The sequence below is a fragment of the Roseateles saccharophilus genome (assembly GCF_031458095.1).
GTDB classification, from domain to species: Bacteria; Pseudomonadota; Gammaproteobacteria; order Burkholderiales; family Burkholderiaceae_C; genus Pelomonas; species Pelomonas saccharophila_A.
Map to the genome: position 1 here is coordinate 2,418,388 of NZ_JAVDXU010000001.1, position 53,546 is coordinate 2,471,933.

Here is a 53,546-nt window from a genome sequence, read left to right on the forward strand (position 1 = left end):
ACAACCCGGCCTTCGATCCCGAGGCGGAGGCCCTGCCGCTGGCCTTCTTCGAACCGATGCTGCGCCGGCTGATGGCCCAGCCGCGCCAGTCCATCTACAAGGCGGCGATGAAGCCCTAGGCTTTCTGATTGGCCTTGATGGCCGCCTTGATCAAGGCCTTCAGCCCGGCCTTGTCGATCTTGTCGCCTTCCTTGAAATCGATGGCGCGCCGCACACCGCCTTCCAGGCTGGAATTGAACAGGCCCTTGGGATCGGCCAGCGAAGCGCCCTTGGGGAAGGTCATCTTCACGGCGCTCTTGTAGGCCTCGCCGGTGCAGACGATGCCGTCATGCGACCAGACCGGGTTGCTCCACTTCCATTCCTCGACGATGTCGGGATCGGCCTCGTGGATGAGGGCGCGCAGCGCGGCCAGCGTTTCGCTGCGCCAGCCGCCCAGGCTGGCGATGCGTTCATCGATCAGCGCCGCGGCCGGCGGGGTGGGCGTCTTGCTCATGAGGTCTCCAAAGCGATGCCAGCCACAAGCCTAATTGCATTTCAGCGCAGCATCATCAGCAGACCCAGCAGCGCGAAGACGACAAACAGCGCGCGCTGAAAGACCAGGGTGGGCAGGCGCTCGCGCAGCCGGGCGCCCAGGCCCATGCCAGCCAGGGCTGCCAGCAGAGCCACACCGCTGGCGATCGCGTCGGGCGGCGCGGCGGCTTCCAGCCCGCCCAGACGGGTGGCCAACGACAGCGAGGCCAGCATGAAGCTGATGCCCAGGGCCTGGATCAGGGCGCCCCGCCGCAACTGCAGGGACTGCAAAAAGGGCACCATGGGCAGCACGAAGACACCGGTCGCCGCGCTGACCGCACCGCCCAGCAGGCCCGCCAGCCCGCCCAGCCAGGCGGCATGGCGACCGGGGTCCGGCAACCGTGGCCGGCACAAGCCGAACAGGCCATAGGCCACCAGCACCCCGCCCAGCGCCAGCCGCGCGCCGCCGTGGCCCGAGCCAAGGCTGGGCAGCGGGGCGAACAGCGTGCCCAGCACCAGGCCCGTCCACAGCGGCCAGAGCCGCCGCCACAGCCCGGCCGCGTGGGGGCCCAGGCACTGGGCCACATTGGTCAGCAGGGCCGGCAGCAGCATCAGCGCGGCAGCCGGCGCCGCCGGCAGGCGCAGGCTCAGCAGGGCCATGGCCAGCGTGGGCAGGCCCATGCCGGACACGCCCTTGACGAGGCCGGCCAGCAGGAAGCTCAGCGCCACCCAGCCCAGCAGGCCAGCCGACAGCCATTCGATGTCATCCATGCCGGCATGGTCGGCGCGGCGTCGACCCGCGTCCATCGCGCAATGCCACGCATATCCTCCGGCAATGCCGAAGGATGGGCCATGAACGCACGCAACCCGCATTACCGCATCGACCCGTTCGACCTGCGCCTGTTCACCGCCGTGGCCGACACCGGCACCATCACGGCCGGGGCGCGGGCCGTGCACCTTTCTCTGGCCGCGGCGAGCGCGCGCCTGCAGGCCCTGGAGCAGGCCGTGGGCGCCGCGCTGATGCAACGCGCCAAGACCGGCATCACGCTGACCGACGCCGGCCGCACCCTGCTGCGCCACGCCGGCCGGCTGCAGCGCGAGATGGAGGCCCTGCATGCCGGCATGGCGGCCCATGCCCATGGGGTGCGCAGCACCGTGCGGCTGCTGTGCAACACCGCCGCCATCAGCGAGCACCTGCCGCCCCTGCTCGGCCCCTTTCTCGCCGCCCATCCCGACATCGACGTCGAATTGCGCGAGCTGGACAGCCAGGACGTGCTGTTCGCGATGCGCCAGGAGCGCGCCGATCTGGGCATCGTCGCCGACCACGTCGCCACCGAAGGGCTGAACACGACCCCCTTCCGCGAGGACGGTCTGGTGGCCGTGCTGCCCGCCGCCTGGTCACGACGCCTGGGCGTGCGCAAAGCCGGCCTGGCCTTTGCGCAGCTGCTGGCCCAGCCCTTTGTCGGCCTGCCCTCCGAGGCCGGCCTGAGCCGCTTCCTGCAGGCCCGTGCACTGCAGCATGGCCGCGGCCTGCATCACCGCGTGCAGGTACAAGGCTTCGATGCGCTGCTGCAGCTGGTGGCCGATGGCGTGGGGGTGGCCATCGTGCCGGCACTGACGGCGCGGCGCCTGGGCCGCCCGGGGGTTTTCGTGGCGCCGCTGGCCGAGCCCTGGGCCAGGCGGCAACTGCTGCTTTGCTTCGGCAACTCCGAAGACATCACACCCGGCGCCGCCGCCCTGCTGACTGCGCTGCGGCCTACGACCTGGCCTCGGTGAAGCCTATGCCCGCGTGCTTCTCGTCGTAGAAGGCCATGCGGCCCTTCAGTGCCACATGCTCGTCGTAGGGGTCCTCGTAGGACCAGATCGCGTCCTTCAGCTTGCGGCCGCCCTGGGTGACGTGGTAGTAGGTGGCATCGCCCTTGAAGGGGCAGTGCGTCTGGGTGTCGCTGCGCTCGAGTTTGTCGACGTGGACGGCCTCGCGCGGGAAGTACAGCCGCGGCGGCGCGCCGGTCTCGTCGACGCGGATGACATCGGCAGACTCGGCCACGCGATGGCCGTCGATGCTGGCCGTGACCTGGTGGGCCAGGCGGGTTTCGGCCACGGTGTGCTCGGGATGGTCGCGATGACCGGGGGATTTGCTCATGACTTGCCTTTCGGAGGTCAGACGCCAAAGGGATAGGTCTCGGGCATGCCGGCATGCGGCTGCTCGGCATCCAGGGGCGACAGGGCGCGGGTCTCGTCGAACCACAGCCAGGCGTCGTACTGGCGTGACAGCACCGACTCGACGTAGTGGCTCCAGCGCTCGGTGTCGGGCCGGTAGATGACGCCGATATAGCGCTCCAGCCGCGGCACCCTGAGCTGCTGGCGCAGCTCGACATGGCGGTCCGGATGCAGGTCCAGCAGAAAGCGCGGCTCACCGGTGTCGTGGCACAGGCGCTCGTAGCTGTCGCTGCGCGACGGCCGCACCGGCATGACCTCCAGGTCGCCGTCCCAGTCGTGGGCGGCGGCGACGGTGCCGGCATGCGTGCCCTGGCCGACCAGCGCCACCTGCTCGCCCCAGGCCTGGCGGGCCAGTTGGCCGAGGTTGTGCTCGCCGCGCGTCATGCCCATGTCGGTGAAGCGGGCGTCGCCGATATGGGAATTGTGGGCCCAGACGATGGCCTTGGCCCGCGGGCCGTTGAAGGCCAGCAGCTGAGCCAGGGTCTCGAACATGTGCGAGTCGCGCAGATTCCAACTCGCCGCACCGCCCAGATACATGACGCGGTAATAGCGCTCCGCGGAGGCGACGAGGCGGGCATTCTGGGCCGCGTCGAGAAAGCTGTCGGGGCCTTCCTCGGCGGCGTAGTCGAGCTGGCGCACCAGCAGTTCGCGGCATTGCTGCACGACGGCCTGCTCGCAGCGCTCGAAACCCGGCTCCAGGGCCGCGCGGCCGTAGTGGGCCGGGTCCTGCTGCCAGGGCGTCAGGCAGGCATAGCGCTCGCGCGCGGCGCGCGCCGCAGCCGGGTCGACGCGGCCCAGATAGGCCAGCACGGCGGCAATGGACGCACGCAGGTTGTAGATGTCCAGGCCGTGGAAGGCGACGCGGTCCTCGGGCGCGCGATCGGCGTTGTGGCGGTGCAGCCAGCCGACGAACTCGGCGAACTCGCGGTTGCGCCACATCCAGGTCGGGAAGCGCTCGAAGGGCGGCTGGGCCGGCGGCGGTGCGTTGCTGCGCGGGCGGATGCGCCGGTCGACGGCGGCGGCGTCGGGCCAGTCGGCCTCGACGGCGATGAGGTTGAAGCCGTGATGCTCGACCAGATGGCGCGAGATGGCGGCGCGCGAGCGATAGAACTCCGACGTGCCATGACTGGCCTCGCCGAGCATGACGACACGCCGGTTGGCGAAGCGGTCCAGCATGGCGCCGAAGCCGGGCGCGTCGATCTCGGGCAAGGGCTCCAGCGCCGCCTTCAGCAGCCGGCTCATGGCGCCACCTCGTGCTCGGCCCAGCCCTGGGCGCCTATCAACGGCACGAAGTGCACGTCGGCCAGCTCCTGCTGCTCGAAATGATCCCCGCCGCGGCGCGTCAGGCGCACCAGGCGCTGGCTGCGCACCGCCCCGATGGGCATGACGAGGCGCCCGCCCTCGGCCAGCTGGGCCTTCAGCGCCCGCGGTACAGCGGGCCCACCGGCGGCGACGAGGATGGCGTCGAAGCGCGGTCCGAACGGCCAGCCCAGGCTGCCGTCGCCGACGACGATGTCGACATTGGCCAGGCCCACGGCCGCCATGCGCTGACGCGCCGTGTCGGCCAGCAGGGCGTCACGCTCGACGGCAATCACATGATGGGCGATGCGTCCCAGCACCGCCGCCGCATAGCCCGAGCCGGCGCCGATCTCCAGCACCTCGTCGGCTGGCCCCACCCCGGCCGCCTCGATCATCAGCGCGACGACATAGGGCTGGGAGATGGTCTGGCCCCGGGCGATGGGCAAGGCCCTGTCGTCATAGGCCGAGTCTTCATAGCCCGGCTCGACAAAGGCCTCGCGCGGCACATAGGCCATGGCGTCCAGCACCGCGGCGCAGCGGATGCCACGGTCGCGCAGCTGCGTGGCGACCATGTGCTCGCGCTGCGCCTCCCGCTTCATCCCGGCGCTCCGGCGTGGGGATGGCCAGCCAGGATATGCAGCAAGCCGTACCGCTTCTGCCGATGGCGGTCGACCGCGAAAGCCTTCATTTCGGCACTCCTTGAGGATGGAGTGTCGAGCGGGCAATCGGGGTGCCTAGTCGTGCAGCGAAGACAGGAACTGCTTCAGCTCGGGCGTCTTGGGCGCTCCGAACAACTCGACCGGATGCCCCATCTCGTGCACGCGGCCCTGGTGCATGAAGACGACGCGGTCGGCCACCTTGCGGGCGAAGGCCATCTCGTGCGTGACCATCAACAGCGTCATGCCGTCGTCGGCCAGGGCCTCGACGACGCGCAGCACCTCGCCCACCAGCTCGGGGTCCAGGGCCGAGGTGATCTCGTCGCACAACAGTACGGCCGGCTCCATGGCCAGGGCCCGCGCAATGGCCACGCGCTGCTGCTGGCCGCCGGAGAGCTGGTCGGGCATGGCGTCGAACTTCTCGGCCAGGCCGACGCGGGCCAGCAGCTCGCGCGCCTGCTCCGCCGCGTCTGCTTGACTGCGCTGCTTCACCAGCGTCGGTGCCAGCATCACGTTGCGGCCGACGCTCAGATGGGGAAACAGGTTGAAGCCCTGGAAGATCATGCCGACCTGCTGGCGCAGCTCGCGCATGGCCATGGCGCTCTCGTAGAGCAGGGGCTTGCCGTTGACGGTCAGCGAGCCGTCCTGGAACTGCTCCAGCCCGTTGATGCAGCGCAGCAGCGTGCTCTTGCCCGAGCCGCTCTTGCCGATGATGGCGATGACCTCGCCGCGCGCGACGTCCAGGTCGATGCCCTTGAGCACCTCGTGGGTGCCGTAGGACTTGCGCAGCGCGGTGATGCGCACCATGGGGGCGCGCGGTGCCGGCTGCAGATCATCAAGTTGGGCGGCCATGAGCTTTGCCTTCCAGATGTTGAGCGAAGAGGCTGACCGGGAAGCACAGCGCGAAATACAGCAGCGCCACGCAGCCGAACACGAGGAAGGGCTTGAAGCTGGCATTGGAGATCATGCTGCCGGCCTTGGTCAGCTCGACAAACCCGATGACTGAAGCAAGCGCCGTGCCCTTGATGACCTGAACCAGGAAGCCCACCGTCGGCGCGATGGCCAGGCGCGCAGCCTGCGGCAGGATGACGTGGCGCAGCTGCTCGCCGAAGGAGAGCGCCAGGCTGCGCGCCGCCTCCCACTGGCCGCGCGGCACGGCGTCGACACAGCCCCGCCAGATCTCGACGAGATAGGCGCTGGTGTAGAGCGTCAGCGCCAGCGCCGCGGCAGTCCAGGCCGAGACCTCGATGCCCAGCAGAGCCAGGCCGAAATAGGCCAGGAAGAGCTGCATCAGCAGCGGCGTGCCCTGGAAGAGCTGCACATACAGCGAGATGGCGCGCCGTGTGCGCGCACCGAGGCCGATACGCAGCGTCAGCAGCAGGCCGCCCACGAGGCCGCCGCCGATGAAGGCAATGGCCGACAGGGCCACCGTCCAGCGCAGGGCCAGCAGCAGGTTGCGCACGATGTCCCAGAGCGTGAACTCAACCATGGCGGCGCCCCCTGCCGAAGATGAAGCGCGGGCCGGCCCACATCAGCAGCTGGCGCGCCGCGATGGCCAGGGCCAGATAGGTCAGCGTCGCGATGATGAAGGCCTCGAAGGCGCGGAAGTTGCGGCTCTGGATCAGGTTGGCCGCATAGCTCAGCTCCTCGGTGGAGATCTGGCCGCAGACGGCCGAGCCCAGCATGACGATGATGATCTGGCTCGTCATGGCCGGCCAGACGCGCTGCAGGGCCGGCGGCAGCACGACGCGGGTGAAGACCTGCACGGGGCTGAGCGCCAGGCTCTGCGCCGCCTCCCATTGCCCGCGCGGCGTAGCCTGGATGCCGGCGCGCAGGATCTCGGTGCCGTAGGCGCCGAGGTTCAAGGTCATCGCGATCAGCGAGGCGGCTTGCGGCGACAGCTTCACGCCCGCGGCCGGCAGGCCGAAGAAGATGAAGAAGAGCTGCACGATGAAGGGCGTGTTGCGCAGCAGCTCGACATAGGCGCCGAGCAGCCGGCGCAGCCAGACGGGACCGCTGGCGCGCGACCAGGCGCCCAGCGTCGCGATCAGCAGACCCAGCGGCGTCGCGACCAGCGTGAGACCCAGCGTCCAGGCCAGCCCCTTCAGCAGCAGCGGCCATTCGGCCAGCACCGCGAGGAAGTCAAAGCTGATCATGGTGATCTCAGAGCGGGAGATCGCCGGTGCCGCGGCCCAGCCACTTCTTGGACAGGGCCTCCAGCTCGCCCGCCGCCTTGGCCGCCGCGATGATGTCGTTGACCTTGGCCAGCAGCGCGTCCTCGCCCTTCATCACGCCGACGAAGCAGGGGCTGTCCTTGAGCAGCAGCTTGTATTCGGTGTTCAGCCCCGGATTGCGCTGCATCAGGTTGCCGGCGACGGCCGCGCTGGTGGCCAGCAGCTGGGTCTGGCCGGCGGCAAAGGCGGCGATGGTGGCGTTGTTGTCCTCGAAGCGCTTGTATTCCAGCGTGGCCGGTGCGACCTTGGCCAGCTCCTGGTCCTCCATGGCGCCGCGCGTCACGGCCACGCTCTTGCCGGCCAGGTCGGCCCAGCTCTTGATGGGCAGGCTCTTGGCCGCAAACACCGCCTGGTAGAAGGGCGCGTAGGCGGCGCTGAAGTTGATGACCTTCTCGCGCTCGGGGTTCTTGCCCAGCGTCGAGATGACCAGGTCGGCCTTCCTGGTTTGCAGATAGGGGATGCGGTTGGCGCTGGTCACCGGCACCAGCTCGGCCTTCACACCCAGCTTGGCCGCGATGAGCTGGGCCACCGCGACGTCCAGGCCCTGGGGCGCCATGTCGGGGCCGACAAAGCCATAGGGCGGGTAGTCGGTCGGGATGGCAATTCTGATGGTCTTGCTCTTGGTGATGGTGTCCAGCGCGGTCTGGGCCTGGGCGGCCACGGCCAGCAGGCTCAGGCCGGCGATCAGGGTCAGGCGGCGGGAAAGCGTCAGGGTCATAGCAGGGCTCCTAGGTAAGCAGGATCAGCGGATTCGACGGAGGGGGACGTGGGAAGGGGCGCGAGGGCTTCGCGCAACTGCTGCAGCGGGTCGTCATCAGCGGGCAGGCGCAGGGCGGCCTGCACGCTGCTGAGGTGCTCAGCCATCAGCGCCTCGGCGCGGGTGCTGTCACCGGCCGCCAGCGCGGCGACGATGGCGACATGGTCCTGGCAGGACAGGGCCGCGTCGTGGGAGGACTGGTAGCGCATCGCGATCAGCGTCGTGCGCGCCGTGAAGTCGCGCAGCGTGTCGGCCAGCAGGCTGTTGCCCAGGCATTCGGCCAGGCAGACATGGAAGTCGCCGAGCAGGAAGCTGCGCGTGCCGACGTCGTCGCCGCGCAGGGCCGCCTGCTCCTGCTGCAGATGCTGCTTCAGGCGCGTGACCGCTTCGGGCGGCAATTGCGGCTGGCCGCGGATCAGCCCCAGCTCGATGACGCGGCGTGCTTCGAAGGCCTCGCGCACCTCGTCGGGGCTCGGCGCGATCAGATACCAGCCGCGCCTTGCACTGACCGTGACGATGCCGCGCGCCGCCAGCCGGGTCAGTGCCTCGCGCACGATGGTGCGGCTGCAGTCGAACAGCATCGCGAGCTGCTGCTCCCCCAGGCGGGCGCCGGGCGCGAGCTTCTGCGCGAGCACCGCTTCAACGATGCGCTGGCTGATGTCGGTGGCGGAGATGCCCATGGCGGGTCATTCGCAGCTTCCATGCCAGCGCTCATCTGGCTTGTATGCAAACCCTGTGCACAAATCTGGGCCGCATTGCCGCCCCGCCTGCACTGGCTCGGTGCGGAACAGCCCCAAGGCGAATCGGGCTGTTCCGCATCGGCTACACCAGCGACGGACTCACCCCGCCGAAAGGATCGTCATGGACCTGCAACTGAAGAACCGCCTCGCCCTGGTTTCCGGCAGTACAGCCGGCATTGGCCACGCCATTGCCCAGGCACTGGCCGCCGAGGGTGCGCGCGTCATCGTCAATGGGCGCAAGCAGGCCGCGGTCGACGAGGCCGTGGCCGGCATTGAGGCCGCCACCGGAAACAAGGTGCTGGGTTTTGCCGGCGACCTGAGCCAGGCCGAGGTCGCCGAGGCCCTGGTACGCCAGCACCCGGGCATCGAAATCCTGGTCAACAACCTCGGCATCTTCGAGGCCAAGCCCTTCGAGGACATCCCCGACGCCGACTGGCAGCGCTTCTTCGACGTCAATGTGCTCAGCGGCGTGCGCCTGGCGCGGTTGGTGCTGCCGGCCATGAAGGCGGCCGACTGGGGCCGCATCGTCTTCATCTCCAGCGAGAGTGCCGTGCAGATTCCGGCCGAGATGGTTCACTACGGCATGACCAAGACCGCCCAGCTCGCCGTCTCGCGCGGCCTGGCCGAGTCACTCGCCGGCACCGGCATCACCGTCAACAGCGTGCTGCCCGGCCCGACGCGCTCGCGCGGCGTCAACGACTTCGTCGAGCAGGTCTCCCAGGGCAAGAGCTTTGCCGAGTTCGAGACCGAGTTCTTCGAGAAGGTCAGGCCCACCTCGCTGATCAAGCGCTTCGCCACGCCCGAGGAGGTGGCTTCCCTGGTGGCCTATGTCGCCAGCCCGCTGGCCTCGGCCACGACGGGCGCGGCGCTGCGGGTGGATGGGGGGACGACGAAGAGCGCGTTCTAGGCGAGCGCCTTGGCCAGGATAGGCAGGCTGACGTCCATCCGGTAGTCGACTGCCGTATGGTCGTCGCTGAATTCCTCGTAGACATGCGCGACGTCCAGGGCGGCAAGCCGCTTGTGCATCCGCCTGGCGCCATAGACCAGGTTGTATTGGTCGACGTCGCCGCAGTCGATGTACAAGGCCTTGAGCGCCGTCAATCCACGCCCGTGTTCTTCGACGAGCGTCAACGGGTCCCAGGCCATCCAGTTCGCCCAGCGCTCGGGAATCAGCTCGCAGGTATCTAGAGTCACCGGCAGGCGCACACCGTAGGGCGCTGAAGGATCCGGGTCAAAGCTCGCCGCCTGAGCCAGCATCATGAGGATGTGAACGTCGCTGTCCTTGACCTTCCTGGCCTGCCAGAAGGCGTCGATCCAGCCGCCGATGTCGGGCGCCTTGGCGAGTGCGCGCAGCACGGGCACGAATTCGTGCCGAAAGAGCAACTCGAAGCCCATGTCGCCGGAATGCACGGCCGCCGCACTCCAGAAGTCCGGATGCAGCAGCGCATGGACCATGGCCCCGTAGCCGCCGCTTGACTTGCCGAAGATGCCTCGCCGGCCCGGGCCGCCGCAGCCCAACTTGGCCTCGACGAAGGGCACCGCCTCGGCGCGCAGGAAATCGTCCCAGCGTCCTACCGCGGCCGAGTTCACATATTGATTGCCGCCAAGGCGGGTGAAGCAGTCGGGGAAGGCCACGACGACGGGCGGCATGGCGCCGGTCGCAATCAAGCGGTCAAGCCGCTCGGGCACGTTCTCGCCGAAATTCTTCCAGTTGGTGTGCGCCGGCCCGCCGGCGGTGAATCCCACCACGTCGACCAGCAGCGGCAGGCCGCGCCCGTCATGCCCCGCCGGAACGTAGACGTCGATCGCGCGCCGGGTGGGGTCACCCAGCAGATTGCCAGCGAGCACCTGGCTGTCAATGGCCAGGCGATGGACCGTGCCGGCGGCCAGGTTTGAGGTTGTGCGCATCTGGGTTCTTGCCTATCGATCGAAGGGCCCTATTGTTCGCGCGCTGCCGGCTGGCGGCTCGCCGACCGAGAATTGAGCCGAGCCGCGAAGTGGCTTGGGCTTGAATTGTTGGGCGCCACCCCGCTCAGCGCCGAACGCGATAGCGGATGTGCGTGGCATCCGGTGTGTCGATCACCCGAACGATCTCCAGCTCGATCTGCGCAGGCAACAACTCGAACAGCCGTCGACCGCCACCGAACAGGACAGGGATCTGATGGATCTGCAACTCGTCCAGCACACCGGCCTCAAGTGCCCGTTGCGCTGTGTACGCGCCGAGCATCAGCACGTTGAGTTCGCCGGCGGCGGCCTTCGCCTGAGCCATCGCGCTCTCGATTCCGTCGCGCACATACGTCACCAACGGATAGTTCGCGACGGATGGGCCGGGCGGCCGGTGGCTGGGCACGAAGATCGGGACACCGTGGTTGTCCCCGCCCCAGTGATCGATTTGCTCCACGGTACGCCGGCCCGCCACTATCGAACCCGGCTTGTTCCACTCGTCCCACAATTCTCCGACGGCCCCGGACGGCCGGGAGAAGTCCCCGTACCACTCGTGCAGCCGGTCGAAGGCATCGCCTCCGGGATTGCCGACTTCGTCGTTCGGACCAGCGATATATCCGTCGAGCGACATTGACATGAACAGTACCGATGCAGACATTTGCGTCTCCTGCGCTCTCGAAAGAATGGGGTTGTATCTGTACGACGAGCCAGGAGCAGCAGAATCGACAGGGTCGCTTCGGATTTTTGCGGGCTTGGACGCACGGTCACAACCGTCCCTGCGAGGGGTGCAGGCTTAGCCACCTGCTGCCACGCCCTCGTTCAAACTCCTGCCCATGCCCGTTCTCCTCATCATCGACATGCAAGTCGGCATGACCTGGCCCCCATCGGGTGTTCGCAACAACCCGCAGGCTGAAGACAACATTGCTCGCCTGCTCGACCGCTGGCGCCATGCCGGCGCGCCCGTCGTGCATGTCCGACACATCTCACGCACGCCCGGCTCGCCTTTCTGGCCCGGCCAGCCGGGCGCCGAGTTCCAACCGGCCCTGACGCCGCGCGACGAAGAGCATGTGGTCGAGAAGAACGTGCCCGATGCCTTCACCCACAGCGGCCTGGAGCGCTGGCTGCATGCGCGCGGCCATCGCGCCCTGGTCATTGCCGGCGTCAGCACCAACAACTCGGTCGAGGCCACCGCCCGCAGTGCCGGCAACCTGGGTTTCCAGACCCATGTGGTGGCCGATGCCTGCTTCGCCTTCGGCAAGACCGATCTGCGCGGCGTGGACCACCCCGCCGAGGAGGTGCACCAGATGGCACTGGCCAATCTGCAGGGCGAGTACGCCACGATCATCGACACCGAGGCGGCCGCCGCGCTGCTAGCCCGCTAGCCATGCGACTGCTGCTTGTTGAAGACGACCCCATGATCGGTGACAGCCTGCGCGAGGCCCTGCGCCGCCAGGGCTTTGCGGCCGACTGGGTGCGCGACGGCCAGGCCGCCGACGCCGTGCTGGCCAGCGGCGAACGCTTCGACGCCGTGCTGCTGGACCTGGGCCTGCCCAAGCGCGGCGGCATCGACGTGCTGAAGAGCCTGCGCGCCCGCGGTGACGCAACACCCGTCATCGTGCTGACCGCGCGCGACGCGCTGACGGACAAGGTCGCGGGTCTGGACGCCGGCGCCGATGACTACCTCGTCAAGCCCTTCGAGCTGGACGAGCTGCTGGCGCGGCTGCGTGCCGTCACGCGCCGCCAGAGCGGGCGCACCGACACGGCCCTGGCCGTGGCCGACCTGCGCCTGGACCCGGCCACCCGCGAGGTCACGCGCGCCGGCCGCCCCATCCTGCTGTCGGCGCGCGAGTTCGCGCTGCTGGAGGCCCTGCTGGAGCGCCCCGGCGCCATCGTGTCGCGCGCCCAGCTCGAGGACCGCCTCTATGGCTGGGGCGAGGAGTTGGAGAGCAACGCCATCAGCGTCTATATGCACCAGTTGCGCAAGAAGCTGGGCGCCGACCTGCTGCACACGGTGCGCGGGCTGGGCTACTACGCCGGCCCTGAAAAAGGTGGCGCGTCATGAAGTGGCTGGGCACGCTGCGCGGCCGCCTCTTCGCGCTGCTGGCCATCCTGGGCGCCGTGACGGCGCTGGCGGTTGCGGGCGCCACCTACATCAGCGTGAGGGCCGAGGCCGACGAGTTGTTCGACTACCAGTTGCGCCAGACGGCGCTGTCGCTGCGCGACCAGGGCCGCATCGCCGGTGAGGAGGCCGCCGCCCTCGCCGATCCCAGCCTGGACTATCTGGTGCAGATCTGGTCGGTGCAGGGCCTGGAGATCTATTCCAGCCGGCCCCAGGGCATGACCGAGGCGCTGCCGGCACGCGCGGTGCTGGGTTACTCCAACCTGCACCTGGCCGGCCAGGACTGGCGGGTCTTCAGCGCGGCGACGCCGCTGCGCGTCGTGCAGGTCGCGCAGCCGCTGGCCGTGCGTCAGCGGCTGGCCGCCGTCGCCGCGCTGCGCAGCGTCGTGCCCGTGGCCGTGGCCCTGCCGCTGGTCGCGGCTGCCATCTGGTGGCTGCTGGGTGTGTCGTTGGCACCGCTGGCCCGCGTCACCCGTGCGGCTCAGGCCGGTGGCGCCAATGCGCTGCAACCGCTGCCCACCACCGGCCTGCCCGGCGAGGTCGCGCCGCTGGTGGAGGCCTTCAACGATCTGTTGGGGCGGCTGTCCTCCGCGTTCGAGGCCCAGCGCAGCTTTGTCGCCGACGCAGCGCATGAACTGCGCTCGCCGCTGACGGCCCTGAAGCTGCAACTCGGCCTGCTGCGCGATGCGGCACCGGGCCAGGAGCAGGACGCCTCCATCGCCCGCCTGCGCGGCGGTATCGACCGTGCCGTCCACCTTGTCGAGCAGTTGCTGGCCCTGGCCCGCGCCGAGCCCGGCGCCGCCGCGGTGCAGTTGCCGCTGGACCTGACCGAGCTGGCCCGCCAGGCCGTGGCCGACGTACAGCCGCTGGCCGACAAGGCGGGCGTCGCCCTCTCGCTGACCGCCCCCGACCCCTTGCCACTGACCGGCGACCCGCAGGCCCTGCGCGGCGCCCTGCGCAACCTCATCGACAACGCGGTGAAGTACGGCGCCCGGACCGTGCAGGTGAGCGCCCTGCGCGGCCCGCGCGGAGCGCCGCTGCTGCGTGTGGACGACGACGGCCCGGGCATCCCGCTGGAGGCGCGCGAGCGCGTCTTCGACCGCTTCCAGCGCGGTGAGCACTCGGCGGTCGAAGGCAGCGGCCTGGGCCTGGCCATCGTGCAGGCGGCGGCGCGGCAGCAGGGGGCGAGCGTGACGCTGGACACCTCGCCGGCCGGTGGCCTCCGCGTGGAGATCGCCTGGCCGCTCCATGTGGCGCAGGAGCATCGTCCAACTTGAGGACGGCCCGGCCAGGCCCGGCTCGCAATTTGGTTTGCATGACTGTATAAATACACAGCATCAACCGGAGCAAAGCCATGACTCCTCACGAAGCCCAGCGCGTGATCGATGCCCTTGCCGATGGCGCAGACCCGGACACCGGCGAGCTCTTCCCGGAAGAAAGCATTCTTCTGAAGCCTGCCGTGATCCGCGCCCTGTTCCTGGCGTCGCGAGCCCTGGAAGCCGCGCGCAACACGGCCGCTGCGGCCAGGGAGCAGCCAGCCCAGGCCGGCAAGCCTTGGTCAAAGGAAGAAGATCAACGCCTGCTCGATGCCTTTGATCGAGGTGACGATCTGGCGGCGCTGACCGCATCACATGCCCGCTCCAAGGGCGGCATTGCCTCCCGGCTGGTTCACCTGGGCCGCATCAAGGAGAGGGCCGAGATCAGGACTCGAGGCAAGGTTGAGGCGCCGGCCGCGGCGCCTTGAGGCGCGTCCTAATCTTCGCCTCACCTTCGCCTCATCGAGCGCTCATCTGGCGTCCCCAGACTCCCGGCATCGGCTGCAACCGCAGCTCTGCCTGAGGAACCCTCGATGACCCAGACCGCCAAGACCACGTTGATCGCCACTGCTGCTGCGCTGCTGGCCGCCGGCGTCACCGTGACCACGACCGCCTCCGGCTGGACCGCGCCCGCCTGGCTGCACGGCAGCAAGGCCCCGGTCAGCGCTCCAGTGGCTGGCGAAGCCACGCCCGCCGCCACTGCGGCCACCGTCACCGCCGCCACCACGCTGGCGGCCCCGGCCGTGACCCTGCCGCCGGCCCAGCTGCCCAACTACCGCGCCATCGTGCAGACCCAGGGCCCGGCCGTCGTTGGCATCACCGTGGCCGGCCTGCACAAGGTCGGCAATGACGACGACGGCGACGACGCTCCCGTGGCGCGTGGCCGCGACGACGACAGCGATCCCTTCTTCCGCTTCTTCCGCGGCATCCCGGGCCTGCGCATGCCTCAGCAGGGGCCGCAGCCCTTCCGCGGCCAGGGCTCGGGCTTCATCATCAGCCCCGACGGCCTGGTGCTGACCAACGCCCACGTCGTGCGCGACGCCAAGCAGGTCACCGTCAAGCTCAGCGACCGCCGCGAGTTCTCGGCCAAGGTGCTGGGCAGCGACCCGGCCACCGACATTGCCGTGCTCAAGCTCGACGCCAAGAACCTGCCTACGGTGCAGCTCGGCGACCCGCGCCAGGTGCAGGTCGGCGACTATGTGCTGGCTATCGGCGCGCCCTACGGCTTCGAGCAGACGGCCACCCAGGGCATCGTCAGCGCCAAGGGCCGCTCGCTGCCGGGCGACAGCGTCGTGCCCTTCATCCAGACCGACGCGGCGGTGAACCCCGGCAACTCCGGCGGCCCGCTGTTCGATGCGGCCGGCCGTGTCGTCGGCGTCAATGCGCAGATCTATTCGCAGAGCGGCGGCTTCCAGGGCCTGGCCTTCTCCATCCCCGTGGACGTGGCCCTGAAGGTCAAGGACCAGATCGTCGCCCACGGCAAGGTCGAGCATGCCCGCCTGGGCGTCACGCTGCAGGACCTGAGCGCGCCGCTGGCCTCGTCCTTCGGCCTGGGCGCACCCGACGGCGCCCTGGTGTCCAGCGTGCAGCCCGACAGCGCCGCCGCCAAGGCCGGCCTGAAGGCGGGTGACGTCATCACCGCCATCGACGGCGAGCCGGTGCGCGTGGCCGGCGACGTGTCCAGCCGCGTCGGCCTGGCCCGCCCCGGCGACAAGCTCAAGCTGGAGCTGTGGCGCGACAAGTCTCGCGTCAGCGAGACCGTCAGCCTGGGCCGTGCGGACAAGGACACCCAGGAGGCCAGCGCCTCGCCGCAAGGCGGCTCGCTGGGCCTGGCCCTGCGCCCGCTGGAGCGCCAGGAGCTGCGCGGCTCGGGCCTGGACCATGGCCTGCTCATCGAGCGCGTGACCGGCCCGGCCCAGCTGGCCGGCGTGCAGCCCGGCGACGTGCTGCTGGCCATGAACGGCAAGCCGGTGCAGAGCGTCGAGCAGGTGCGCGAGGCGCTGAAGGGCAAGCCGGCCTCGGTGGCCCTGCTGGTGGCGCGCGACGGCCAGCAGATCTTCGTGCCGGTGCGCCTGGGCTGATCCGGCTTCCTTCGACGGCAGGGGTGGTCATGCGACGCCCCGCACCTGGCCCGCGAGCTTCACCGCCGCGGGCTTTTCTTCTTCGACGCACAGACCAGGGTGTGCCCAGGTGAAAACTCACCCGGCACATGAAGTCGGCAGCTCCCCGGCGACCGCCGACTGAGCTAGGCTGCGTGCCTCGCATGCACGCGGAGGCGTCCCCTGGAAATCCTGCTCGAACTGCTGCTCGAACTCATCTTCCAGGTCTTTGGCGAACTGCTGGTCGAGCTCGGCCTGCACGCGGTGGCCGAGCCGTTTCGCAAAGAGCCCAATATCTGGGTGGCCGTGCTCGGCTATCTGCTGCTGGGCGGCATCGTCGGCGCATTGAGCCTGTGGCTGATGCCCCAGCATCTGACGCGCGACGGCTGGCCGCGCCTGATCAATCTGGTCGTCACGCCGGTCATCGCCGGCTTCGCGATGACGCTGATGGGCCTGTGGCGAGCCCGGCGTGGCGACCCCGTGCTGCGCATCGATCGCTTCGCCTGCGGCTATCTGTTTGCGCTGACACTGGCCGTCGTGCGCTACAACTTCGCAAGCTGACACGCCATGGACGCCGTCCGCTGGATCCTCATCCTCCTCGCCATTGGCGCTGCCGCCGCCGCGGCGCTGTGGATGGCGCTGAGCGGGCCGGCCGCCAGCCCGACCTCCGCGCCGCAGTCCACGACGGTGGCGGCCTTGCCCTTGAATCTGCCGGCGGCATCCACGGTCCCAGCGGCGCCTGCCAGCAGCCCTCCTGCACGCGGCGCGTCTGCTGCAGTCGCGCCCGTGCCTGCCGCCAAGCCGGCCGCGCCGCGCGTCGGCTCCGAAGGCTATGGCCCCTACATCGACCGCGCCATGGCCAGCAACGACGCCGCCGCGGCCTGGGAGGCCATGCAGTGGCTGCAGCTGTGCACCTCCAACGCGGACCGGCGCGCCAGCTTCGAGCAGGTCCGCAGCATGGGGGTGTCGCCGGAGATGATGACGCAGCTGATGCAGGAGGCCGATGCCGAGGGGCGGCGCTGCCAGACCGTCACCGCCCGGCACCAGGCCATGCTGGGCGACCTGGCCTTGCGCGCCATGCGCGGCGGCGTGCGCGAAGCGGCCGCGAAGTACGCGGGCGTGACGCCGCCGGACGATCTGGCGCCCGCCCTGCGCCAGGAAGTGCTGGACACCATGCGCCGCGATGCCCGTTCCGGCCATGCCGGCAGCCTGTTCGACGCCGTCATCGCGCCGGACGCCTGGGGCCTGGACGATGCGGAGAAGCTGGGCTATCTGTTCGCCTATGGCGAGCTGACCGGCAAGCAGGGCAAGGAGCTGGTCCTGCAGCTGATGCAGCAGAAGGTCATCCGCCTCAAGGGCCCGCCCACCGCTGAACAACTGGCCGCCGCCAAGGTCAGCGGCCAACAGATCATCGAGACCCTGCGCGCCAAGCCCTGACCGGCCGTCAAGGCATGCCGTTGTCGACGAACTCGGCAAAGCCGGGGCGGCTGCCCAGGCGCTGCATCCAGGCCTGCACAGCCGGCAGTTCCACCCGCTCGATGGGCGCGTTCTTCCAGCGCTGGGTCGACAGGCCCAGCACGATGTCGGCCAGCGTGAAGTCGTCGCCGCAGACATGGGCGCCGGTGCGCGCCAGCTGCGCCTCCAGCATGCCCATATGCCGGTTCCAGCTCGCCACGCCGGCCGCGATGGCTTCGGGCGTGGCCGGCTGGCCGCGCACCAGGGCCATGAAGGCGACGCGCCAGCTGTTGTTCAGCTCACCGGCCTGCCAGTCCATCCACTGCTCGACCCGGGCGCGCGCCCGCGCCTCGGTGGGCAGCAGCGTGGTGGCGTAGCGCTGGGTGGCGAGGTAGCGGCAGATGGTGTTGCTCTCCCACAGCGTGAAGTCGCCGTCGACGAGGACGGGAATCAGGCCATTGGGGTTCATGGCCAGATAGCCGGCCTCCTGCGGTGAGCGAAAGCCCGCGCCCCAGTCCTCGCGGTAGAGATCCAGGTCGAGCTGGGCGGCGGTCCACATGACCTTGCGGACGTTGATGGAAGTGAGGCGGCCAAGGAGTTTCATGGCCGCGAGTGTGTCAGCTGGAGCGCTTCAGCCACATCCCGAAGAGCAGCCCCGAGACGTACATGCTGACCGAGTACAGGGCGGCCGGCAGCGCCACCGGGAACTGCTGCAGCACGCCGAGGGCCAGGTAGAGGGCCAGCGTGGAGTTGTGGATGCCCACCTCGAAGCCGATGGCGATGCACAGCGGCCGCGGCAACTTCACCAGCCGCCCCAGCCCATAACCGGCGGCGAGGCTCAGCAGATTGAAGGCCAGCACCGCGCCGCCCAGTTCGCCCGCCGCGCTCATCAACGCCTCACGCTCCTTGGCAATCGCCAGCACCGTCAGCACCACCAGCAGCACGGCCGACAGCGTCTTGACCGGCTTGTCCAGCTTCGCCGCAATGTCGGGCCGCGAGCGATGCACCGCCATGCCGATCAAGACCGGCACGGCGATGACGCCGATGACCTCGACCAGCTTCTGCCAGGGCAGCGGCACGACCTGGCCCCCACCGGCGTAGTGCGCGATGGCCCAGTTGGCGATCAGCGGCAGCGTGACCAGGGACAGCAGGGTGTTCAGCGCCGTCAGCGACAGATTCATGGCCACATGGCCGCCGAACAGATGGCTGAACAGATTGGCCGTGATGCCGCCGGGCGAGGCGGCCAGCAGCATCAGGCCGACGGCATACAGCGGTGGCAGCTCGAAAGCCGCAATGACGCCTACGCAGGCCAGCGGCAGCACGAGGAGCTGCAGCCCCAGGGCCAGCGCGGCGGCGAGCGGGTGCTCGCGCAGGCGGCGGAAATCGTCGACCGTCAATGACAGGCCCAGGCCCGCCATGACGATGGCCAGCGCCGCAAGCAGCGCATTGGTGAGCACGACGGTGGTCATGGCTCAGTCCCGGTGATTGCTGCCCAGGCGGTCCAGCTTGCGCAGCAGCGCCGGCCAGACAAAGGCGCCGCCCAGGCCGCCGGTCTGCACGCGCATGGCTTCGGCCGTGCCGCGCAGGATGGCCGGATGCACCTCGGTCAGCGGGCCGCCACCGCTTTGCGCGGCAAGCTGGATGCGGCAGGTGGCCTCGAAGGCATGCATGGCCAAAAAGGCATCGGCCACCGAGGCGCCCACGGTCAGCAGGCCATGGTTCTTCAGCAGCAGGAAGGTGTTGGCGCCGAGGTCGGCCTGCAGGCGCGGGCCCTCGTCGGGGCGGAAGGCCACGCCCTCGTAGCCATGCGTGCCGAGTGACGCCAGCACGAAGGTGGACTGCTGCGAGATCGGCAGCACGCCGCCGGCCTGGGCGCTGACGGCCACGCCCGCCGTCGTGTGGGTGTGCAGCACGCATTGCACGTCATGCCGCGCCGCATGCACGGCGCCGTGGATGACAAAGCCGGCCGGGTTGACCGGATCAGGGGACTCGATGATCTTGCGGCATTCCGCATCCACCTTGACCAGGCTGCTGGCCGTGATCTCGTCGAACATCAGACCATAGGGGTTGATCAGGAAATGGTGCTCGGGGCCGGGCACACGGGCGCTGATGTGGGTGAAGACCAGGTCGTCCCAGCCCATCCACGCCACCAGGCGGTAGCAGGCGGCCAGATCCTCGCGCAGCTGCCATTCCTCGGCCGAAACCTGTTCGCGCACAGTCGTCGTCATCGCAGTCTCCTGGGGTTGTCGTGCCGCGATTGGGGCATGCCAGGGGCTTGGCCCTCTGTCTGAAACCAGACAATCCAGGGCATGTCCGACCTCCTGGCCCTGCGCACCAACCCCTGGTTCGCCTCCCTAGCCGATGCGGTGCTGGCCGCCGGCCGCGTGCACAAGCTCAGCCCCGGCGAGGTGCTGTTCCGCCAGGGCGATGCGCCGGGCGACTGGCATGCCGTCTGCCGCGGCGCCATCAAGGCCAGCAGCACGTCGGTGGACGGCACCGAGTCCATCCTGGCGGTGCTGGAGCCGGGCAACTGGTTTGGCGAGATCTCGCTGCTGGACGGCGGCCCGCGCGTGCACGACGCCACTGCCGTCGGCGCCACGGCCGTCTTCGCCGTGCCGGCCGAGGCCTTTGCGCGCTTCATGCAGGACCCGGTGTTCGCGACGGCGCTGGCGCGGCTGATGGCTGGCCGCTTGCGCACGCTGTTCGGCATCGTCGAGGACGCGACGCTGCGGCCCACGCGCGCCCGTCTGGCGAGGCGGCTGGCGCTGCTGGCGCGCGGTGACGCGACGCAGGCCATCGAGCCGCGCCGCCAGCTGCCGGTCTCGCAGGAGGCCCTGGCCATGATGCTGGGCCTGACGCGCCAGACCCTCAGCAAGGAGCTGGGCGAACTGGCCAAGGCCGGCGCGTTGAAGCTGGGCTATCGCAGCATCGCCATCGTCGACGCCGCGCTGCTGGACCGGCTAGGCGACTAGACGCACCGTCCAGCGACCTGAGTCGTCGCAGGCCAGTTGCACCAGGCCCGGCCCGGCCACGCCGCCCACGCTCGCATCGCTGAGCGCCGTCAGCTCGCGCAGCAGCACGCTGACGCGCTCGTCCAGACGCTTGGCCAGCCGCGTCAGCGCCACCGGCTCGCCGCCGGGCGCCAGTTCATTCAGGGTCTGCAGCAGCAGCTCGCGCATGCTTGCTCAGCACCACCGGGATGGACTTGGAAGTCGGCGTGCGCGCCGTGATGGAAAAACTCTCCAGCGGCACCAGCGGATTGGTCTCGGGGTAGTAGCTGGCCAGGCAGCCGCGCGGGATGTCGTACTCGACGAGCAGGAAACGCTCGGCGCGGCGCTCTTGCACCTCCGTGCCAGTCTCGCTGACGTAGAGGCTGGTGATGTCCACCCAGTCGCCAGCCTTCTGGCCCAGGTCCTTCAGGTCCTCGGCGTTGATGAAGACCACGCGGCGGTGCCCGTAGACGCCACGGTAGCGGTCGTCGTGGCCGTAGATGGTCGTGTTGTACTGGTCGTGGGAGCGCAGCGTCGTCAGCGTGAAGACGCGCACGTCCCGTTGGCGCTCGGCGATGCGCTGCACGGCCAGGTCGGTCGGCATGGCATGCGTCGAGAACTCGGCCTTGCCGCTGGGCGTCGCCCAGACCCGCTCGCTGGCCGTGTTGCGCAGCCTGAAGCCGCCGGGCGTCTTGATCTTCTCGTTGAAACCGGCGAAGTCGGGCAGCACGGCCTCGATCTTGTCGCGGATGGCGGCGTAGTCGCTGGCCAGGGCCAGCCAGGGCGTGCGGCTGTTCCTCAGCGTCGCGCTTGCCATGCGGGCCACCAGCATGGGCTCGGAGATCAGATGCTCGGAGGCCGGCGCATTCATGCCGGCGGACAGATGCACCATGCTCATGGAGTCTTCCACCGTGACACCCTGCGGCCCCGTGGCCTGCACATCGATCTCGGTGCGGCCCAGCACCGGCAGCACCAGGGCCTGGCGGCCATGCACGACATGGCTGCGGTTGAACTTGGTCGTCACATGCACGGTCAGCTCGCACTGGCGCAGCGCACGCCAGGTGGCGGCCGTGTCGGGCGTGGCGGCAGCGAAGTTGCCGCCCATGGCGATGAAGACCTTGCCCTTGCCGTCCAGCATGGCCTGGATGGCGCCCACGGTGTCATAGCCGTGTTCGCGCGGCGGCTCGAAGCCGAAGACGGCGCCGAGCTTGTCCAGGAAGGCCGGCGCGGGCTTCTCGTAGATGCCCATGGTGCGGTCGCCCTGCACATTGCTGTGGCCGCGCACCGGGCAGGCACCCGCACCCGGGCGGCCCAGGTTGCCGCGCAGCAGCAGCAGGTTGACGATCATCTGGATGGTCTTGACCGAGTGCCGGTGCTGGGTGATGCCCATGCCCCAGCAGGCGATGACGCGCTCGCTGCTCGCATAGATGTCGGCGGCCTGCACGATCTGCTCGCGCGTCAGGCCCGAGGCCGCGACCAGCGGCTCCCAGGGCTGCTCGCGCAGCTCGGCGATGAAGCTCTCGAAGCCTTGCGTGTGCTCGGCGATGAAGCCCACATCCAGCACGCGGGGCTGGCCCGCCGCCCGGGCGGCGTCGTCCAGCTCGACGACGCGCTTGCACATGCCCTTGAGCAGGGCAAAGTCGCCGCCGACCTGCAGCTGGAAGTAGTGGCTGCTGATGGGCGAATCGCCGAGCGTCGCCATCTCCATCGCGTTCTGCGGGTCGGCGAAGCGCTCCAGGCCCCGTTCGCGCAGCGGGTTGAAGCTGACGATCTTCGCGCCGCGTTTGCGCGCCGCACGCAGTTCGCCCAGCATGCGCGGGTGGTTGGTGCCGGGGTTCTGGCCGAACACGAGGATGGCATCGGCCTGCTCGAAGTCGTGCAGGGTCACCGTGCCCTTGCCGACACCGATGGTCGGCCTGAGGCCCGAGCCGCTGGGCTCGTGGCACATATTCGAGCAGTCGGGGAAGTTGTTGGTGCCGTATTCGCGCACGAACAGCTGGTAGAGGAAGGCGGCCTCGTTGCTGGTGCGCCCCGAGGTGTAGAAGATGGCTTCGTTGGGATCGGGCAGGGCCTGCAGCTCCTTGGCGATCAGCGCGAAGGCGGCGTCCCAGCTGGTGCGCTGGTAGCGATCGGTCTGGGCGTCATAGACCATGGGCTCGGTCAGGCGTCCCGTGGCTTCCAGCTCGAAGTCCGAGGCCTCGGCCCATTCCTTCAGCGTCTTGGCTGAAATGACCTCGGGGGTGGCGCGCCGCGCGGTGGCTTCGGCGGCGACGGCCTTGGCGCCGTTCTCGCAGAACTCGAAGGTCGAGCGGTGGTCGCGGTCGGGCCAGGCGCAGCCAGGGCAGTCGAAGCCGTCGGTCTGGTTGGCGTGCAACAGGGTCTTGGCGCCCTTCACGGGAACGCCTTGCTGGTTCAGGTGCTTGGCAACGCTTTTCAGCGCGCCCCAACCGCCGGCCGGGCCGTCGTACAGCTCGATCTTCTGTTCGCTCATGTCGTGATTAGAAAAAATGCCCCGCGCCTTTGCAGGCGGCGGGGCTTGTCAGCCTACAGCGCGAAGGCGCTCAGTTGAAGAACTTGCCGACGTTGATCAGGGTTTTGTACACGCCCCAGGCCAGCGGGATGCCCACGGCGGCCCAGGCCAGCACCACCACGGCGGACGAGGTCTTGCCGGAGGCGCCGGAGCCCGAACCCACTTCGGCCGCCGCCGCACGCTCGTGCGCCAGGCGCTTTTCCTCGGCCAGTTCGGCCTCGGTCATGAAGTGCTTGTCGGCCACGGGCTTGATCATCAAGTTGGCGATCAGGCCGACGACCAGCATGCCGACCAGGATGTACATGGTCTGGTTGTAGACCTGCTCGCGCGGCAGGCCCAGTTCCAGCTGGTAGTCGCGCATGTAGTTCACGACGACCGGACCCAGGATGCCGGCCGTGGCCCAGGCCGTCAGCAGGCGGCCGTGGATGGCGCCCACCATCTGCGTGCCGAACAGGTCGGCCAGATAGGCCGGCACGGTGGCGAAGCCGCCGCCATACATGCTCAGGATGACGCAGACGGCACCGACGAAGGCCAGCTTGGAACCGGCAGCGGCGCTGCTGGGGATGCTGGCGTACATCAGGCCGCCGAGCACGAAGAAGACCACATAGGTCATCTTGCGGCCCAGCTTGTCGGACAGGCTGGCCCAGAAGAAGCGGCCGCCGATGTTGAACAGGCTGAGCAGGGCCGTGAAGCCCGCGGCCACGGCGGCGATCTTGGCGAGTTGGGCCTTGTCGAGTGCGCCGAACTTGGCCCCGTCACCGCTCAAGCCGATCAGCGAGCCGCCGAAGACTTCCTGCAGCATGGGGCTGGCCATGCCGATGACGCCGATGCCGGCCGACACATTCATGCACAGCACGATCCACACCAGCCAGAACTGGGGAATGCCCCAGACCTTCTTCACGTGCACATGGCGCTGCGTGATCATGGCGTTGCTGGCCTGAGCAGCGGGGGCCGTCCAGCCGGCCGGCTTCCAGCCTGTCGGCGGCACGCGGTAGCCGAAGGCGCCACCGATCATGAAGACGAAGTAGACCAGGGCCATGACGATGAAGGTCTGCGTCACGCCGACGTCGGTGGCGGTCGCGAAGGTCTTCATCAGTTCGGCCGCCAGCGGCGAGCCGATCATGGCGCCGCCGCCAAAGCCCATGATGGCCATGCCGGTGGCCATGCCGCGCTTGTCCGGGAACCACTTGATCAGCGTCGACACCGGGCTGATATAGCCCAGGCCCAGGCCGATGCCGCCGATGACGCCGCTGCCGAGGATCATCAGCCAGAACTGGTGCAGATGGATGCCCAAGGCCGAGATCAACATGCCGCCGCACCAGCACAGGGCCGACACGACGCCGGCCTTGCGCGGGCCGGAGCGTTCCAGCCAGCCGCCCCACAGCGCTGCGGAGCAGCCGAGGAAGACGAAGAACAGGGTGTACATCCAACCCAGCGTCGAGACCTTCCAGTCACAGGTGGAGACGAAAAGCTCCTGGAAGAAACCAATTTCGGGGCCGCACTTGACGGCTTCCTTGATGCCCAGGGCCTTGGACAAAGGCAGCCAGAACACCGAGAAGCCATAGGCCATGCCAATGCAGAGGTGGATGGCCAGGGCCGCCGGCGGGACCAGCCAGCGGTTGAAGCCAACGCCGGCAATGGTGCGCTCTTTGTCGAGCAGACCGGCACTCCGGCCCGGACCGGGCACGGCATCAATTCCCACAGAGGACATGGTGAGATTCCCTTCGACGTTTGTTGGGCCGCTGTCGCGGCACTGGGCTTCGCGGCGTGAGCGCGCGCGAGCGCCGCAGGATACGGCGCGGGTTATTTCACTGGCATGTAAACGCGCCCAGGTAAACACCTAGAGCAAGCGGTCAGAGGTAACAGGGCGTTAAGACGAGCCGCACCATACGGGGGCCAAACCGCCCTATCCTCCCCGCCCATGCGACGTGTTCTGATCATTGACGACCACCCCGGCGTGGGGCAGGCCCTGGAGTTATTGCTGTCCCTGCACGACATCGAGGCCAGCGTGGCCACCAGCCCGGAGCAAGGCCTGGCCCTGCTGGAAAAGCGCGCCTACGGGCTGGTCATCCAGGACATGAACTTCACGGCCGACACGACCTCGGGCGAGGAGGGCGAGCGGCTGTTTCGCGCCATCCGCGCCCGCCGCCCCGACCTGCCCGTCATCCTGCTGACGGCCTGGACGCGGCTGGACGCCGCCGTCGCCCTCGTCAAGGCCGGTGCCGCCGACTATCTCGCCAAGCCCTGGGACGATGCCAAGCTGATCGCCACCGTCGAGAACCTGCTGGAGCTGGACGAGGTCAACCGCGAGATCGCGCAATTGCGCGAAGCCCGGCGCGAGCGGCGTGCGGCCCTGGCGCGGCGCTACGACCTGGCAGGCCTGGTGTTCGGCTCCGACGCCACCGCCAATCTGCTGGAGCTGGCCGGCCAGATCGCCGCCGCGCCGGTGCCGGTCCTGATCACCGGGCCCAACGGCGCCGGCAAGGAGCGCATCGCGGCCTTTGTGCACGCGAACTCGGCGGCCAAGGAGGGTTCCTTCGTCGCGCTGAACTGCGGCGCCCTGCCCGCCGACCTCATCGAGGCCGAGCTCTTCGGCAGCGACAGCGGCGCCTACACCGGCGCGGCCAAGGCCCGCGTGGGCCGCTTCGAGGCGGCGGACGGCGGCACCCTCTTCCTCGACGAGATCGGCAATCTGCCGCTGGCCGGCCAGGTCAAGCTCTTGCGCGTGCTGGAGACCGGCCAGTTCGAGCGCCTGGGATCGAGCAAGACCCGCCAGGTCAAGGTGCGCGTGTTGAGCGCCACCAATGCCGACCTGCGCGCCATGGTCAAGGCCGGATCTTTTCGCGAAGACCTGTTCTACCGCCTCAATCTCATCGAGCTGAAGCTGCCCGCCCTGGCCGAGCGCCGCGACGACGTGCTGCCGCTGGCCGAACATTTCCTGGCCGGCCGCGCCCGCCTCAGCGAGGCCGCGCGCGAGGCCCTGCTGGCCCACCGCTGGCCGGGCAATGTGCGCGAGCTGAAGAACGCCGTCGAGCGCGCGGCCCTGCTCTGCCAGGGCGGCGACATCACGCCGGCCCTGCTGGGGCTGGAGGACGCCAATGGCAATGGCGGCGGGGCCTGGCGCAATCTGGATGAACCCAGCCGCGAGGCCGTCGTCGCGGCGTTGAACGCAGCCGGCGGCGTCGTCAGCCGTGCGGCCAGCCAGCTCGGCCTGTCGCGCCAGGCGCTGTACCGGCGGCTGGAGCGTTACGGAATAGCACCTTGAGCGCGCATCTTTCTCTGCGCGCCCGCGCCCTGCTGGCCCTTGGCGCGGCAGCGGTCGTGCCGCCCCTGGTCATCCTTGGCGTCAGGCGCATGGGCCTGGACGCCGGCATCGCCCTGACCGTGGCGGTGCTCGTCATGCTGCCGCTGATCGCCTGGCTGGCGGCCTTCTGGCTGGCGCCGCTGCTCAAGCTGACGCGCGCCCTCGAAGGCGCCGTGCTGAGCTACCGCGATGGCGATTTCAGCCTCAACCTCACCGGCGCCGGGCCGCGCGAGCTGATCGCGCTGACGCGCCTGCACGCCGACCTGGGCCTGGCCCTGCGCGAACAGCGTCAGCACCTGGCCCAGCGCGAACTGCTGCTGGACACCGTCGTGCAGAACACGCCCGTCGCCCTGGTGCTGACCGCGCCGAGCGAGCGCATCGCCATTGCCAACCTGGCCGCCCGCCAGCTGCTGGGTGACGGCCGCAGCCTGACCGGCCTGGACTTCGGCACCGTCATCGCCGATCTCCCCGAGACCCTGCGCGAGGCCCTGGCCGGCGATGGCGACCGGCTGTTCGCCGTGACCCTGCCCGACGGCTCGGAGGAGACCTTCCACCACAGCACCCGGACCTTCAGGCTGCAGGGCCAGCCGCACCGGCTGCGCCTGCTGCGGCGCATGACGCGCGAGCTGTCACGCGCCGAGGTGGCGACGTGGAAGCGCGTCATCCGCGTGTTGAGCCACGAGCTGAACAATTCGCTGGCGCCGATCTCGTCGCTGGCCCACAGCGGTGCCGAACTGGCCCGGCGCGGCGACACCGAACGCCTGCCCCAGGTGCTGGCCAGCATCGGCGAGCGCGCCACGCATCTGCACGCCTTCCTGTCGGGTTACGCCAGCTTTGCCAAGCTGCCCGCGCCGCGCCGCGACACCGTGGACTGGGCCTCCTTCCTGAACCGGCTGGCCACGCTGGGGGAGTTCAACCTGGATGGTGAGCTGCCCGCCCAGCCGGGTTGGTTCGACGCCGCCCAGATCGAGCAGGCCCTGCTGAACCTGATCAAGAACGCCCACGAATCGGGCAGCGACCCCGACGAGATCGCGCTGCGCCTGGCCCAGGTGGGCAGCGAGCTGCGCATCGAGGTGCTGGACCGCGGCCCGGGCATGAGCGAGGTCGTGCTGGCCCAGGCCCTGTTGCCCTTCTATTCCACCAAGCGCTCCGAGCCCGGCTCCCAGGGCGGCACCGGCCTGGGCCTGGCCCTGGCGCGTGAGATCGCCGAGGCCCATGACGGCCGCATCGCGCTGAGCAACCGCGATGGCGGCGGCCTGCGCGTGGTGATCAGCCTGCCGCAGGCTCGATGAGGACGGTGGCCAGACCGCTGAAGGTCAGGAAGGCCAGGGCCGTCGACGCCAGGATGATGCGCGCGACGCGGCCGTTGTCGGCCCCATAACGCTCCGCCAGCAGTGACACGTTGCTGGCGCTTGGCAGGGCCGCCGCCAGCGTCAGCGCCACGAGCTGGGGCCAGGCCAGCGGCGCCCCCAGCCAGCGCGCCGCGGCGCCCAGGGCGAACACCAGGGCCGGATGCAGCAGCAGCTTGATGGCCGCCACCGGCAGGTACAGCGCCGGCGGCGTCACCCGGCCGGCCTTGCGGTTGGCACGGCCCGACCGGCTCAGCACCGCACCGATGGTGAACAGGGCCACCGGCGAGGCGGCGTCGCCCAGCATGGCGATGACCTTGGCCAGCGGCCCCGGCAGCAGCAGGCCGCTGGCGCCCAGCAGCGCACCCAGCGCAATCGACCAGGGCAAGGGGTTGGACGCCGCCGCCTTCAGCGCCTGCACGAAGGCGGCGCGCCCGGCATGGCCGCTGGCGCCGGCCTGGGCCAGGGCGATGCACAGCGAGCTGGTCACGAAGAGATCGGCCAGGATGGTGCTGACGACCGGCCCGCCCGCCGCGCTGCCCAGCAGGGCGACGATCAGCGGCACGCCCATGAAGCCGGTATTGGGAAAGGCCGCGACCAGGGCGCCAAAGGCCGCGTCCTTCATGCCGACGCGCTCGGACAGCGTCGTCGCCACCGTGAAGAAGACGATGAGCAGGGCCGAGCTGACGTAGACGCCCAGCAGGGCCGGGTTCAGCAGCTGCAGCAGCGGCGTGTCGCGGCCGAAGCGGAACAGCAGGCAGGGCAGAGCGAAGAACAGCACGAAGCCGTTCAGGCCGGGGATGGCGCTGTCCGGCAGCAGGCCGCGCTCGGCGGCCAGCCAGCCGCACAGGACCAGGGCGAAGAAGGGAAAGGTCGTGGCGAGGACGGCAAGCATCGGCGCCCAGTATCGGAGGCGTGAGCGAATGCTCGGACGGTCGCCGTTTGTAACAACGGGGGATGGCATGCCCCCTGGGGTCACCCCTAATATGCCGCGCCATGCGCATGCCCAATCTCTCACTGCCGCCACCGGCCGCTGCCGCGCCCCTGGACGAAGGGCAGGCCCTGGGCGTATGGCGACTGGAAAAGCCCTTGCCTGACGGCGAGCAGGCGCATGCCGGCCAGTGGTACAGCGCCCACCATGCGATGGCCAAGGAGCAGAAGGCCGCCGTCCTGGTGCTGGACCGCAGCGACCAGGGGGCCGGCGTCATGCTGCGCTATGCCGACCAGGCCGGCGACCTCGCCAAGCTGCAGCACCCGCATATCGCCGTGCCCAGCGACAGCGGCGTGACGCCGGACGCCCATCCCTATCTGATCATCGAGGGCCAGCATGGCGAGCCCCTGCTGCCCCAGCTGCACCAGCTCGGCCTGCGCGAGCGCGTGGAATTGCTGGTGCAGCTCTGCGAAGCCATGCGCTCGGCCCACCAGCAGGGCTGGCTGCTGGCCGAGATCGATCCCGCCATGATCTGGCTCGGTCCCGAAGGCGACGTGCGCGTGATGGGCCTGGGCCTGACCAAGATCCCCGACCCCACCGATCCCTTCGACCGCGGCCTGAGCCTGGGCGCCTCGCCGGCCTTCGTCGCCCCCGAGCGCCGCAATGGCGAGCCGCCCAGCCTGGCCAGCGAGGTCTTCGGCCTCGGCGCCCTGGCCCGCGTCCTCATCTGCGGCTGGGAAGACACGCCCAAGGGCCTGGCGCCGCTGCGCGGCAGCGCCGCCGATCAATGGCCGACGCTGAAGGAGGCCCAGCAGATCAAGCTCGACGCCGTGCTGCGCTCGGCCATGGCGGACTCGCCCGAGCTGCGCATGCGCGGCGCCGAAAGCATGGCCGACGAGCTGCGCGAATGGCTGGGCCTGGGCCCCTCGCGCAGCGCCAGCCCGGCGGCACCGGCCGAACCGGCCTCGCCCAAGCCCACGGCCTGGTGGAAGCGCTGGCTGTGGCTGGGTGCTGCCGCCGGTATCGGGCTGATGGCGATGGCGGCCCAGGTCGCGGAACGCCCGGCCGCCACGGCCAGCACCCAGAACCACCCGGCCGGCTGAGCCCCCCGGACCGCGGGGCCGCAGGGCTGTCTAGGGATGTCGCCGCAGCGACCCCTCGGCCAACAATGCGCGCCCCGATCGATTCTGGAGCGCCTGCCATGGCCCGTCGTCTTCTTGCGTCCTGCCTCGCTGCCACGCTGAGCTTTGCGGCCTCGGCCGCGCTGGCCGCCGGCTTCAATACCGATGCTGAAGGCTGGACCACCAGCAACGGTGGCGACCAGGTCTGGATGGCCAGCGGCGGCAACGGCGGCGGCTGGCTGCAGGTCACGGACATCACCAACGACGACTTCCTGCTCAACGCGCCCGTGGCCTGGCTGGGCAACTGGTCGGCCTATGCCGGCGGCACCCTGTCCTTCGACGCCAGGAATATCAACGGCGACCTGCCGGACTGGGCGCCCTTCGGCGAAGTCATCATCACGGGCAGCGGCGGCAGCCTGACGTTCGACATGGCGCCCGCCGGCAGCCCGCCGGCCGACGGCCAGTGGCATCACTACAGCTTCGTGCTGCCGTCCTCGGCCGTGCTGGGCAACGTGACCAGCCTGACGATCAAGGGCGAGTTCCACGCCGGCGTGACCGAGGTCGTCGGCATCGACAACATCCAGGTCACGGCCGTGCCCGAGCCCACCCAGGCGGCACTGCTGCTGGGCGGCCTGGGCCTACTCGCGCTGCTGCGACGCAGGCGCTGAGCCCCCTCATCCGGCCGGGGTTGCCCGGGATGCGGCGCCAACGGCGCTCGGCAACAATGCGCGCTTCCCCGGAGGTTTCATGACCCGCCCGCAGATCGCGTGCCTGCACGCCACCCGTCCTGTCCCGATGCCTGCCGGCCTGAACCGGCGCGCGCGCTGATGGCCGCCGTCGGGGCCGCCCCCGCCACCTCGGGCCTGATGGGCCTGGGCGAACTGCAGGTCCGGCTGCCCGCTACCCGGACGCAGTGGCTGGCCCTGCTGGCCGGCGTGGGCTTTGGCCTCGTCGGTGCGGAGCTGGCCTGGCACCACCCGCTGTCGGGGCCAATCGCCCTGGCCGCCTGGGGTGCCGTCGTGCTGCTGGCGGCCCTGTTCTGGGTCAAGACCCCCGTGCTGCTGCTCGCGCCCCTGCCCCTGGTCGGCCTGGCGCCCTGGACCGGCTGGATCAGCTTCGAGGAGATGGACCTCCTCGTCACCGCCTGCGGCTGCGGCGGCTATCTCGCCTATGCGCTGCAGCTGAACGCGCGCGACCGCGCGCCGGCCTGGCGCCACGGCCTGGTCTATTCACCGGTCGTCGTCGTGCTGCTGATCGCCCTGGCCCTGTCGGCGGCCTGGAGCATGCGACGCGGCTTTGCCGACGCCGGCGGCTTCGCCTTCGGCTGGTTCCATGGCTATCACGAGGCCATGAACTCGGTGCGCAATGCCAAGGCCATCTTCCTGGTCCTGGCGATGCTGCCGCTGTGGACGGCGGCAGCGACGGCGCGCCCCCGCGGTTTTTCGCGCGGCCTGCTGCTCGGCCTGGTGCTGGCCCTGGCCGGCGGCAGCGCCGCCGCGCTGTGGGAGCGCCTGGCCTTTACCGGCCTGCTGGACTTCTCCACCGACTACCGCACGACGGCCCTGTTCTGGGAGATGCATGTCGGCGGCGCGGCCCTGGACGGCTTCCTGGTGCTGACCCTGCCCTTCGCGCTGCTGGCCCTGCTGCGCACGCGCTCGCCGTGGCGCTTCGCCATCGGCCTCGTGGTGGCGCTGCTGGCGGCCTATGCCTGCCTGACCACCTTCTCGCGCGGCGTCTATCTCGCCCTGCCCCTGGCCCTCGTCCCCATGGTCATGCTGGCCGACGCCCAACGCCGCCGCGCCGCGGCCTCGGGGCCGGAGAGCAGCAGCATCGACAGCTCCCTGGGCGCCGTGGACGCACCGCTGCCGCGCCTGGCCAAGGTCGGCGCCCTGGCCATGGCCGGCGCCTTTGCGCTGGCAGCCGCCCTGGTGTTCGGCGGCGGCGGCTATCGCGGCCTGCTGGCCCTGTTCTTCGTCATGGTCATCCTGCTGACCATGCCGGCCAGCCTGTGGCTGCCACCGCTGGGCCAGCGGCTGACGGCCCTGCTGATGGGGGGCGTCCTCGCCCTTTTGCTGGGCGGCGCCAGCTGGCTCCTGGCCATGGCCGTGCCCAAGGCAGCCTATGTGCTGAATGTCGTGGCCCTGCTGTGCTGCGCGGCGCTGCGCTGGCGCGACGCCCCCGGGCAGGCACGGCCCATCTACGCCGTGCTCGTCACGACGGCCTGGTTCTGGCTGGTGACCACCATGGTCATCGTGGCCGACTACTGGGGCGGCACCTCGGGCCGCTGGACGGCCGGGGCCGCGGGCCTGGCCCTCGCCGGCCTTTGGGCGGTCATGCTGCTGGAGCCACGGCTGTGGCCTTTGCAGGGCGCGGGCAGCCACGGCAAGGCCGGCTGGCGCAAGCGCGCCCTGCTGGTGGCCGGCCTGTTGATGGTCATGGCCATCGTCGCGGCCCTGGGTGGCGGCGGCTATCTGCGCGACCGCGTCGCCACCTGGAAGGAAGACGGCCAGACCCGCCTGACGCATTGGCGCGAGGGCCTGCGCCTGCTGCACGGCGGCCGCCAATGGCTGCTGGGCAAGGGCGCCGGCCGCTTCGTGCCCAGCAATTTCTACGAAGGACCGATCAGCAGCCAGGTGGGCGACTACCGGCTGCGTCGCGATCCGACCGAGTCCTATCTGGCCCTGGCCGCCGGCAAGCATGTGCTGGGCCGCGGCGAGCAGTTCCGCATCAGCCAGCGTATCCCCGCCCCCGCGCCGGGGCCGGTCTCCATCACCCTGGTCCATCGCACCGCCGCCGATGCGCTGATGGTGCTGCAGGTCTGCGAGAAGAACCTCATCTACCCGGACAACTGCTACGGCATCCAGCCCATGCTGAAGCCGCTGCGGGCCGAGGCGCCGCCTGCCGAAGGCGGGAACGAAGCGGCTGCCACCGGCATGGGCGAATGGCAGACCAGCCAGTTCCAGCTCGGCACGGTGCCGGCCCTGGGCGGCGACTGGTGGGCACCGCGCTTCGTGACCTTCTCCATGGCCCTGGACACGCGCGGTGCGCGCGTCGACATCGCCCGCATCGCCATGCAGGACTCGCAAGGCCACCAGCTGCTGGTCAATGGCGACTTCAACCGCGAGATGGCGCGCTGGTTCTTCTCCAGCGACCGCCACCACCTGCCCTGGCATATCAAGAACGCGGCCCTGCACGTGCTGTTCGAGCAGGGCCTGGTGGGCCTGGCCCTGTTGGGCGGCGCCTATCTGCTGGCCCTGGTGCGGCTGTCCTTCGGCCGCGGCCGCGACCATCCGCTGGCACCGGCCATCGTCGCGGCCCTGATCGGCTTCGGCGCGGTGGGTGCCTTCGACAGCCTGCTGGACGCGCCACGCATCGGCTTCATCTTCTTCACGCTGCTGTTGCTGGGGCTGGGCCTGAGAGCCTTGCCGGGAGAGGGCGTGGCGCGAGTGGCATGATGGGCGCCCCTCGTCCAAGGGGTACCTTGGACGGTCCCCCGAGGGGACGGCGATGCTTGCCGGTTCGACCGTCAAGCACATCGCCATCGCGGGCCGGCTAGGGAGCGGCCCGGCGCTCGGCCCGCCCGAACCCAACCCACTCATGTCTTCTGCAGTCCCCCCCGCCGCCGGGCTGAACCCGGCCCAGCTCGAAGCCGTCCATCACCTGAGCGGGCCCTGCCTCGTCATCGCCGGGGCCGGCTCGGGCAAGACCAAGGTCATCACGACCAAGATCGCCCAGCTGCTGGTGTCGGGCTACCGGCCCAGCCAGATCGCGGCCATCACCTTCACGAACAAGGCCGCGCAGGAAATGCGTGAGCGCGCCAAGGCCCTGGTGGGCAAGAAGGCGGCCAAGGACCTGGCCATCTCGACCTTCCACAGCCTGGGCGTGCGCCTGCTGCGCGAGGAAGGCTCGCGCGTCGGGCTGAAGGAGCAGTTCTCCATCCTCGACAGCGACGACGTGCTGAACGTGCTGAAGGACGCCGGCGGCACGACGGACGTGAAGCAGGCGCAGCGCTGGCAATGGACCATCTCGCTGTGGAAGAACCAGGGCCTGGGGCCCGCCCAGGCGGCCCAGGTCGCCCAGGACGAGGACGAGCGCTCAGCCGCCGCCGTCATGGTGCGCTACCAGGAGCGCCTGGCGGCCTACCAGGCCGTCGACTTCGACGATCTCATCACCCTGCCGCTGAAGCTGCTGACCACCGACGCCGAGGCGCGCGAGAAATGGCAGAACAAGCTGCGCTATGTGCTGGTGGACGAATACCAGGACACCAATGCGGTGCAGTACGAGCTGCTGAAGGCGCTGGTGGGTGAGCGCGGCATGTTCACCGCCGTGGGTGACGACGACCAGTCCATCTATGGCTGGCGCGGCGCCACCATCGAGAACCTGAAGCGCCTGCCGACCGACTACCCGAGCCTGAAGGTCATCCCGCTGGAGCAGAACTACCGCTCCACGGGGTCCATCCTGCGCGCCGCCAACAACGTCATCGCCGGCAACCCCAAGCTGTTCGAGAAGAAGCTGTGGAGCGAGTACGGCGACGGCGAGCCCATCGCGCTGCTGGAGGCCGATGGCGAGGAGCACGAGGCCGAGCGCGCCGTCGCGCGCATCCAGCAACTGCGCGCCGACGGCAAGGGCCCGGCCTTCAAGGACTTCGCCATCCTCTACCGCGCCAACCGCCAGGCCCGCGTCTTCGAGCAGGCCCTGCGCCGCGCCCAGATCCCCTACAAGGTCTCGGGCGGCCAGAGCTTCTTCGACAAGGCCGAGATCAAGGACCTGTGCGCCTGGCTGCGCCTGTTGGTGAACCAGGACGACGACCCGGCCTTTTTGCGCGCCGTGACCACGCCCAAGCGCGGCATCGGCCACACGACGCTGGGGGCTCTGGGCAGCTTCTCGGCGCAGTGGAAGTGCAGCATGTTCGAGGCCCTCTTCTCCGAGAGCCTGGCCACGGCCGTCACGGCGCGGGCCCTGGCCCAGCTGCACGAGTTCGGCCGCTATGTGAACGAGCTGCAATACAAGGCCAAACACACCGAAGGCCATACCGCGGCGCATGCGATGTTGACGGAGTGGCTCAAGGAGATCGCCTACGAAGCCCACCTCATCGACAACGAGGAGAACGAGAAGGTGGCCCAGGCGCGCTGGGGCAATGTGCTGGACTTCGTCGACTGGATCGCCAAGCGCTGCGGCGGCCAGCACAGCGAGGAAGGCGGCGTCAGCTTCACCGAGCCCAAGCAGAGCGTGCTGGACGTGGCCCAGACCATCTCCGTCATCCTGTCCCTGGCCGAACGCGGCGAAGAGCAGGACCAGGTGACGCTGACCACGCTGCATGCCTCCAAGGGCCTGGAATGGCCCCATGTCGTGCTGGCCGGAGTCAACGAAGGCCTGTTGCCCTTCAAGCGCGATGAAGAGGAGATGACGGCCGAGGCCCTGCAGGAGGAAAGGCGGCTGATGTATGTCGGCATCACCCGCGCGCGCACGACGCTGGCCGTGTCGACGTTGCGCCGGCGCAAAAAAGGCCGCGACACCGTTGTGGGCATCCCGAGCCGCTTCCTGGCCGAAATGAAGCTCAACGAGGGCGGCACCCGCGAGGATCCCCGGGAAAAGCTCAAGCGCATGCGCGAAGAACTGGCCGCCAAGGCAGCCGCCCGCGCAGCATCCCAGTAGCCCCAGGACCTCAGGGCCGGAGTGCCTTTCCGCGGGGCGAGCGCCGGGCCGCTCCCTAGCCGGCCCGCACTGGCGATGTGCTTGCCGGTCGATCCGGCAAGCATCGCCGTCCCCTCGGGGGACCGGCCAGGTAGGTCCTGGACGAGGGGCTTCTCAATAGTCAAGGCAGAGGCGCTCATTCGCGGGGGGCCCCCTCAAGCGCGTGAAGTCTTCACAACCTCATCACGGTAGGCTGCGAACAATGCATTCCAGTCCTTCTTTCCGGTGAGCCTGCACATGAAAGCCCTGGTCCTTGCTGCTGCCGTCATCGCTGCCCTGAGTTCGTCGACCCCGGCGGGTGCCGCGCGTGAGGCGCGCCAACCCATCGTCGACACGACGACGGCCGCCGTGATCGCTGATGCGGGACGTCTGGGCTCGGCCAGCCTGACCTCGCTGAATGGCAGCGCCCATTGGACGCCGGCCACCACACGCCCGGCCGCCGAGACCGAATTCGACGCCCTGCCTGTTCAGGTCGAGACCGGCACCCTGCTCATCGGCCTGGGCGCTGTTGCCCTCGCACTCGCCCGCCCCGTCAGCCGCGCCCTGCGCCGCCAGGAACAGCAACGCCGCGCCACGGCGCTGGCCAGCGCCATCGCCCACAGCCCGCGCGGCTGAGCGGCCCTCTTGCTTGGGACGAGGGGTTGCGTTTTCAGTGAAATGCTTCACAGGCCGCACACCGGCCTGAGGGGGTTGTTCGTGCGGGTGTGAACTCTGCACCCGGTGCCCGGCAGGGCAGGCCGAAGAATCGCGGCCAATCACTCCAAGCCCCTGCCCGCCGATGAAACGCGCCCTGTCCCTGCTCGCCCTGATCGCCTTCGGCAGCACCGCCCTCGCCGCCCCTGTGCCGGCCAGCAATCTGCTCGTCAATGGCAGCTTCGAGGGCACGACCGTGGCCAATGGCGGCTGGGTCAATGTCGGCACGACGCCGGGCTGGACTTGGCTGGCCGGCCCCGGCACGGGTTTCGAGATCCGCAACAACATCGCGGGCAAGGCCCAGGACGGCCTGAACTACATCGAGCTGGACACCAACGGCAATACCACCATTGGCCAGTACCTGGACAACCTCAGCGCCGGCGCCCGCTACGAGCTGAGCTTCTGGTACGCGCCGCGCGAATTCCAGGCCGCATCGACCAATGGCGTGCAGGCCTTCTGGAACGGCGTGCAGCTCGGCGCCACCTTGAGCGGCCTCGGCGGCAGCGGCAATGAATGGACGGAATACCGGTTCAGCCTGACAGCCCAGGCCGGCCGCAATCTGCTGAGCTTCGCGTCCACCGGCGCCAGCGACAGCCTGGGCGGCAATCTGGACAACGTCAGCCTCCATCGCGTTCCCGAGCCCGGTAGCCTGGCCCTGACCTTTGCTGCACTGGCGGGCTGCCTGCTGCTGCCGCGCTCGCTGCGCAAGCAGGCCGAGGCGCGCCGCGCCCAGGCCCTGGCCGCCGCACTTGCCGCGCCCGTGCCGACGCGTCGCTAAGCCGACAGGACGCCCGGACGGCCCGGGGCCACGGCGAAACGCGCAGTGGTCGTGATGCCGCTCTCCAGTTTCAGCGCATCGTCCAGCGTCCGCACCGAGGCGCTCAGGCCTTCGCGCGCGTCCAGCTTGAAGGCCATATAGCCGCGCTGGTCGCTGCGCGCATAGTGCAGATGCGGGTTCACCGCCCGCAGCGCATCCTGGGAATGCTTGCCGCCCCAACTGCTGATGGAGCTGCCACAGAACTCGCTGGCCACGGTCGGCGCGTCGGCGTCGTCGAAGTCTGCCTTCAGGTCGGCCACGATATGGCTGTGCACGTCGCCGCCCAGCACGACAACATTGGGCACCTGGCGCTCACGCACCGTGCCCAGCAGCCGGTTGCGCGCGGGCGCATAGCCATCCCAGCCGTCGGTCCAGTAAGTCGGCTCCTTCGCACTCCAGTCCATGCGCGCCATCAGCGTCTGCTGCGCCACCAGATTCCAGCGCCCGGGTGTCACGTCCCAGCCCTCGGCCAGCCAGCGTTCCTGGGCGGCCCCGAGCAGCGTGCGTTTCGGGTCCAGCAGTTCCGGGCACTCGCGCAGCGGCAGCGTGTTGCTGCCGTATTTGCCGGCCTTGGTGCACAGCTGCGGGTCGCGGTACTGGCGGTCATCCAGCGCATGGATGACGGCCAGCCGCCCCCAGGCGTGCCGCCCATGCATGCGCATGTCCACGCCGCGCGGGCGCCAGGCCTTGGGCAGGGGCTGGTGCTCCCAGTAGGCCTGGTAGGCGGCGGCGCGGCGGGCGGGGAAGTCCTGGGCGATCTTCTCGCCGCGCAGGCCGGCATAGTCGTTCTCGACCTCGTGGTCGTCCCAGACGAACAGCCAGGGCAAGGCGGCATGCATGGCCTGCAGGGCGGGGTCGGACTTGTACTGCGCGTAGCGGGCCCGGTACTGGGCCAGCGTCACCGCGTCTCCCCCCTCGACGGTCCGCACGCGACCCGGCGCGCCGCCATATTCGTAGATGTAGTCGCCCAGGAAGATGACGAGGTCCAGCTCCTCGGCCAGCATATGGCGCCAGGCGGCGAAGAAACCGTGGTCCCAGCGCTGGCAGCTGGCGATGGCAAAGCGCAGCGGCTCCAGCGCATCCGCGGCCGGCGTGGTGCGCGTGCGGCCGGCCGGGCTGCGCTGGCCCAGGGCCTCGAAGCGATACCAGTACCAGCGGCCGGGCTTGAGTCCCGCGGGTTCGGCGTGCACGCAGTGGCCCCAGCCAGCTTCGGCGGTCTCGGTGCCCGCGGTAACGCGATGCTTGAAGGCTTCGTCCCCGGCGACCTCCCAACGCACCTCGACACGCTCCGGCAGGTCGCCCCCTGTCAGGCGAGTCCACAACACCATGCCGTCAGCACTCGGGTGGCCGGAGGCGATGCCAAGCGCAAAGCGCGGCGCCACATCGGCATGCGCATGGCGCAACAGACCTGGCGCGAGGCCGGCGGCGAGGGACAGTTGGAGAAGGTGGCGGCGATGGGTGCCCATCGCCGCATTCTGGCGTGGTCAGATGGCTAGAGGATCCACGTCCACGGCCCAGCGCAGCACCGCCTTGTGCTCGCGCTTCAGAGCGATCAGTTCAGGCACCCAGGCACGCAAAAAGGCCTGCAGCCGCGCACGCTGCGTGGCCTCCACCAGCATCTGCATGCGCTCCACATCGGCCACGCGGGCGACGGCATGCGGCACCGGCGGATAGACCAGCACCTGCTCGTCCTGCAGCAGCCCCGCCGCCGCGTCCAGGAAGGCCTTGGCGGCCTCCGCCGTGCGTGCCTCGGCACGCAGCAGGGCGAGATGGGCAAAGGGCGGCAGGCTGGCCGAGCGGCGTTCGGCGAGCTGGTCGCGGGCGAAGCGCTCGTAGTCGTGGCGCGCCAGGGCCTGATAAAGCGCGTGGTCGCGGTGCCAGGTCTGCACCCACATCTCGGCCGGGGTCTCACCCGAGGCGTCCCGGCCGGCGCGGCCACCCGCCTGCATCAGCAGCGCGAACAGGCGCTCGGGCGCGCGGAAGTCGCTGCTGAACAGGGCGCCGTCCGGGTTCACCGCGGCGACGAAGCGGATGCGCCGGAAGTCATGGCCCTTGGTGATCATCTGCGTGCCGACGAGAATGTCGACGTCGCCATCGTGAACAGCCTGCAGCTGGGCCTCCAGCTCGCCCTTGCGCCGCGTCGAGTCGGCATCAATGCGCAGTACACGCGCGCCGGGCAGGGCCTCGCCGAGCTGCTCCTCCAGCTTCTCGGTGCCGCGGCCGATGGGGGCGATGTCGTGGTTGCCGCAGTTGGGGCAGGCGCTGGGCACGCGTTCGGTGAAGCCGCAGTGGTGGCAGCGCAGCGTGCGGTCGCGCTTGTGGAAGACGCGCCAGGCGCTGCAATGCGGGCAGTCGCTCTTCCACTGGCATTCGCCGCAATGCAGAACGGGCGCATAGCCGCGGCGGTTCAGGAAGACCAGGCTCTGCTCGCCGCGGTCCAGCCTCTCCTTCAGCGCGGCCAGCAGCGGCGCGGTCAGGGCCGTCGTCACGCCGGCCGTGGCCGGCAGCGACTTCATGTCGAAGAGCTTCACCCTGGGCAGGGCGCCACCGCCGATGCGGGCGGCCAGGGTCAGGCGCTCATAACGGCCACTCTCGGCGTGCTGCCAGCTCTCCAGCGACGGCGTGGCCGAGCCCAGCACGACGGGGATGCGCAGATCATGAGCACGCCAGACGGCCAGATCGCGCGCCGAATAGCGGGCACCGTCCTGCTGCTTGTAGGAGGGGTCGTGCTCCTCGTCGACGACGATCAGCCCCAGCTCGGGCAGGGACGCGAACACCGCCAGCCGCGTGCCCAGCACCAGGCGGGCGCGGCCGAGATGCGCAGCCAGCCAGTTCTGCAGGCGTTGGGCCGGCGTCAGCGCGCTGTGCAGGGAGACGATGGCCAGGGGCTCCGGCAGCAGGGCCGCGAAGCGCTCCGTGAAGCGGGCCTCGAGTTGCGGCGTCAGGTTGATCTCGGGCACCAGCACCAGCACCTGGCGGCCGGCGGCCAGGGCGGCCTCGGCGGCGCGCAGATAGACCTCGGTCTTGCCGCTGCCGGTCACGCCGAACAGCAGCAGCGGCTTGCGCTCGCCGCCGGTTATCTGCGCAGCGATGCGTTCGACCGCGTGGGCCTGCTCGGGCGCCAGCTCGGGCTTGACCGGCTCGGGCACGGCGACGGCCTTGGCCGCCTTGCGCTCCAGCTTGCGCAGCCGCGCCGCCAGTTGTTCGGGCGACAGTTCGCGCAGTTGTGGCGGCAGCACGGCGCTGGCCAGCTCGCCGACGCTGCGCTGGTAATAGCCGGCGGCGAAATCCAGCAGCCGGCACCAGTCGTCGCCCAGCGGCGCCAGCGCGTCGAAAACGGCCGCCACCGGCCGCAGCGCCACTTCGGCCGCCGCCTCGCCGCCCGGCCAGACCACGCCCAAAAGTTCGCGCTTGCCCAGCGGCACCCGCACCAGGGTGCCCGATGCGAGCGCCTGCTCACTGGCGTAGTCAAGCGGGCCGTTCAGACCGCTGTGCTGGGGCGCGTCGACGGCGACTCGCACCGTGAGGGCGCCTGCCATTTCAGCCATGCGCAGCTCCGCGCTTCTTGTGAAGCAGTGGCTCAGCAGTCGGCTGCAAGTGCATGATTTTGAAAGGCTCTTGGGTTGCCCACAATTTCTGTGGATAAGTTTGTGAGCAAAGTGGCGCGGGTGGACCGGCCGCGAACGAAAACGAGTCAGGCAGCCCCAAATTCGCTCGCCGCCGCTTTTTGTGCACCGCCTTGAAAATCAAGCACTTAGCACGAATTCGGGAAAACTCTTAGGTGCGCCGCACCAACTGCAGCGCGGCGCCCTCGCCCCCCAATTTTTGGGGATAAGTCATCTGCGAAGTGCAGATTTGACGGCCCTGTCAGGCCGCCGCGCGCAGGCGGCGCGAGTGCTGATGCACCTCGTCCACCAGGGCTGCCACGCTCTCGGGCGGCGTGAACTGGCTGATGCCATGGCCGAGGTTGAAGACATGGCCATGGCCGGCGGCGGGCTTGCCGAAACTGTCCAGCACGGCCCGCGCCTGGGCGCGCACGGCTTCGGGCGGCGCGAACAGCACATTGGGGTCGAGATTGCCCTGCAGTGCGACGCGGTCGCCCACGCGGGCGCGCGCGCTGGCGAGGTTCATGGTCCAGTCCAGGCCCACCACATCGGCGCCGGCAGCGGCGATCTCGTCCAGCCACAGGCCGCCACCCTTGGTGAAGAGGATGCGAGGGATGCGCACCCCGGCGTGCTCGGTCTTCACCTGGCTCAACACCTGGCGCGAATAGGCCAGGCTGAACTGCTGGAAGGCGCCATCGGCCAGCACGCCGCCCCAGGAGTCGAACAGCATGACGGCCTGGGCGCCGGCCTCGATCTGGGCGTTCAGATAGGCCGCCACCGAGCGCGCGTTGACGTCCAGGATGCGGTGCATCAGGTCGGGGCGGGCGTACATCAGGCTCTTGACGAGGCGGTAGTCGTCGGAGCCGCCGCCCTCCACCATGTAGCAGGCCAGGGTCCAGGGGCTGCCCGAGAAGCCGATCAGCGGCACGCGGCCGTTCAAGGCCTTGCGGATGGACGTGACCGCGTCGAAGACATAGCGCAGCTTGTCCATGTCCGGCACTTCCAGCGCCGCGACGGCGGCCTCGTCGCGGACGACCTTGGCGAACTTGGGCCCCTCGCCCTGCTGGAAGGACAGGCCCAGGCCCATGGCGTCGGGCACGGTCAGGATGTCGCTGAACAGGATGGCCGCGTCCAGCGGGAAGCGCTCCAGCGGCTGCAGCGTCACCTCTGTGGCGTAGTCGGTGTTGGTGGCCAGGCCCATGAAGCTGCCGGCCTTCTCGCGCGTGGCGCGGTACTCGGGCAAGTAGCGGCCGGCCTGGCGCATTAGCCAGATGGGCGTGTGTTCGGTGGGCTGGCGCAGGCAGGCGCGCAGGAAGGTGTCGTTTTGCAGGGGGGCGAACATGGCCAAATTATCCCTGCTGGCCTTGGCCCGCCCTGACGGCAGGCGGGAGCGCCGCTTGCCGGCATGTCGGGTCTTTCCTGCAACGAGATGCACCATGACCCGACTCCTTGCCGCCGTGGCCGTCGCGGCCAGCCTGTCTGGCTGCGGCTACAACCAATTCCAGAGCCTGGACGAACAGGTCAGTGCCAGCTGGGCCGAGGTGCTGAGCCAGTACCAGCGCCGCGCCGACCTGATTCCCAACATCGTCAACACGGTCAAGGGGGAGGCCAATTTCGAACAGGAGACGCTGACTCGCGTGGTCGAGGCGCGCGCTCGCGCCACCAGCGTGCAGGCAACCCCCGAACTGGTCAACGATCCGGAGGCGCTGAAGAAGTTCCAGGCCGCCCAGGGCGAATTGAGCAGCGCGCTGTCGCGCTTGCTGGTGGTCACCGAAAACTATCCCAACCTCAAGGCCAACCAGGGCTTCCAGGACCTGCGCGTGCAGCTGGAAGGCACCGAGAACCGCATCACCGTGGCGCGCAACCGCTACATCCAGAACGTGGCGGCCTACAACGTGCACACACGCAGCTTCCCCAACAACCTGACGGCCATGCTGTTCGGCTACAAGGCCAAGCCCAGCTTCACCGTACAGAACGAGGCGGCCATCACGACGGCGCCGACGGTGGACTTCGGCAGCAGCCGGCCGGCGGCGCCCGCTGCTTCCAAGTAAGGCCGCCATGCGCTGGCTGACCGCCCTGCTGCTGGTGCTGGCCGCGGCCCTCGCGTCCGCGCAGGAGGTGCAGAAGGTGCCGGCGCTGAGCGCGCGCGTCGTGGACCAGACCGCCACCCTTGACGCGGCCCAGCGCCAGGCGTTGGAGGACAAGCTGGCCGCCTATGAGAGCGCTTCGGGGCCGCAGATCGTCGTGCTGCTGGTCGCCACGACGGCACCCGAAGACATCGCCGCCTATGCCCAGCGCGTGGCCGATCAATGGAAGATCGGCCGCCGCGACGTGGGCGACGGCCTGCTCATCGTCGTGGCCAAGAATGACCGCCGCATCCGCATCGAGGTGGCCAAGGCGCTGGAGGGCGCGGTGCCCGATCTCGCCGCGCGGCAGATCATCGACCAGGCGATGACGCCGGCCTTTCGCGGCGGCGACTATGCCGGCGGGCTGAGCGCGGCGATCGAGCGGCTTCAGGCGCGCATCGCCGGCGAAGGCCTGCCCGCGCCCGCCTCGGCGCCGCGCGGCGGCGGCGCTGCCCAAGGCTTCGGCTTCCAGGACCTCGGCCTGATCTTCTTCATCGGCGTGCCCGTCGTCGGCATGCTGCTGACCGGCATGCTCGGCCGCCGGCTGGGCAGCCTGGCCACGGCCGGCACCGCGGGTGCGGCGGCCTGGGCCTTCGGCGGCAGCGTCATCACCGCGGGCATCGCGGCGGTCGTGGCCCTGCTGCTGGTCGGCGTGCTGGGTATGGGCGCGGCGCGGCGCGGCCGCCGCGGTGGTGTGTTGATGCCGCCCGTCATCTGGGGCGGTGGTGGCTTTGGGGGTTTCGGCGGCGGTGGAGGCGGCGGAGGCGGCTTCTCGTCCGGCGGCGGTGGCAATTTCGGCGGCGGCGGCGCTTCGGGGGGCTGGTGATGGCGAGCCTGTCGTCCCTCAAGCGCCTCATCCGCCACCGGATGTGGGACGACGACGATGCCCACCGCGTGCTGCCCGCCGAGGCTCTGGCGCGGCTGCAGCAGCGCGTGGCGGACAGCGAGCGCCGTCACAGCGGTGAAATCCGCATCTGCGTCGAGGCCGGCCTGCCGCTGAGCTACCTCTGGCGCGACGCGCCGGTGCGCGAACGGGCGCTGGCGATGTTCGCCAAACTGGGCGTCTGGGACACCGAGCACAACAACGGTGTGCTGATCTATCTGCTGCTCGCCGAGCACCGCATCGAGATCGTCGCGGACCGCGCGCTGGCGCGGCGCGTCGACGCCGGCCTCTGGCAGCAGTTGGTGGACACGATGGGCGACGCCTTTCGAGCCGGCCGCTTCGAACCCGGCCTGAACGACGCCATCGCCGCCGTGGACGCGCTGCTGGCGGCCCACTTTCCGCATGATGCGGGCGACGCCACGCGACGCCTCAACGAACTTCCCGACGCGCCCCTGCTGACGAGGCGCCGCGATCTATAGCAACTCGAGGCTCTGGCGCCCGACCCAGCTCTCGCCGGCCTGCAGTTCGATGGGGCGACCGATGCAGGCGGCCTCGACACAGAGCATCTCCGACCAGCCCTCGGGCGGCATGTCCGCCAGCTTGGCGCAGCGCTCGGGGCCGGGGTTCCAGACCACCGCGTCCTCGAAGCCCTGCTGGCGCACCGCCACCTGGCGGCGGTCTTCGCTGACCAGCAGCGGCCTGTCCTTGACGCCGAAATAGATGCGGTCCAGGTCGAGCACGCCCTTCTCGCCGGTCAGCAGCAGGTCCATGCGCTGCAGGGCCTCGGCCTGCTTGATGCTGTCCCAGTAGCGCAGGCCGGCCAGGCCCTCGACGCTGACCGCGTCCAGGTCGGCGACGCGCAGATAGGTGTGCAGGGCGGCCATGAACTGCAGCGGCGCCTCGCCCAGGTTCTCGCAGGCCAGCTCGATGTCCAGGGTGCGGCCGCCAATGCGGGCACTCAATTCCAGCTCGAAGGCATGGGGCCAGATCGCCCGCGTCTGCTCGCTGTCGCGCAGGCGCATGACGACCAGCGCGTCGTCCTTGCCCTGCTGCTGCTGGACCAGCTCCCACGGCAGCGTCCGCGCAAAGCCATGCTTGGGCAGGGGGCCGCGGTCGGAGAACTGCGGAAAGCAGACCGGCACGCCACCCCGGATGGCCTTGCCCGGCACGTATTCGCTGCGGGGCGACAGATAAAGCTGTTCGGAGGCTCCGGCAGGCTTCCAGGACAGCAGATGGCCGCCATGCAGGCTGAGTCGCGCGCTGGCCCCGTCCGGGCTTTGCAGGGTGATGAGGTCGTCGGTCATGGGCCGGCATTGTCCGTCCAGCCACCCCCTTGTTTGCTAGGGGTGGCGGCTGCAGCGACCTCCATAAAATCGCGCGTCCAAAAAAACCGCGCCCCGCCCCGGGGCCAGACGGTCCCGTGCGCACCCTTTTCTCCTGCCTCGTGCTGGCAGCCCTGGCGCTGCTGGGCGGCTGCCGATCGGCAGCCCATCGCGTGGCCACCAGCCCAGACACGCCGCCGCTGCGCTTTCTGCTGACCTTCGACGACGGTCCCAGCATCCGCAGCGCGCCCAACCCCACCGAGCAGGTGCTGGGCACGCTCGCGCGCAACCCGGTGCAGCCCGGCATCAAGGCCATCTTCTTCGTGCAGACACGGGCAGCCAACGGCGGCGGCACACCGCAGGGCCGCCAGCTGATGCAGCGCGAACTGGCGCTGGGCCATGTGCTGGGCTTCCATACCGCGACGCCGGGCCACTCCAACCACCTCAGCATGAGCGCAGACGTGCTGGGCGAGACGCTGAAGACCGGCCTCGCCGACCACGCGGATCTCGGCGTCGTGCCGCGTGTCGTGCGCCCCCCGATGTGGGCCTATGACGACCGCACGCTGGGCGCCTACGCGGACGCCGGCCTGCGCGCGCTGCTGACCGACGTCACCGCCAACGACGGCAAGCTGTTCCCGCCCTATGGCAGCCCGCGCCGCAAGCAGCACATGAAATACCAGATGGAGCTGCTGCGGCCGCGCGTGCTCGCCGGCGAGCTGCCGGTGGTGCAGGGCGTCATCCCGGTCGTCGTGACCTTCCACGACCCCAACCCCTTCACGGCCGAGCACCTGGCGGAATACCTGCAACTGTTGCTCAACAGCGCACGCCAGCAGGGGCTGCGGGTCGCGGACCGCCCCTTCTATGGCCAGGACGACGACGTCGAGGCCATCGCGCTGGCGCGGACCGTGAACGCGGAAGATCCCGTCCAGCACATCCCCGGCTTCTGGCAGTCGCTGCTGAGGCTCAAGCCATGAGACGCGCCGCTGTGCTGCTCTTGCTGCTGGCTCTGCTCGGCGGCTGCGGCCACATGACCCACCAGGAGCCCGAGCCCGCCGCCGCCGTGCTGCCGCGCGAACCCCTGCGCGCCGGTGTCGATCGCCTGGTGCAGCCGGTGCTGGCCGGGCGCGAGACGCCGGGGCTGATCGTCGGCGTCGCCACGCCCGACGGCCGCCGGCAGTTCTTCAGCTACGGCCTGGGCGAAACCGATGGCGCGCCCCTCGGGCCCGACACCCTCTTCCCCATCGGCTCCCTGACCAAGGGCTATACCGGCGCGCTGCTGAGCGTCCTCGTGGACGAGGGCCAGCTGCGCTGGGACGAGACCCTGGCCGAACTGCTGCCCCAGCTGCGCCTGACCCCGCAGGCCGCCCGCCTGACGCTGCTGCAGCTCGCCACCCACAGCGCCGGCCTGCCACGCCAGCCTACCGACCTGAGCCTGTTCACCGGCCTGCTGCGCTTCACCTTCACCGGCAGCAATTTCTACGAGGTGCTGGACGCCCAAGGCCTGGCGCGCTTCATGGCCGGCTTCACGCCACCGCCCCATCCCGAACCGGCCTATTCCAACATCGGCTATGCGCTGATCGGCATGGCCATCGAGGCCCGCACCAGGCGCCCCTTCGGCCCGCTGCTGGCCGAGAAGGTGCTGGCGCCGCTGCAGCTGGCGCACACCGGCCTGGAGCCCGGCCCCGCCCATCGCGCCCAGGGCCATGCAGGCGACCAGCCCTATTTCATGCCGCGCGGCCGGCCCGTCAACGACTGGCAGTTTCCCGCCGCGATGCAGGGTTCGGCCGCGCTGTACTCGACGGCGGCCGACCTGCTGGATTTCGCCGTCGCCCACCTGGACGCCGACGCGGGTCATCTCAACCGCCTGCTGGCCGACAACCTGCGCGTGCGCACGCCGCGCCCCGAAGACGCGCCCGGCATTGCCTGGGTCACTGATGACTTCGATGGCATTGCCATCACCAACCAGGTCGGCATGGCCGTGGGCCACACCGCCTATGTCGGCCTGCACCGCGACAGCCGCATGGCCGTCGTGGTGCTGCAGACCAGCTTCAACTGGAACTTCAAGATCGGGCACAAGCTGCTGCTGCGGCTGGTGCGCGGCCGCATCGCCTGGGCCGATGGGACCGAAGCGGCCCAACTGCCTGCCCCTATCATCGCCAGCGGACGCCCGGACAGGGAGTGACCGCCAGGCACACCGCGCGCCCTCAGCCACAAGCCAACATGAATTCCATCCAGCCTTCCTCGGTCGCAACCCGCGCTCCGGCCTTCGTTCCCGAAACGCGCTTCGGCCTGTGGTTCCTCTCCACCGCCACCTGGCGCATCCATGTGCTCGGCCGCGCCCTCAGCGACCTGCAGCGCATGGCGCCCGAGGTGCCGAGCGGCGGCGTCGTGCTGGACATCGGCACCGGCCAGGGCCACTCCCTGCCCGAGCTGGCACAGCGCTTCAAGCCCAGCCAGATCCACGCCCTCGACCCCGAGCCCGACTTCGCCCAGCGCTGCGCTGCCATGCGCGAGTCCTGCGGCGTGCCGGTGAGCCTGCACCAGGCCCATGCCGAGCGCATCCCGCTGCCCGACGCCTCGGTGGACCTGGTGCTCTGCCACCAGACCCTGCACCACATCGTCGACCAGACCACGGCCCTGGCCGAGGTCTTCCGCGTGCTCAAGCCCGGCGGCCGCCTGCTGCTGGCCGAAAGCACGCGGGCCTATATCCACAGCTGGATCATCCGGCTGCTGTTCCGCCACCCCATGCATGTGCAGCGCAGCGCGCCGGAGTTCCTCGAGATGCTGCGCGCCGCCGGCTTCGAGCTGAGCGAGGAGCGCATCAGCACGCCCTATCTGTGGTGGAGCCGCAAGGATCTGGGCGCCCTGGAATGGCTGGGCTTCGGCGTGCCCAAAGTGCGCGAAGAGACGCTGCTGAACGCGGTGGCCGTCAAGCCACGCTGAGCGGCGCCCAGCCCTCGCCTGCCGCGGGCCGCAGGCTCTGCGGCAACAGCCCCGTCACCCATTCGGGCGCCGCGGCGCCGACAAAGGCCCAGTGCAGATCGCCGACCTGGCCATGCCAGGCCGGGCCGACCGCATCGGGCTGCCAACGCAGGCCGCGCAGGGCGGACAGGCTGTGGATGTCGGGATGGGCCTTCAGCCAGGCCTCCGCCAGCGTCCAGTGCCGGTAGAAATAGGCGGGATCGGGGCAAGGCTGCAGGCCGGCGAAGGCGGCCAACGCTCGCCAGTCCCGGCCGGGGTTTTCGACCTGCAGGTCCAGGCCCGCGAGGCCGGCGGCGGCGACCGCGACGCCTATCCAGTCGCCGCTGTGGCTGATGGACACGCGCCAGGGCGGCGGAGCACTGCAGCGGCCGTCGGGCTCCAGGCCCAGCTCCGCTGCGCCGGCCCCGACATGGGCCAGCAGCCGCCGCGCCAGCCAGCGGCCGGCCACGAACTGCCGACGCCGCTGTATGCCCGAGAAGCCGGCCCAACGCTCGCGCTCCGCCGCGCTCAGCCAGGCGATGTCGTCACCGACGACGGCCAGGGCCTGCTGCAGCGGCGCGACGCAGGCCCAGCCCACGGGCTTTACTTGTTGCCGATCAGCGAGACTTCGATGGCGACGTCGTTGCTGAGGTTGCGGATCCAGGTGTTGTAGGTGGGGTGGATGCGCTGCTTGTCCGGATCGGCGTTCAGGTTGTAGCTGTTGACATAGGCCAGCTGGTAGCCGGTGGCGTCGTAGGTCGCCTTGACGGTGGCCTCATGCTTGCCCTGGCGGCTGTACTTGAACGTCAGCTCGCCGGGCACGTCGTTGATGACGATCCAGTTGCGTCGTGCGCCGGCACGTACCAGCGCGTCGTGAAGCTTGGCCTGAGTGATCTCCGGCTTGCCCGCCAGGCTCATGCGCTCCGGCATATACATCGGCTCGTCACGCGCCTGGGCCACGCCCAGAGCCAGCCCCAGGCTGATGGCGACCAGCGTCGTCTTGAATGCAGTCATGTTCGTCCTCCTTGAATATGAACCGGGCGAAATTATTGGATCGAAACCGGCAAGGCCCGCCGGTCGGCTTAGGGGTTGTCGCGCGCCAGCCTGAAGCCGATGCGGCCGTCCGTCAGGTCAGCCTTGTAGCGGTTGCGCAGGCCGCAGCGCACGTAGTTGACCTTGCCATGGAAGGAGCCGCCACGCGTCACGCGCTTGTCTTCGCCGCCCGCTTCGATGACCGGGTTGTTGCCGGGCTCGGTGGGATAGGGCGTGACGAACTTGTCCTGCACCCATTCCCACACATTGCCGGCCATGTCGTGGATGCCCAACCCGTTGGGCTTCTTGGTGCCCACCGGATGGGTCTGATGGCCGGCGGCGTCCTTGCCGTACCAGGCGATACCCTCGACCTCGTCGGCCGAGGACGTGCCCGGCCAGGTCTCTTCCTTGCCGCCGCTGCGGCAGGCGTATTCCCACTCCGCCTCGGAAGGCAGGCGATAGCCGCCGCGGCCCTGGGCATTCAGCTTCTGGATGAATTCCTGCACCTGGTTCCAGGACACGCGTTCCACCGGGCAGTCGTCACCGCAGTTGTACTGCGAGGGGCCGGTGCCCATCACGGCGCGCCATTGCGCCTGAGTCACCTCGACCTTGCCGATCTCGAAGGTCTTGAGGCAGACCTTGTGCACCGGCCGCTCATGCTTCTCGTGCACGGGCGAGCCCATGTCGAAGCAGCCCGCCGGCACGCTCACCATCTCGAAGGCCGGCAGGGCCTCGGCGGCGTGGGCCGAGGACATGACAAGCGCCGCGGGCAAGGCGGCCATCCAGAACCAAGCTTTCATCACCCCTCCCTGGGTTTTCAGATACGGCGCAGGATCAACGACGTGTTGATGCCGCCGAAGGCGAAATTATTGGTCATCGCGTATTCGGTCTCGAGCTTGCGGCCACCACCGAGCACGTAGTCGAGTTCACCGCAGCGCGGATCGACCTGGCGCAGGTTCAGCGTCGGCGCAAACCAGCCGGCCTTCATCATCTCCAGTGTCATCCACGTCTCCAGCGCCCCGCAGGCGCCCAGGGTGTGGCCCATATAGCTCTTCAGCGAGGAGATCGCGGCGCGGCTGCCTAGCACCGACTGCGTGGCCTGGCTCTCGGCCACGTCGCCCTGGTCGGTCGAGGTGCCGTGGGCGTTGACGTAGGGAATGACTTCGGGCGGCAGGCCGGCATCCTCCAGCGCCAACCGCATGGCCCCCGCCATGGTGGCGGACTGCGGCTGGGTCACGTGGGTGCCGTCGCAATTGGTGCCGTAGCCGACGATCTCGCCCAGGATGTGGGCGCCGCGGGCCTTGGCGTGCTCGTACTCCTCCAGCACGAAGGTGCAGGCGCCCTCGCCCAGCACCAGGCCGTCGCGGTCCTTGTCGAAGGGGCGCGGCGTCAGGCGCGGCTGATCGTTGTATTGCGTGCTGGTGGCGAACAGCGTGTCGAAGACCGCCGCCTGGGTCGGATCCAGCTCCTCGGCGCCGCCGGCCAGCATGGCCACCTGCTTGCCGCTCTGCACGGCCTCGTAGGCATAGCCCAGGCCCTGGCTGCCCGAGGTACAGGCGCTGCTCGTCGTGATGATGCGGCCGGTGATGCCAAAGAACACCGCGATGTTGACGGTCGCCGTGTGCGACATCATCTTCACATAGGTGTTGGCGTTGATGCCCTCGATGCTCTTGGCGCTCATCATGCGGCCGAAGTCGCCGACGGCGCTGGGCGTGCCGCTGGAGCTGCCGAAGCTCACGCCGAGCTTGCCGCCGGTCACCAGCGGGTCGCCGATGAGGCCGGCCTGCTCCAGGGCCAGCTCGGCCGAGCGCGTCGCCATCTGGGCCACGCGGCCCATGCTGCGCATGCTCTTGCGGTTGTAGCGGTCGGCCGGCAGCTCGAAGGGCGCGCAGGGCACGCCCACCTGGGTGTTGAGGCCTTCGTAGTCGGCCCATTCCGTCATGCGCTGGACCTTGTTGGTCTCGGCGCGCAGGCTGTCCAGCACGGTCTCGGCGTCATGGCCCAGCGGCGACAGCGCGCCGATGCCCGTGATCACCACGCGTTTTCTTGTACTCATCCCACCATCCCCCCGTTCACAGATATCACTTGCCGCGTGATGTAGGCGGCGTCCTCGCCCATCAGGAAGCTCACCACGGCCGCGACCTCTTCGGGTCGACCGACGCGCTTGGCCGGGATGATCTTCAAGGCCTCCTCGACCAACGCCGTGTCGACCATGTCCGTTTCTATCAGGCCTGGGGCCACGCAGTTGACAGTGATCTTGCGGCTGGCCAGTTCGACGGCCAGCGCCTTGGTGGCGCCGATGATGCCGGCCTTGGCCGCGCTGTAGTTGACCTGGCCGCGGTTGCCCATGATCCCTGACACCGAGGCCAGCGTGACGATGCGGCCCGCCGCCTTGCGCCGCACCAGCGGCATGGTCAGCGGCTGCAGCACGTTGTAGAAGGCGTCGAGGTTGGTGTGGATGACGGTGTCCCAGTCCTCGCCACTCAGCGCCGGGAAGGCGCCGTCGCGGGCGATGCCGGCATTGCAGACGATGCCGTAGTAGCAGCCATGGGCCTCGACATCCGCCAGCAGCGCGGCGGCAGAGGCCTCGCGGTCGGCCACGTCGAACTGCAGCACACGGGCCGCGCGGCCCAGGGCGCGGATCTCGGCGGCGGCGGCTTCGGCCTGCTCGCGCTGGCTGCGGCAGTGCAGGACGAGGTCGTAGCCGTCACGCGCAAGGCGCAGCGCAATCGCGCGGCCGATGCCGCGGCTGGACCCGGTGACGAGCACCGTACTCATACATCTTCTCCATTCAAAAAGGCGCTCGGGTCCTTGGGCCCGAACACCGTCAGCAAGGCGCTGGCCAGCTCCACGCCGTCGGCGTGGATGCGGCAGTCAAACTGCCCCAGACCGTTGTCGGCCTGGTAGCCGCGCTCGATATCGATCCGCAGGCGCTGGCCCGGCGCAAAGCGCGCCACGTCGCAGCGGTAGCGCCGCGTGCCCAGCAGCAAGCCGATGCGCGGTGCTTCGCCGATCTGGCGCGCCTGCCAGCCGGCCCAGGCGGCGACGGCCTGGGCCATGTACTCGATGCCCACCCAGGCACCCACGCCGCCGTCGTGGCTGAACAGGCCAACGGCCGGCACCACCACCTCGGCGCTCAGGCGTTCGCCCTCGGCCGCGATGACGCGGTCGAGCAGGCTCATCGGACCCTGGTGGGGGACCAGCTCGGTGACAGGAGGCAGCTCAGACATGGCTTAGCACGAGGGAGGCGTTGTTGCCACCAAAGGCAAAGGAATTGCTCATCACATGGCGCGGCGCCTCGGGCAGGCGGCGGCCGGGCGTGACGAGGGCGATGGGCGGCAGCTCGGCGTCGCGCTGGCCGTCGAAATGGTGGACGGGCAGGCGGCCGTCGCCGGCCACCGTCAGCCAGGCGATGGCGGCCTCGATGGCGCCGGCCGCGCCCAGGGCATGGCCGGTCAGCGGCTTGGTCGACGAGCAGGGCAGGCCCAGGCCGAACAGCTCGGCCACGGCGCGGCTCTCCATGGCGTCGTTCTGCGGCGTGGCGGTGCCATGCAGGTTCAGGTACCCGATGTCGGCGGGCGCCAGGCCGGCGCGCTGCAGGGCCTCGCGCATGGCCGCCAAGGCGCCGCGGCCGCTGGGCTCGGGGGCGGAGATGTGGTGGGCGTCGGAGCTCTCGCCCCAGCCCGACAGGCGCACGGCCGAGGGCTCACCGCTCAGCACGAACAGGGCCGCGCCTTCGCCGATATTGATGCCGGCGCGCGTCGCGCTCAGCGGCCGGCAGCGCGCCGGGTCGACCGAGTCCAGGGCCGTGAAACCCGCCACCGTCATGCCGCACAGCGCGTCGACGCCGCCCACCAGCACGGCATCGCACAGGCCGGCCTTCAGCAGGCGTGCGCCGCTGGCCAGGGCCTTGGCACCGGAGGAGCAGGCGGTGGACACGACATAGCGCGGCCCGCTTAAGGCCAGCAGCTCGGCCAGCATCAGCGCGGGCGAGCCTAGCTCCTGCTGCTCGACATGGAATCCCGCCGGCAACCGACCGTCGCGGGCCAGGGCAGCGATGGCCGCTTCGCTCTCGCCGACGCCGGAGGTGCTGGTGCCGAGGACGACGCCGATGCGGTCGGCGCCGTGGCGGGCTATGGCCCCGTCCACCTGGTCGCGGATCTGCGCGAGCGCGGCCAGCAGCAGGGCGTTGTTGCGGCTGCGTTGCTGCAGCGGCAGATGCTCGACCGACGGCAGCTCGCTGCGCACCGCGCCGAGATGCAGTTCATGCCCCGGCCAGACCGAGGCGTTCGCGGCCACGCCGCCGGGCGCGTCGGCAAACACCGCGTCACGCAGGGCCGCCAGGTCATGGCCGGCCGCGCAGATGACGCCGGGAGGCTGCAGATAGATCACGCGCCCTCCAGCGGTTGGGATTCGATCAGCAAGCGATAGCCCTCGGCCCTGTTGACGATCTCGACGATGTTGGCGCCGTGGCGCTGCACGACCAGCCGGGCTTGCCCGCCTTGTTGCAGCTCGAAGGCCGTGGCGGTCTGCACCCAGGCCCAGCCCGCGGGCAAGGCGGCGCGCACCGCCTCGGCCGGCCAGAAGCTCAGGCAGAGATCGCGCAGCATGCGGTCGGTGTCGACCTCGGCCGGCAGCATGGGGTGGCGCTGCACCTGCAGGTCCTTGCCGTCCCATTGCATCAGCAGCACGCGCTGGCCGTAGGCGAAGCCGGCCAGCAGCAGGCCCGAGGCGTCGAGCTGCAGCTGCAGCTCGACGCGCTGCGGCGGCGCATCGGGCTGGTCCAGCCGCGTGACCGACAGGCGCTGGCTGAGGGCGAAGCGCGCATGCCCTAAGGCC

General features: G+C 69.8%; 57 protein-coding genes (2 of these 57 only partly in view). 25 read left to right on the plus strand and 32 right to left on the minus strand.

Features of this window, described 5'->3' with window-relative positions; genetic code table 11:
- Positions 1 to 119 carry the end of an HD domain-containing protein gene (locus tag J2X20_RS11015; protein ID WP_310264383.1) on the plus strand. Its footprint begins 460 nt before the window's first position, so only the last 119 of its 579 coding nucleotides appear in the window; its start codon lies off the left edge, out of view; it ends in the stop codon at positions 117 to 119.
- On the opposite strand, the gene J2X20_RS11020 is transcribed toward J2X20_RS11015, so the two are convergent.
- Positions 116 to 493: a DUF1801 domain-containing protein gene (locus J2X20_RS11020; RefSeq protein ID WP_310264386.1), complete on the minus strand. Its 378-nt coding sequence runs from the start codon at positions 491 to 493 to the stop codon at positions 116 to 118. The genes J2X20_RS11015 and J2X20_RS11020 overlap by 4 nt on opposite strands.
- Before the next feature lie 41 nt (positions 494 to 534).
- Positions 535 to 1,317, minus strand: a complete 783-nt coding sequence (locus J2X20_RS11025) for a sulfite exporter TauE/SafE family protein (protein WP_310264388.1) — start codon at positions 1,315 to 1,317, stop codon at positions 535 to 537.
- A gap of 45 nt (positions 1,318 to 1,362) precedes the next feature.
- Here J2X20_RS11025 and J2X20_RS11030 point away from each other — a divergent pair, with 45 nt between their 5' ends.
- A complete protein-coding gene (locus J2X20_RS11030) occupies positions 1,363 to 2,286 on the plus strand; it encodes a LysR family transcriptional regulator (protein WP_310264390.1) in 924 nt (307 codons plus the stop codon).
- On the opposite strand, the gene J2X20_RS11035 is transcribed toward J2X20_RS11030, so the two are convergent.
- The 8 genes from J2X20_RS11035 to J2X20_RS11070 form a co-directional block, all read right to left on the minus strand.
- A complete protein-coding gene (locus tag J2X20_RS11035; RefSeq protein WP_310264391.1) occupies positions 2,267 to 2,653 on the minus strand; it encodes a DUF427 domain-containing protein in 387 nt (128 codons plus the stop codon). The genes J2X20_RS11030 and J2X20_RS11035 overlap by 20 nt on opposite strands.
- Before the next feature lie 17 nt (positions 2,654 to 2,670).
- Positions 2,671 to 3,972 carry an erythromycin esterase family protein gene (locus tag J2X20_RS11040; RefSeq protein WP_310264393.1) on the minus strand — a complete coding sequence of 434 codons (1,302 nt, stop codon included), beginning with the start codon at positions 3,970 to 3,972 and terminating at the stop codon, positions 2,671 to 2,673.
- Complete coding sequence (locus J2X20_RS11045; RefSeq protein ID WP_310264395.1) at positions 3,969 to 4,628, minus strand: protein-L-isoaspartate(D-aspartate) O-methyltransferase; 660 nt, start codon at positions 4,626 to 4,628, stop codon at positions 3,969 to 3,971. Before J2X20_RS11045 ends, J2X20_RS11040 begins: the two co-directional genes overlap by 4 nt.
- A gap of 135 nt (positions 4,629 to 4,763) precedes the next feature.
- The gene (locus tag J2X20_RS11050) at positions 4,764 to 5,537 is read right to left on the minus strand and encodes an amino acid ABC transporter ATP-binding protein (protein WP_310264398.1); all 774 of its coding nucleotides are present in this window, start codon (positions 5,535 to 5,537) and stop codon (positions 4,764 to 4,766) included.
- Complete coding sequence (locus J2X20_RS11055; protein ID WP_310264400.1) at positions 5,521 to 6,174, minus strand: amino acid ABC transporter permease; 654 nt, start codon at positions 6,172 to 6,174, stop codon at positions 5,521 to 5,523. Before J2X20_RS11055 ends, J2X20_RS11050 begins: the two co-directional genes overlap by 17 nt.
- Positions 6,167 to 6,841: an amino acid ABC transporter permease gene (locus tag J2X20_RS11060; RefSeq protein ID WP_310264403.1), complete on the minus strand. Its 675-nt coding sequence runs from the start codon at positions 6,839 to 6,841 to the stop codon at positions 6,167 to 6,169. Before J2X20_RS11060 ends, J2X20_RS11055 begins: the two co-directional genes overlap by 8 nt.
- Positions 6,842 to 6,848: 7 nt before the next feature.
- Positions 6,849 to 7,637, minus strand: a complete 789-nt coding sequence (locus tag J2X20_RS11065; protein WP_310264406.1) for a transporter substrate-binding domain-containing protein — start codon at positions 7,635 to 7,637, stop codon at positions 6,849 to 6,851.
- Positions 7,634 to 8,356 carry a GntR family transcriptional regulator gene (locus J2X20_RS11070; RefSeq protein WP_310264409.1) on the minus strand — a complete coding sequence of 241 codons (723 nt, stop codon included), beginning with the start codon at positions 8,354 to 8,356 and terminating at the stop codon, positions 7,634 to 7,636. Before J2X20_RS11070 ends, J2X20_RS11065 begins: the two co-directional genes overlap by 4 nt.
- A 181-nt stretch (positions 8,357 to 8,537) precedes the next feature.
- Between J2X20_RS11070 and J2X20_RS11075 the strand changes: the two genes are divergently transcribed.
- A complete protein-coding gene (locus tag J2X20_RS11075) occupies positions 8,538 to 9,323 on the plus strand; it encodes an SDR family NAD(P)-dependent oxidoreductase (protein WP_310264412.1) in 786 nt (261 codons plus the stop codon).
- Here the strand turns inward: J2X20_RS11075 and J2X20_RS11080 are convergent.
- Positions 9,320 to 10,264, minus strand: a complete 945-nt coding sequence (locus J2X20_RS11080) for an alpha/beta hydrolase (protein WP_310264414.1) — start codon at positions 10,262 to 10,264, stop codon at positions 9,320 to 9,322. The two genes, J2X20_RS11075 and J2X20_RS11080, sit on opposite strands and share 4 nt — an antisense overlap.
- Before the next feature lie 184 nt (positions 10,265 to 10,448).
- A complete protein-coding gene (locus J2X20_RS11085) occupies positions 10,449 to 11,018 on the minus strand; it encodes a dihydrofolate reductase family protein (RefSeq protein ID WP_310264417.1) in 570 nt (189 codons plus the stop codon).
- 175 nt (positions 11,019 to 11,193) lie between these two features.
- On the opposite strand from J2X20_RS11085, the gene J2X20_RS11090 reads away from it, so the two are divergent.
- From J2X20_RS11090 to J2X20_RS11110, 5 genes are all read left to right on the plus strand, one after another.
- Positions 11,194 to 11,742: a cysteine hydrolase family protein gene (locus J2X20_RS11090; protein WP_310264419.1), complete on the plus strand. Its 549-nt coding sequence runs from the start codon at positions 11,194 to 11,196 to the stop codon at positions 11,740 to 11,742.
- A 2-nt stretch (positions 11,743 to 11,744) separates the two neighbouring features.
- Positions 11,745 to 12,422 carry a response regulator transcription factor gene (locus J2X20_RS11095; RefSeq protein WP_310264421.1) on the plus strand — a complete coding sequence of 226 codons (678 nt, stop codon included), beginning with the start codon at positions 11,745 to 11,747 and terminating at the stop codon, positions 12,420 to 12,422.
- Positions 12,419 to 13,756: an ATP-binding protein gene (locus tag J2X20_RS11100; protein WP_310264423.1), complete on the plus strand. Its 1,338-nt coding sequence runs from the start codon at positions 12,419 to 12,421 to the stop codon at positions 13,754 to 13,756. Before J2X20_RS11095 ends, J2X20_RS11100 begins: the two co-directional genes overlap by 4 nt.
- 77 nt (positions 13,757 to 13,833) lie before the next feature.
- On the plus strand, positions 13,834 to 14,223 hold the full coding sequence (locus tag J2X20_RS11105) for a hypothetical protein (RefSeq protein ID WP_310264425.1): 390 nt from the start codon (positions 13,834 to 13,836) through the stop codon (positions 14,221 to 14,223).
- 105 nt (positions 14,224 to 14,328) lie between these two features.
- The gene (locus J2X20_RS11110; protein ID WP_310264427.1) at positions 14,329 to 15,876 is read left to right on the plus strand and encodes a Do family serine endopeptidase; all 1,548 of its coding nucleotides are present in this window, start codon (positions 14,329 to 14,331) and stop codon (positions 15,874 to 15,876) included.
- A 117-nt stretch (positions 15,877 to 15,993) separates the two neighbouring features.
- Here J2X20_RS11110 and J2X20_RS11115 read toward each other — a convergent pair whose 3' ends face one another.
- Positions 15,994 to 16,155, minus strand: coding sequence for a hypothetical protein (locus J2X20_RS11115; protein ID WP_310264428.1), 162 nt, complete (start codon positions 16,153 to 16,155; stop codon positions 15,994 to 15,996).
- Between the two features lie 3 nt (positions 16,156 to 16,158).
- On the opposite strand from J2X20_RS11115, the gene J2X20_RS11120 reads away from it, so the two are divergent.
- Together J2X20_RS11120 and J2X20_RS11125 are read left to right on the plus strand one after the other, a co-directional pair.
- Entirely contained in the window at positions 16,159 to 16,455 is a 297-nt protein-coding gene (locus J2X20_RS11120; protein WP_310264430.1) for a hypothetical protein, read from the plus strand.
- 6 nt (positions 16,456 to 16,461) lie between these two features.
- Positions 16,462 to 17,331, plus strand: coding sequence for a hypothetical protein (locus J2X20_RS11125; protein ID WP_310264432.1), 870 nt, complete (start codon positions 16,462 to 16,464; stop codon positions 17,329 to 17,331).
- A 7-nt stretch (positions 17,332 to 17,338) separates the two neighbouring features.
- Here J2X20_RS11125 and J2X20_RS11130 read toward each other — a convergent pair whose 3' ends face one another.
- The 3 genes from J2X20_RS11130 to J2X20_RS11140 are packed head-to-tail and all read right to left on the minus strand — an operon-like array spanning position 17,339 to position 19,577.
- The gene (locus tag J2X20_RS11130; protein WP_310264434.1) at positions 17,339 to 17,953 is read right to left on the minus strand and encodes a glutathione S-transferase family protein; all 615 of its coding nucleotides are present in this window, start codon (positions 17,951 to 17,953) and stop codon (positions 17,339 to 17,341) included.
- A gap of 13 nt (positions 17,954 to 17,966) precedes the next feature.
- Positions 17,967 to 18,818: a bile acid:sodium symporter family protein gene (locus J2X20_RS11135; protein WP_310264437.1), complete on the minus strand. Its 852-nt coding sequence runs from the start codon at positions 18,816 to 18,818 to the stop codon at positions 17,967 to 17,969.
- Between the two features lie 3 nt (positions 18,819 to 18,821).
- Positions 18,822 to 19,577 carry a class II aldolase/adducin family protein gene (locus J2X20_RS11140; RefSeq protein ID WP_310264440.1) on the minus strand — a complete coding sequence of 252 codons (756 nt, stop codon included), beginning with the start codon at positions 19,575 to 19,577 and terminating at the stop codon, positions 18,822 to 18,824.
- An 81-nt stretch (positions 19,578 to 19,658) separates the two neighbouring features.
- Here J2X20_RS11140 and J2X20_RS11145 point away from each other — a divergent pair, with 81 nt between their 5' ends.
- The gene (locus tag J2X20_RS11145; protein ID WP_310264443.1) at positions 19,659 to 20,321 is read left to right on the plus strand and encodes a Crp/Fnr family transcriptional regulator; all 663 of its coding nucleotides are present in this window, start codon (positions 19,659 to 19,661) and stop codon (positions 20,319 to 20,321) included.
- On the opposite strand, the gene J2X20_RS11150 is transcribed toward J2X20_RS11145, so the two are convergent.
- The 3 genes from J2X20_RS11150 to J2X20_RS11160 all read right to left on the minus strand — a co-directional run bounded on the left by J2X20_RS11150 (position 20,310) and on the right by J2X20_RS11160 (position 24,580).
- Entirely contained in the window at positions 20,310 to 20,528 is a 219-nt protein-coding gene (locus J2X20_RS11150) for a hypothetical protein (protein ID WP_310264446.1), read from the minus strand. The genes J2X20_RS11145 and J2X20_RS11150 overlap by 12 nt on opposite strands.
- Positions 20,497 to 22,830, minus strand: coding sequence for an FdhF/YdeP family oxidoreductase (locus J2X20_RS11155; protein ID WP_310264448.1), 2,334 nt, complete (start codon positions 22,828 to 22,830; stop codon positions 20,497 to 20,499). Before J2X20_RS11155 ends, J2X20_RS11150 begins: the two co-directional genes overlap by 32 nt.
- 70 nt (positions 22,831 to 22,900) lie before the next feature.
- A complete protein-coding gene (locus J2X20_RS11160; RefSeq protein ID WP_310264450.1) occupies positions 22,901 to 24,580 on the minus strand; it encodes an OFA family MFS transporter in 1,680 nt (559 codons plus the stop codon).
- A 210-nt stretch (positions 24,581 to 24,790) separates the two neighbouring features.
- Here J2X20_RS11160 and J2X20_RS11165 point away from each other — a divergent pair, with 210 nt between their 5' ends.
- Both J2X20_RS11165 and J2X20_RS11170 read left to right on the plus strand, forming a co-directional pair.
- Positions 24,791 to 26,134 carry a sigma-54-dependent transcriptional regulator gene (locus tag J2X20_RS11165; protein ID WP_310264451.1) on the plus strand — a complete coding sequence of 448 codons (1,344 nt, stop codon included), beginning with the start codon at positions 24,791 to 24,793 and terminating at the stop codon, positions 26,132 to 26,134.
- Positions 26,131 to 27,465, plus strand: coding sequence for a sensor histidine kinase (locus tag J2X20_RS11170; RefSeq protein WP_310264454.1), 1,335 nt, complete (start codon positions 26,131 to 26,133; stop codon positions 27,463 to 27,465). The genes J2X20_RS11165 and J2X20_RS11170 overlap by 4 nt, the downstream gene beginning before the upstream one ends.
- Here the strand turns inward: J2X20_RS11170 and J2X20_RS11175 are convergent.
- A complete protein-coding gene (locus tag J2X20_RS11175) occupies positions 27,443 to 28,417 on the minus strand; it encodes an AEC family transporter (RefSeq protein WP_310264456.1) in 975 nt (324 codons plus the stop codon). The two genes, J2X20_RS11170 and J2X20_RS11175, sit on opposite strands and share 23 nt — an antisense overlap.
- A gap of 107 nt (positions 28,418 to 28,524) precedes the next feature.
- Here J2X20_RS11175 and J2X20_RS11180 point away from each other — a divergent pair, with 107 nt between their 5' ends.
- The 6 genes from J2X20_RS11180 (at position 28,525) to J2X20_RS11205 (ending at position 36,739) form a co-directional block, all read left to right on the plus strand.
- The gene (locus tag J2X20_RS11180; protein ID WP_310264459.1) at positions 28,525 to 29,556 is read left to right on the plus strand and encodes a serine/threonine protein kinase; all 1,032 of its coding nucleotides are present in this window, start codon (positions 28,525 to 28,527) and stop codon (positions 29,554 to 29,556) included.
- Positions 29,557 to 29,654: 98 nt separating this feature from the next.
- Positions 29,655 to 30,242, plus strand: a complete 588-nt coding sequence (locus tag J2X20_RS11185) for a PEP-CTERM sorting domain-containing protein (protein WP_310264461.1) — start codon at positions 29,655 to 29,657, stop codon at positions 30,240 to 30,242.
- Positions 30,243 to 30,341: 99 nt separating this feature from the next.
- Positions 30,342 to 33,029, plus strand: a complete 2,688-nt coding sequence (locus J2X20_RS11190) for a hypothetical protein (protein ID WP_310264464.1) — start codon at positions 30,342 to 30,344, stop codon at positions 33,027 to 33,029.
- Positions 33,030 to 33,171: 142 nt separating this feature from the next.
- Complete coding sequence (locus J2X20_RS11195; protein ID WP_310264467.1) at positions 33,172 to 35,229, plus strand: ATP-dependent helicase; 2,058 nt, start codon at positions 33,172 to 33,174, stop codon at positions 35,227 to 35,229.
- A 276-nt stretch (positions 35,230 to 35,505) separates the two neighbouring features.
- Complete coding sequence (locus J2X20_RS11200) at positions 35,506 to 35,883, plus strand: hypothetical protein (protein ID WP_310264469.1); 378 nt, start codon at positions 35,506 to 35,508, stop codon at positions 35,881 to 35,883.
- Positions 35,884 to 36,046: 163 nt separating this feature from the next.
- Complete coding sequence (locus J2X20_RS11205) at positions 36,047 to 36,739, plus strand: carbohydrate binding domain-containing protein (RefSeq protein WP_310264471.1); 693 nt, start codon at positions 36,047 to 36,049, stop codon at positions 36,737 to 36,739.
- Here the strand turns inward: J2X20_RS11205 and J2X20_RS11210 are convergent.
- The 3 genes from J2X20_RS11210 to hemE form a co-directional block, all read right to left on the minus strand.
- Positions 36,736 to 38,244, minus strand: a complete 1,509-nt coding sequence (locus J2X20_RS11210) for an alkaline phosphatase D family protein (RefSeq protein WP_310264474.1) — start codon at positions 38,242 to 38,244, stop codon at positions 36,736 to 36,738. The genes J2X20_RS11205 and J2X20_RS11210 overlap by 4 nt on opposite strands.
- Before the next feature lie 18 nt (positions 38,245 to 38,262).
- Positions 38,263 to 40,317 (minus strand): primosomal protein N', encoded by a 2,055-nt coding sequence (locus J2X20_RS11215; RefSeq protein WP_310265154.1) that lies wholly within the window; start codon positions 40,315 to 40,317, stop codon positions 38,263 to 38,265.
- 328 nt (positions 40,318 to 40,645) lie between these two features.
- Positions 40,646 to 41,725 (minus strand): uroporphyrinogen decarboxylase, encoded by a 1,080-nt coding sequence (gene hemE / locus J2X20_RS11220; protein WP_310264477.1) that lies wholly within the window; start codon positions 41,723 to 41,725, stop codon positions 40,646 to 40,648.
- 94 nt (positions 41,726 to 41,819) lie between these two features.
- On the opposite strand from hemE, the gene J2X20_RS11225 reads away from it, so the two are divergent.
- From J2X20_RS11225 to J2X20_RS11235, 3 genes are read left to right on the plus strand one after another with little or no spacing between them, the layout of a single operon-like run.
- Positions 41,820 to 42,434 (plus strand): LemA family protein, encoded by a 615-nt coding sequence (locus tag J2X20_RS11225; protein WP_310264479.1) that lies wholly within the window; start codon positions 41,820 to 41,822, stop codon positions 42,432 to 42,434.
- A 7-nt stretch (positions 42,435 to 42,441) separates the two neighbouring features.
- Entirely contained in the window at positions 42,442 to 43,335 is an 894-nt protein-coding gene (locus J2X20_RS11230; protein ID WP_310264481.1) for a TPM domain-containing protein, read from the plus strand.
- Positions 43,335 to 43,871 (plus strand): TPM domain-containing protein, encoded by a 537-nt coding sequence (locus tag J2X20_RS11235; RefSeq protein WP_310264484.1) that lies wholly within the window; start codon positions 43,335 to 43,337, stop codon positions 43,869 to 43,871. Before J2X20_RS11230 ends, J2X20_RS11235 begins: the two co-directional genes overlap by 1 nt.
- Here J2X20_RS11235 and J2X20_RS11240 read toward each other — a convergent pair.
- Positions 43,866 to 44,696, minus strand: coding sequence for a D-hexose-6-phosphate mutarotase (locus J2X20_RS11240; RefSeq protein WP_310264488.1), 831 nt, complete (start codon positions 44,694 to 44,696; stop codon positions 43,866 to 43,868). The two genes, J2X20_RS11235 and J2X20_RS11240, sit on opposite strands and share 6 nt — an antisense overlap.
- Positions 44,697 to 44,812: 116 nt before the next feature.
- Between J2X20_RS11240 and J2X20_RS11245 the strand changes: the two genes are divergently transcribed.
- The 3 genes from J2X20_RS11245 to J2X20_RS11255 are packed head-to-tail and all read left to right on the plus strand — an operon-like array spanning position 44,813 to position 47,657.
- Positions 44,813 to 45,688, plus strand: coding sequence for a polysaccharide deacetylase family protein (locus tag J2X20_RS11245; protein WP_310264490.1), 876 nt, complete (start codon positions 44,813 to 44,815; stop codon positions 45,686 to 45,688).
- Positions 45,685 to 46,896, plus strand: coding sequence for a serine hydrolase domain-containing protein (locus tag J2X20_RS11250; protein ID WP_310264492.1), 1,212 nt, complete (start codon positions 45,685 to 45,687; stop codon positions 46,894 to 46,896). The genes J2X20_RS11245 and J2X20_RS11250 overlap by 4 nt, the downstream gene beginning before the upstream one ends.
- Positions 46,897 to 46,934: 38 nt before the next feature.
- Positions 46,935 to 47,657 carry a class I SAM-dependent methyltransferase gene (locus J2X20_RS11255; RefSeq protein ID WP_310264494.1) on the plus strand — a complete coding sequence of 241 codons (723 nt, stop codon included), beginning with the start codon at positions 46,935 to 46,937 and terminating at the stop codon, positions 47,655 to 47,657.
- Here J2X20_RS11255 and J2X20_RS11260 read toward each other — a convergent pair.
- From J2X20_RS11260 to J2X20_RS11295, 8 genes are all read right to left on the minus strand, one after another.
- Complete coding sequence (locus J2X20_RS11260) at positions 47,644 to 48,273, minus strand: 4'-phosphopantetheinyl transferase family protein (RefSeq protein WP_310264496.1); 630 nt, start codon at positions 48,271 to 48,273, stop codon at positions 47,644 to 47,646. The two genes, J2X20_RS11255 and J2X20_RS11260, sit on opposite strands and share 14 nt — an antisense overlap.
- A gap of 5 nt (positions 48,274 to 48,278) precedes the next feature.
- Positions 48,279 to 48,689, minus strand: coding sequence for a hypothetical protein (locus J2X20_RS11265; RefSeq protein WP_310264497.1), 411 nt, complete (start codon positions 48,687 to 48,689; stop codon positions 48,279 to 48,281).
- Between the two features lie 68 nt (positions 48,690 to 48,757).
- The gene (locus J2X20_RS11270) at positions 48,758 to 49,507 is read right to left on the minus strand and encodes a formylglycine-generating enzyme family protein (protein ID WP_310264499.1); all 750 of its coding nucleotides are present in this window, start codon (positions 49,505 to 49,507) and stop codon (positions 48,758 to 48,760) included.
- 17 nt (positions 49,508 to 49,524) lie between these two features.
- Entirely contained in the window at positions 49,525 to 50,763 is a 1,239-nt protein-coding gene (locus tag J2X20_RS11275) for a beta-ketoacyl-ACP synthase (protein WP_310264502.1), read from the minus strand.
- Complete coding sequence (locus tag J2X20_RS11280; protein ID WP_310264504.1) at positions 50,760 to 51,485, minus strand: 3-ketoacyl-ACP reductase FabG2; 726 nt, start codon at positions 51,483 to 51,485, stop codon at positions 50,760 to 50,762. The genes J2X20_RS11275 and J2X20_RS11280 overlap by 4 nt, the downstream gene beginning before the upstream one ends.
- Positions 51,482 to 51,937, minus strand: a complete 456-nt coding sequence (locus J2X20_RS11285; RefSeq protein WP_310264507.1) for a hotdog family protein — start codon at positions 51,935 to 51,937, stop codon at positions 51,482 to 51,484. Before J2X20_RS11285 ends, J2X20_RS11280 begins: the two co-directional genes overlap by 4 nt.
- Positions 51,930 to 53,099, minus strand: a complete 1,170-nt coding sequence (locus J2X20_RS11290; protein WP_310264510.1) for a beta-ketoacyl-ACP synthase — start codon at positions 53,097 to 53,099, stop codon at positions 51,930 to 51,932. The genes J2X20_RS11285 and J2X20_RS11290 overlap by 8 nt, the downstream gene beginning before the upstream one ends.
- A protein-coding gene (locus J2X20_RS11295; RefSeq protein WP_310264511.1) for a DUF3261 domain-containing protein crosses the window boundary here: on the minus strand, positions 53,096 to 53,546 show its 3' portion. Its footprint extends 98 nt past the window's final position; the window shows 451 of its 549 coding nt (coding positions 99-549); the start codon falls outside the window, past its right edge; its stop codon occupies positions 53,096 to 53,098. The genes J2X20_RS11290 and J2X20_RS11295 overlap by 4 nt, the downstream gene beginning before the upstream one ends.

What these genes read in the sequence shown, in the direction of transcription:
- J2X20_RS11070 (WP_310264409.1), bottom strand. Translation starts at nt 8,356, where the DNA reads ATGGGCATCTCCGCCACCGACATCAGCCAGCGCATCGTTGAAGCGGTG.
- J2X20_RS11105 (WP_310264425.1), top strand. Translation starts at nt 13,834, where the DNA reads ATGACTCCTCACGAAGCCCAGCGCGTGATCGATGCCCTTGCCGATGGC.
- J2X20_RS11175 (WP_310264456.1), bottom strand. Translation starts at nt 28,417, where the DNA reads ATGCTTGCCGTCCTCGCCACGACCTTTCCCTTCTTCGCCCTGGTCCTG.
- J2X20_RS11050 (WP_310264398.1), bottom strand. Translation starts at nt 5,537, where the DNA reads ATGGCCGCCCAACTTGATGATCTGCAGCCGGCACCGCGCGCCCCCATG.
- J2X20_RS11275 (WP_310264502.1), bottom strand. Translation starts at nt 50,763, where the DNA reads ATGAGTACAAGAAAACGCGTGGTGATCACGGGCATCGGCGCGCTGTCG.
- J2X20_RS11030 (WP_310264390.1), top strand. Translation starts at nt 1,363, where the DNA reads ATGAACGCACGCAACCCGCATTACCGCATCGACCCGTTCGACCTGCGC.
- J2X20_RS11085 (WP_310264417.1), bottom strand. Translation starts at nt 11,018, where the DNA reads ATGTCTGCATCGGTACTGTTCATGTCAATGTCGCTCGACGGATATATC.
- J2X20_RS11230 (WP_310264481.1), top strand. Translation starts at nt 42,442, where the DNA reads ATGCGCTGGCTGACCGCCCTGCTGCTGGTGCTGGCCGCGGCCCTCGCG.
- J2X20_RS11155 (WP_310264448.1), bottom strand. Translation starts at nt 22,830, where the DNA reads ATGAGCGAACAGAAGATCGAGCTGTACGACGGCCCGGCCGGCGGTTGG.
- J2X20_RS11250 (WP_310264492.1), top strand. Translation starts at nt 45,685, where the DNA reads ATGAGACGCGCCGCTGTGCTGCTCTTGCTGCTGGCTCTGCTCGGCGGC.
- J2X20_RS11060 (WP_310264403.1), bottom strand. Translation starts at nt 6,841, where the DNA reads ATGATCAGCTTTGACTTCCTCGCGGTGCTGGCCGAATGGCCGCTGCTG.
- J2X20_RS11270 (WP_310264499.1), bottom strand. Translation starts at nt 49,507, where the DNA reads ATGAAAGCTTGGTTCTGGATGGCCGCCTTGCCCGCGGCGCTTGTCATG.
- J2X20_RS11185 (WP_310264461.1), top strand. Translation starts at nt 29,655, where the DNA reads ATGGCCCGTCGTCTTCTTGCGTCCTGCCTCGCTGCCACGCTGAGCTTT.
- J2X20_RS11200 (WP_310264469.1), top strand. Translation starts at nt 35,506, where the DNA reads ATGAAAGCCCTGGTCCTTGCTGCTGCCGTCATCGCTGCCCTGAGTTCG.
- J2X20_RS11165 (WP_310264451.1), top strand. Translation starts at nt 24,791, where the DNA reads ATGCGACGTGTTCTGATCATTGACGACCACCCCGGCGTGGGGCAGGCC.
- J2X20_RS11130 (WP_310264434.1), bottom strand. Translation starts at nt 17,953, where the DNA reads ATGAAACTCCTTGGCCGCCTCACTTCCATCAACGTCCGCAAGGTCATG.
- J2X20_RS11180 (WP_310264459.1), top strand. Translation starts at nt 28,525, where the DNA reads ATGCCCAATCTCTCACTGCCGCCACCGGCCGCTGCCGCGCCCCTGGAC.
- J2X20_RS11100 (WP_310264423.1), top strand. Translation starts at nt 12,419, where the DNA reads ATGAAGTGGCTGGGCACGCTGCGCGGCCGCCTCTTCGCGCTGCTGGCC.
- J2X20_RS11035 (WP_310264391.1), bottom strand. Translation starts at nt 2,653, where the DNA reads ATGAGCAAATCCCCCGGTCATCGCGACCATCCCGAGCACACCGTGGCC.
- J2X20_RS11140 (WP_310264440.1), bottom strand. Translation starts at nt 19,577, where the DNA reads ATGACGACGACTGTGCGCGAACAGGTTTCGGCCGAGGAATGGCAGCTG.
- J2X20_RS11240 (WP_310264488.1), bottom strand. Translation starts at nt 44,696, where the DNA reads ATGACCGACGACCTCATCACCCTGCAAAGCCCGGACGGGGCCAGCGCG.
- J2X20_RS11280 (WP_310264504.1), bottom strand. Translation starts at nt 51,485, where the DNA reads ATGAGTACGGTGCTCGTCACCGGGTCCAGCCGCGGCATCGGCCGCGCG.
- J2X20_RS11235 (WP_310264484.1), top strand. Translation starts at nt 43,335, where the DNA reads ATGGCGAGCCTGTCGTCCCTCAAGCGCCTCATCCGCCACCGGATGTGG.
- J2X20_RS11255 (WP_310264494.1), top strand. Translation starts at nt 46,935, where the DNA reads ATGAATTCCATCCAGCCTTCCTCGGTCGCAACCCGCGCTCCGGCCTTC.
- J2X20_RS11110 (WP_310264427.1), top strand. Translation starts at nt 14,329, where the DNA reads ATGACCCAGACCGCCAAGACCACGTTGATCGCCACTGCTGCTGCGCTG.
- J2X20_RS11040 (WP_310264393.1), bottom strand. Translation starts at nt 3,972, where the DNA reads ATGAGCCGGCTGCTGAAGGCGGCGCTGGAGCCCTTGCCCGAGATCGAC.
- hemE (WP_310264477.1), bottom strand. Translation starts at nt 41,725, where the DNA reads ATGTTCGCCCCCCTGCAAAACGACACCTTCCTGCGCGCCTGCCTGCGC.
- J2X20_RS11135 (WP_310264437.1), bottom strand. Translation starts at nt 18,818, where the DNA reads ATGACCACCGTCGTGCTCACCAATGCGCTGCTTGCGGCGCTGGCCATC.
- J2X20_RS11285 (WP_310264507.1), bottom strand. Translation starts at nt 51,937, where the DNA reads ATGTCTGAGCTGCCTCCTGTCACCGAGCTGGTCCCCCACCAGGGTCCG.
- J2X20_RS11065 (WP_310264406.1), bottom strand. Translation starts at nt 7,637, where the DNA reads ATGACCCTGACGCTTTCCCGCCGCCTGACCCTGATCGCCGGCCTGAGC.
- J2X20_RS11205 (WP_310264471.1), top strand. Translation starts at nt 36,047, where the DNA reads ATGAAACGCGCCCTGTCCCTGCTCGCCCTGATCGCCTTCGGCAGCACC.
- J2X20_RS11045 (WP_310264395.1), bottom strand. Translation starts at nt 4,628, where the DNA reads ATGAAGCGGGAGGCGCAGCGCGAGCACATGGTCGCCACGCAGCTGCGC.
- J2X20_RS11125 (WP_310264432.1), top strand. Translation starts at nt 16,462, where the DNA reads ATGGACGCCGTCCGCTGGATCCTCATCCTCCTCGCCATTGGCGCTGCC.
- J2X20_RS11150 (WP_310264446.1), bottom strand. Translation starts at nt 20,528, where the DNA reads ATGCGCGAGCTGCTGCTGCAGACCCTGAATGAACTGGCGCCCGGCGGC.
- J2X20_RS11090 (WP_310264419.1), top strand. Translation starts at nt 11,194, where the DNA reads ATGCCCGTTCTCCTCATCATCGACATGCAAGTCGGCATGACCTGGCCC.
- J2X20_RS11025 (WP_310264388.1), bottom strand. Translation starts at nt 1,317, where the DNA reads ATGGACGCGGGTCGACGCCGCGCCGACCATGCCGGCATGGATGACATC.
- J2X20_RS11160 (WP_310264450.1), bottom strand. Translation starts at nt 24,580, where the DNA reads ATGTCCTCTGTGGGAATTGATGCCGTGCCCGGTCCGGGCCGGAGTGCC.
- J2X20_RS11225 (WP_310264479.1), top strand. Translation starts at nt 41,820, where the DNA reads ATGACCCGACTCCTTGCCGCCGTGGCCGTCGCGGCCAGCCTGTCTGGC.
- J2X20_RS11265 (WP_310264497.1), bottom strand. Translation starts at nt 48,689, where the DNA reads ATGACTGCATTCAAGACGACGCTGGTCGCCATCAGCCTGGGGCTGGCT.
- J2X20_RS11145 (WP_310264443.1), top strand. Translation starts at nt 19,659, where the DNA reads ATGTCCGACCTCCTGGCCCTGCGCACCAACCCCTGGTTCGCCTCCCTA.
- J2X20_RS11055 (WP_310264400.1), bottom strand. Translation starts at nt 6,174, where the DNA reads ATGGTTGAGTTCACGCTCTGGGACATCGTGCGCAACCTGCTGCTGGCC.
- J2X20_RS11020 (WP_310264386.1), bottom strand. Translation starts at nt 493, where the DNA reads ATGAGCAAGACGCCCACCCCGCCGGCCGCGGCGCTGATCGATGAACGC.
- J2X20_RS11210 (WP_310264474.1), bottom strand. Translation starts at nt 38,244, where the DNA reads ATGGGCACCCATCGCCGCCACCTTCTCCAACTGTCCCTCGCCGCCGGC.
- J2X20_RS11215 (WP_310265154.1), bottom strand. Translation starts at nt 40,317, where the DNA reads ATGGCAGGCGCCCTCACGGTGCGAGTCGCCGTCGACGCGCCCCAGCAC.
- J2X20_RS11075 (WP_310264412.1), top strand. Translation starts at nt 8,538, where the DNA reads ATGGACCTGCAACTGAAGAACCGCCTCGCCCTGGTTTCCGGCAGTACA.
- J2X20_RS11095 (WP_310264421.1), top strand. Translation starts at nt 11,745, where the DNA reads ATGCGACTGCTGCTTGTTGAAGACGACCCCATGATCGGTGACAGCCTG.
- J2X20_RS11195 (WP_310264467.1), top strand. Translation starts at nt 33,172, where the DNA reads ATGTCTTCTGCAGTCCCCCCCGCCGCCGGGCTGAACCCGGCCCAGCTC.